The organism is Streptomyces sp. NPDC048389 (genome assembly GCF_040706335.1).
Taxonomy (GTDB): domain Bacteria; phylum Actinomycetota; class Actinomycetes; order Streptomycetales; family Streptomycetaceae; genus Streptomyces.
This window is the reverse complement of the sequence record NZ_JBEZKP010000007.1, coordinates 57,672-113,619: the sequence shown is the minus strand read 5'-3', so window position 1 is coordinate 113,619 and position 55,948 is coordinate 57,672. Positions and strand designations below refer to the sequence as shown.

General features: G+C 71.1%; 54 protein-coding genes (2 of these 54 only partly in view). 18 read left to right on the top strand and 36 right to left on the bottom strand.

The window, feature by feature from the left end; all coding sequences use genetic code 11:
* From AB0903_RS07875 to AB0903_RS07865, 3 genes are all read right to left on the bottom strand, one after another.
* Nucleotides 1-171, bottom strand: the 5' portion of a protein-coding gene (locus tag AB0903_RS07875; protein WP_366700092.1) for a gamma-glutamylcyclotransferase family protein. It extends 312 nt beyond the left edge of the window; only the first 171 of its 483 coding nucleotides appear in the window; its start codon is at nt 169-171; the stop codon falls past the left edge of the window.
* A complete protein-coding gene (cutA, locus tag AB0903_RS07870) occupies nt 168-470 on the bottom strand; it encodes a divalent-cation tolerance protein CutA (protein WP_366700257.1) in 303 nt (100 codons plus the stop codon). The genes AB0903_RS07875 and cutA overlap by 4 nt, the downstream gene beginning before the upstream one ends.
* A gap of 484 nt (nt 471-954) precedes the next feature.
* Nucleotides 955-1,557 (bottom strand): NAD(P)H-dependent oxidoreductase, encoded by a 603-nt coding sequence (locus AB0903_RS07865; protein ID WP_366700090.1) that lies wholly within the window; start codon nt 1,555-1,557, stop codon nt 955-957.
* A 316-nt stretch (nt 1,558-1,873) separates the two neighbouring features.
* Here AB0903_RS07865 and AB0903_RS07860 point away from each other — a divergent pair, with 316 nt between their 5' ends.
* Both AB0903_RS07860 and AB0903_RS07855 read left to right on the top strand, forming a co-directional pair.
* Nucleotides 1,874-2,377, top strand: coding sequence for a hypothetical protein (locus AB0903_RS07860; RefSeq protein WP_366700088.1), 504 nt, complete (start codon nt 1,874-1,876; stop codon nt 2,375-2,377).
* A 232-nt stretch (nt 2,378-2,609) separates the two neighbouring features.
* Complete coding sequence (locus AB0903_RS07855; RefSeq protein WP_366700086.1) at nt 2,610-3,260, top strand: class F sortase; 651 nt, start codon at nt 2,610-2,612, stop codon at nt 3,258-3,260.
* A gap of 90 nt (nt 3,261-3,350) precedes the next feature.
* On the opposite strand, the gene AB0903_RS07850 is transcribed toward AB0903_RS07855, so the two are convergent.
* Nucleotides 3,351-4,139, bottom strand: coding sequence for a TSUP family transporter (locus AB0903_RS07850; RefSeq protein WP_366700084.1), 789 nt, complete (start codon nt 4,137-4,139; stop codon nt 3,351-3,353).
* Nucleotides 4,140-4,608: 469 nt separating this feature from the next.
* On the opposite strand from AB0903_RS07850, the gene AB0903_RS07845 reads away from it, so the two are divergent.
* From AB0903_RS07845 to nirD, 3 genes are read left to right on the top strand one after another with little or no spacing between them, the layout of a single operon-like run.
* Nucleotides 4,609-5,805: an FAD-dependent oxidoreductase gene (locus AB0903_RS07845; protein WP_366700082.1), complete on the top strand. Its 1,197-nt coding sequence runs from the start codon at nt 4,609-4,611 to the stop codon at nt 5,803-5,805.
* The gene (gene nirB / locus AB0903_RS07840; RefSeq protein ID WP_366700080.1) at nt 5,805-8,405 is read left to right on the top strand and encodes a nitrite reductase large subunit NirB; all 2,601 of its coding nucleotides are present in this window, start codon (nt 5,805-5,807) and stop codon (nt 8,403-8,405) included. Before AB0903_RS07845 ends, nirB begins: the two co-directional genes overlap by 1 nt.
* On the top strand, nt 8,402-8,761 hold the full coding sequence (nirD, locus tag AB0903_RS07835) for a nitrite reductase small subunit NirD (RefSeq protein ID WP_366700078.1): 360 nt from the start codon (nt 8,402-8,404) through the stop codon (nt 8,759-8,761). The genes nirB and nirD overlap by 4 nt, the downstream gene beginning before the upstream one ends.
* A 132-nt stretch (nt 8,762-8,893) precedes the next feature.
* Here nirD and AB0903_RS07830 read toward each other — a convergent pair whose 3' ends face one another.
* Entirely contained in the window at nt 8,894-9,319 is a 426-nt protein-coding gene (locus AB0903_RS07830) for a VOC family protein (RefSeq protein ID WP_366700076.1), read from the bottom strand.
* Between the two features lie 240 nt (nt 9,320-9,559).
* On the opposite strand from AB0903_RS07830, the gene AB0903_RS07825 reads away from it, so the two are divergent.
* Nucleotides 9,560-10,720 (top strand): alkaline phosphatase PhoX, encoded by a 1,161-nt coding sequence (locus AB0903_RS07825; RefSeq protein ID WP_366700074.1) that lies wholly within the window; start codon nt 9,560-9,562, stop codon nt 10,718-10,720.
* Here AB0903_RS07825 and AB0903_RS07820 read toward each other — a convergent pair.
* The 6 genes from AB0903_RS07820 to AB0903_RS07795 all read right to left on the bottom strand — a co-directional run bounded on the left by AB0903_RS07820 (nt 10,686) and on the right by AB0903_RS07795 (nt 19,527).
* Nucleotides 10,686-11,711, bottom strand: coding sequence for a winged helix-turn-helix domain-containing protein (locus AB0903_RS07820; protein WP_366700072.1), 1,026 nt, complete (start codon nt 11,709-11,711; stop codon nt 10,686-10,688). The two genes, AB0903_RS07825 and AB0903_RS07820, sit on opposite strands and share 35 nt — an antisense overlap.
* A gap of 691 nt (nt 11,712-12,402) precedes the next feature.
* Complete coding sequence (ppdK, locus tag AB0903_RS07815) at nt 12,403-15,111, bottom strand: pyruvate, phosphate dikinase (RefSeq protein WP_366700070.1); 2,709 nt, start codon at nt 15,109-15,111, stop codon at nt 12,403-12,405.
* Between the two features lie 783 nt (nt 15,112-15,894).
* The gene (gene dusB, locus AB0903_RS07810) at nt 15,895-17,049 is read right to left on the bottom strand and encodes a tRNA dihydrouridine synthase DusB (RefSeq protein WP_366700068.1); all 1,155 of its coding nucleotides are present in this window, start codon (nt 17,047-17,049) and stop codon (nt 15,895-15,897) included.
* Nucleotides 17,050-17,270: 221 nt separating this feature from the next.
* Complete coding sequence (locus AB0903_RS07805) at nt 17,271-17,501, bottom strand: DUF6243 family protein (RefSeq protein ID WP_366700066.1); 231 nt, start codon at nt 17,499-17,501, stop codon at nt 17,271-17,273.
* A gap of 319 nt (nt 17,502-17,820) precedes the next feature.
* Nucleotides 17,821-18,033, bottom strand: coding sequence for a hypothetical protein (locus AB0903_RS07800; protein ID WP_366700064.1), 213 nt, complete (start codon nt 18,031-18,033; stop codon nt 17,821-17,823).
* Nucleotides 18,034-18,144: 111 nt separating this feature from the next.
* On the bottom strand, nt 18,145-19,527 hold the full coding sequence (locus AB0903_RS07795; protein WP_366700062.1) for a glycine--tRNA ligase: 1,383 nt from the start codon (nt 19,525-19,527) through the stop codon (nt 18,145-18,147).
* A gap of 141 nt (nt 19,528-19,668) precedes the next feature.
* On the opposite strand from AB0903_RS07795, the gene AB0903_RS07790 reads away from it, so the two are divergent.
* The 4 genes from AB0903_RS07790 (at nt 19,669) to AB0903_RS07775 (ending at nt 22,968) form a co-directional block, all read left to right on the top strand.
* Complete coding sequence (locus AB0903_RS07790) at nt 19,669-20,730, top strand: metal ABC transporter substrate-binding protein (protein WP_366700060.1); 1,062 nt, start codon at nt 19,669-19,671, stop codon at nt 20,728-20,730.
* Between the two features lie 29 nt (nt 20,731-20,759).
* Entirely contained in the window at nt 20,760-21,524 is a 765-nt protein-coding gene (locus tag AB0903_RS07785; RefSeq protein ID WP_366700058.1) for a metal ABC transporter ATP-binding protein, read from the top strand.
* The gene (locus AB0903_RS07780; protein WP_366700056.1) at nt 21,521-22,438 is read left to right on the top strand and encodes a metal ABC transporter permease; all 918 of its coding nucleotides are present in this window, start codon (nt 21,521-21,523) and stop codon (nt 22,436-22,438) included. The genes AB0903_RS07785 and AB0903_RS07780 overlap by 4 nt, the downstream gene beginning before the upstream one ends.
* Before the next feature lie 98 nt (nt 22,439-22,536).
* Nucleotides 22,537-22,968, top strand: coding sequence for a transcriptional repressor (locus tag AB0903_RS07775; RefSeq protein WP_366700054.1), 432 nt, complete (start codon nt 22,537-22,539; stop codon nt 22,966-22,968).
* Nucleotides 22,969-23,292: 324 nt separating this feature from the next.
* Here AB0903_RS07775 and AB0903_RS07770 read toward each other — a convergent pair whose 3' ends face one another.
* From AB0903_RS07770 to AB0903_RS07755, 4 genes are all read right to left on the bottom strand, one after another.
* The gene (locus AB0903_RS07770) at nt 23,293-24,138 is read right to left on the bottom strand and encodes an isoprenyl transferase (protein WP_366700052.1); all 846 of its coding nucleotides are present in this window, start codon (nt 24,136-24,138) and stop codon (nt 23,293-23,295) included.
* A gap of 38 nt (nt 24,139-24,176) precedes the next feature.
* Nucleotides 24,177-24,923 carry a DNA repair protein RecO gene (gene recO / locus AB0903_RS07765; protein WP_366700050.1) on the bottom strand — a complete coding sequence of 249 codons (747 nt, stop codon included), beginning with the start codon at nt 24,921-24,923 and terminating at the stop codon, nt 24,177-24,179.
* A gap of 45 nt (nt 24,924-24,968) precedes the next feature.
* Nucleotides 24,969-25,238 (bottom strand): DUF1905 domain-containing protein, encoded by a 270-nt coding sequence (locus AB0903_RS07760; protein ID WP_366700255.1) that lies wholly within the window; start codon nt 25,236-25,238, stop codon nt 24,969-24,971.
* A gap of 244 nt (nt 25,239-25,482) precedes the next feature.
* Nucleotides 25,483-25,752: a hypothetical protein gene (locus AB0903_RS07755; protein ID WP_366700048.1), complete on the bottom strand. Its 270-nt coding sequence runs from the start codon at nt 25,750-25,752 to the stop codon at nt 25,483-25,485.
* Between the two features lie 200 nt (nt 25,753-25,952).
* Here AB0903_RS07755 and AB0903_RS07750 point away from each other — a divergent pair, with 200 nt between their 5' ends.
* From AB0903_RS07750 to AB0903_RS07740, 3 genes are read left to right on the top strand one after another with little or no spacing between them, the layout of a single operon-like run.
* Nucleotides 25,953-27,320 (top strand): FAD-dependent oxidoreductase, encoded by a 1,368-nt coding sequence (locus tag AB0903_RS07750; protein WP_366700046.1) that lies wholly within the window; start codon nt 25,953-25,955, stop codon nt 27,318-27,320.
* Between the two features lie 11 nt (nt 27,321-27,331).
* On the top strand, nt 27,332-27,796 hold the full coding sequence (locus AB0903_RS07745) for a hypothetical protein (protein ID WP_366700044.1): 465 nt from the start codon (nt 27,332-27,334) through the stop codon (nt 27,794-27,796).
* Nucleotides 27,793-29,196, top strand: a complete 1,404-nt coding sequence (locus AB0903_RS07740; protein WP_366700042.1) for an FAD-binding oxidoreductase — start codon at nt 27,793-27,795, stop codon at nt 29,194-29,196. Before AB0903_RS07745 ends, AB0903_RS07740 begins: the two co-directional genes overlap by 4 nt.
* Nucleotides 29,197-29,444: 248 nt before the next feature.
* On the opposite strand, the gene AB0903_RS07735 is transcribed toward AB0903_RS07740, so the two are convergent.
* Complete coding sequence (locus tag AB0903_RS07735; RefSeq protein WP_366700253.1) at nt 29,445-30,119, bottom strand: TerB family tellurite resistance protein; 675 nt, start codon at nt 30,117-30,119, stop codon at nt 29,445-29,447.
* 222 nt (nt 30,120-30,341) lie between these two features.
* A complete protein-coding gene (gene leuA / locus AB0903_RS07730; protein WP_366700040.1) occupies nt 30,342-32,114 on the bottom strand; it encodes a 2-isopropylmalate synthase in 1,773 nt (590 codons plus the stop codon).
* A gap of 295 nt (nt 32,115-32,409) precedes the next feature.
* Between leuA and AB0903_RS07725 the strand changes: the two genes are divergently transcribed.
* Both AB0903_RS07725 and AB0903_RS07720 read left to right on the top strand, forming a co-directional pair.
* Nucleotides 32,410-33,465 carry a M4 family metallopeptidase gene (locus tag AB0903_RS07725; protein WP_366700038.1) on the top strand — a complete coding sequence of 352 codons (1,056 nt, stop codon included), beginning with the start codon at nt 32,410-32,412 and terminating at the stop codon, nt 33,463-33,465.
* Between the two features lie 59 nt (nt 33,466-33,524).
* Nucleotides 33,525-33,791 carry a protealysin inhibitor emfourin gene (locus tag AB0903_RS07720; protein WP_366700036.1) on the top strand — a complete coding sequence of 89 codons (267 nt, stop codon included), beginning with the start codon at nt 33,525-33,527 and terminating at the stop codon, nt 33,789-33,791.
* A 203-nt stretch (nt 33,792-33,994) separates the two neighbouring features.
* Here AB0903_RS07720 and era read toward each other — a convergent pair whose 3' ends face one another.
* The 9 genes from era to AB0903_RS07675 form a co-directional block, all read right to left on the bottom strand.
* The gene (gene era / locus AB0903_RS07715) at nt 33,995-34,936 is read right to left on the bottom strand and encodes a GTPase Era (RefSeq protein WP_366700034.1); all 942 of its coding nucleotides are present in this window, start codon (nt 34,934-34,936) and stop codon (nt 33,995-33,997) included.
* A gap of 127 nt (nt 34,937-35,063) precedes the next feature.
* Entirely contained in the window at nt 35,064-35,417 is a 354-nt protein-coding gene (locus AB0903_RS07710; protein WP_366700032.1) for a cytidine deaminase, read from the bottom strand.
* Nucleotides 35,418-35,454: 37 nt separating this feature from the next.
* Nucleotides 35,455-36,195, bottom strand: a complete 741-nt coding sequence (locus AB0903_RS07705; RefSeq protein WP_366700031.1) for a hypothetical protein — start codon at nt 36,193-36,195, stop codon at nt 35,455-35,457.
* A gap of 131 nt (nt 36,196-36,326) precedes the next feature.
* A complete protein-coding gene (locus AB0903_RS07700) occupies nt 36,327-36,683 on the bottom strand; it encodes an MmcQ/YjbR family DNA-binding protein (protein WP_366700029.1) in 357 nt (118 codons plus the stop codon).
* A complete protein-coding gene (locus tag AB0903_RS07695; RefSeq protein ID WP_366700027.1) occupies nt 36,680-37,984 on the bottom strand; it encodes a hemolysin family protein in 1,305 nt (434 codons plus the stop codon). Before AB0903_RS07695 ends, AB0903_RS07700 begins: the two co-directional genes overlap by 4 nt.
* Complete coding sequence (gene ybeY / locus AB0903_RS07690) at nt 37,981-38,478, bottom strand: rRNA maturation RNase YbeY (RefSeq protein ID WP_366700025.1); 498 nt, start codon at nt 38,476-38,478, stop codon at nt 37,981-37,983. The genes AB0903_RS07695 and ybeY overlap by 4 nt, the downstream gene beginning before the upstream one ends.
* 12 nt (nt 38,479-38,490) lie before the next feature.
* Nucleotides 38,491-39,537 (bottom strand): PhoH family protein, encoded by a 1,047-nt coding sequence (locus AB0903_RS07685; RefSeq protein WP_366700023.1) that lies wholly within the window; start codon nt 39,535-39,537, stop codon nt 38,491-38,493.
* A gap of 130 nt (nt 39,538-39,667) precedes the next feature.
* Nucleotides 39,668-40,825, bottom strand: coding sequence for a PfkB family carbohydrate kinase (locus AB0903_RS07680; RefSeq protein WP_366700021.1), 1,158 nt, complete (start codon nt 40,823-40,825; stop codon nt 39,668-39,670).
* 152 nt (nt 40,826-40,977) lie between these two features.
* On the bottom strand, nt 40,978-41,625 hold the full coding sequence (locus tag AB0903_RS07675; protein WP_366700019.1) for a TetR/AcrR family transcriptional regulator: 648 nt from the start codon (nt 41,623-41,625) through the stop codon (nt 40,978-40,980).
* A 183-nt stretch (nt 41,626-41,808) separates the two neighbouring features.
* On the opposite strand from AB0903_RS07675, the gene AB0903_RS07670 reads away from it, so the two are divergent.
* On the top strand, nt 41,809-43,071 hold the full coding sequence (locus AB0903_RS07670; RefSeq protein WP_366700017.1) for a YncE family protein: 1,263 nt from the start codon (nt 41,809-41,811) through the stop codon (nt 43,069-43,071).
* Nucleotides 43,072-43,155: 84 nt separating this feature from the next.
* Here the strand turns inward: AB0903_RS07670 and AB0903_RS07665 are convergent, their stop codons facing one another.
* The 9 genes from AB0903_RS07665 to hrcA all read right to left on the bottom strand — a co-directional run bounded on the left by AB0903_RS07665 (nt 43,156) and on the right by hrcA (nt 54,100).
* Entirely contained in the window at nt 43,156-44,157 is a 1,002-nt protein-coding gene (locus AB0903_RS07665; protein ID WP_366700015.1) for an adenosine deaminase, read from the bottom strand.
* 86 nt (nt 44,158-44,243) lie between these two features.
* The gene (locus AB0903_RS07660; RefSeq protein ID WP_366700013.1) at nt 44,244-45,155 is read right to left on the bottom strand and encodes a ribonuclease Z; all 912 of its coding nucleotides are present in this window, start codon (nt 45,153-45,155) and stop codon (nt 44,244-44,246) included.
* 16 nt (nt 45,156-45,171) lie between these two features.
* A complete protein-coding gene (locus tag AB0903_RS07655; RefSeq protein WP_366700012.1) occupies nt 45,172-45,531 on the bottom strand; it encodes a histidine triad nucleotide-binding protein in 360 nt (119 codons plus the stop codon).
* Between the two features lie 133 nt (nt 45,532-45,664).
* Entirely contained in the window at nt 45,665-48,865 is a 3,201-nt protein-coding gene (locus AB0903_RS07650) for a S41 family peptidase (protein WP_366700010.1), read from the bottom strand.
* 45 nt (nt 48,866-48,910) lie between these two features.
* Nucleotides 48,911-49,450: a hypothetical protein gene (locus tag AB0903_RS07645; RefSeq protein WP_366700008.1), complete on the bottom strand. Its 540-nt coding sequence runs from the start codon at nt 49,448-49,450 to the stop codon at nt 48,911-48,913.
* A gap of 62 nt (nt 49,451-49,512) precedes the next feature.
* The gene (locus AB0903_RS07640; RefSeq protein WP_366700006.1) at nt 49,513-50,256 is read right to left on the bottom strand and encodes a 16S rRNA (uracil(1498)-N(3))-methyltransferase; all 744 of its coding nucleotides are present in this window, start codon (nt 50,254-50,256) and stop codon (nt 49,513-49,515) included.
* Nucleotides 50,256-51,341, bottom strand: coding sequence for a nitronate monooxygenase (locus AB0903_RS07635; protein WP_366700004.1), 1,086 nt, complete (start codon nt 51,339-51,341; stop codon nt 50,256-50,258). The genes AB0903_RS07640 and AB0903_RS07635 overlap by 1 nt, the downstream gene beginning before the upstream one ends.
* 596 nt (nt 51,342-51,937) lie before the next feature.
* Entirely contained in the window at nt 51,938-53,074 is a 1,137-nt protein-coding gene (dnaJ, locus tag AB0903_RS07630; protein WP_366700002.1) for a molecular chaperone DnaJ, read from the bottom strand.
* A complete protein-coding gene (gene hrcA, locus AB0903_RS07625) occupies nt 53,075-54,100 on the bottom strand; it encodes a heat-inducible transcriptional repressor HrcA (RefSeq protein WP_366700000.1) in 1,026 nt (341 codons plus the stop codon).
* A gap of 188 nt (nt 54,101-54,288) precedes the next feature.
* On the opposite strand from hrcA, the gene AB0903_RS07620 reads away from it, so the two are divergent.
* Nucleotides 54,289-55,011, top strand: a complete 723-nt coding sequence (locus tag AB0903_RS07620; protein ID WP_366699998.1) for an MBL fold metallo-hydrolase — start codon at nt 54,289-54,291, stop codon at nt 55,009-55,011.
* Between the two features lie 26 nt (nt 55,012-55,037).
* On the top strand, nt 55,038-55,844 hold the full coding sequence (locus AB0903_RS07615) for a DUF3097 domain-containing protein (RefSeq protein ID WP_366699996.1): 807 nt from the start codon (nt 55,038-55,040) through the stop codon (nt 55,842-55,844).
* On the opposite strand, the gene AB0903_RS07610 is transcribed toward AB0903_RS07615, so the two are convergent.
* A protein-coding gene (locus AB0903_RS07610; RefSeq protein ID WP_366699994.1) for a hypothetical protein crosses the window boundary here: on the bottom strand, nt 55,841-55,948 show its 3' end. The gene runs 123 nt beyond the window's last position; only the last 108 of its 231 coding nucleotides appear in the window; its start codon lies beyond the right edge, outside the window; its stop codon occupies nt 55,841-55,843. The two genes, AB0903_RS07615 and AB0903_RS07610, sit on opposite strands and share 4 nt — an antisense overlap.

Sequence of the window (55,948 nt, the reverse complement as noted above, 5' to 3'; positions counted from 1 at the left end):
GCCCGGGTCGTCGACGGCGTACGGGAAGCCGGGGCCTTCGTAGAGCCGGGCGCTGCAGAGCAGGGCGGGCCGCTCCGTGGTGGTGCGGCCGCGGAGGAACAGGTCGTGGTTGCGCTCCCCGGGGCGCAGGGTGCCGTAGACGAAGAACGGAAGCCGCCGGCGGCTGTTCATCGCGCCACGGTCTCTGCCCGTACCCAGTTCGCGTACGCCGCGTTCCCGCGCACCACGGGCACGGCGATGATCTCCGGTGTCTCGTAGTCGTGGGCGGCGGTGAGATGGGCTTCGAGGGCGTCGTAGCAGGCCGGTGTGGTCTTGAAGAGCACCTGCCACTCCTCCGCGGTCTCGACGGCGTTCTGCCAGTGGTAGACCGACGTCACCGGTGCGGAGATCTGGGCGCAGGCGGCGAGCCGGGCCTCCACGGCGCCCTGCGCGAGTTGCTGTGCCTTCTCGGCGCTGTCGGTCGTGGTCATCACGGCGAGCAGCGGCGGCGCTGCGGGGGTCTCTTCCACGGCACGGGCTCCTTCTCGGTCGTCGGCTCCTCTGCGGGCGCGCACGGCCTCCGGCGCACAGGACGGGCGGGGCCGGAGGCGGCCCACCTGCCACCGTACGCACCGCGGATCACACCTCGGCCGCCGCCACCGTGAACCGGGCCGCGTGGAGGCGGGTGTACGCGGCCGCCTGCGGTCGGCCGTCCGCCGTGAGTGCCCTTGTGAGTGCCCTGCTCGACGAACGGCCCGACCTCCGTCACGAGGACGTCGTAGCCGTCGGGGGATGCGGATGAAGCGGTCGGCGTGGGTGGCCGTCGCAGCGGCGACGACCTGCGGTCAAGGGGGCCGAGGGCTTGAACCGCCCGGGGGCGGGACCGGCGCGATCATCCGCCGGGACGGCAAGCGCGATCACCCGCCGGTCGGGGTCGAGAGGGCGAGGAGCCCTCTCAGCGGCACGGCGGCGGCCTCAGCCTGCGTAGGGGCGGACGGACTTGGCGGACCTGAGCGCCTCGGCCCACCAGGAGAGCTGGTCGAGCATCGTCTTGGCGGCGGCGTCGGGGGCGGCGGGGTCGCGGTGGTTGCCCTCGTCGTCGAAGTGGGCGCCCGCGTTGTGGAAGGACACCGTGTCCCGGACGGTGACGGCGTGCAGCTCGGCGAAGACCTGCCGCAGCTGCTCGACCGCGCGCAGCCCGCCGGAGATCCCGCCGTAGGAGACGAAGCCGACCGGCTTGGCCTGCCATTCATCGTAGTGCCAGTCGATGAGGCTCTTGAGGGTGGCGGGGAACGAGTGGTTGTACTCGGGGGTGACCACGACGAAGGCGTCTGCGCCGGCCAGCTTCGGTGTGACCTTGCCCAGTTCCGTGCGCACCTCGGGAGAGGGATCGTAGGAGAGCGCGGTGGGCAGATCGGCGTCGGCCGGGTCGACGACCTCGACCTGGAAGTCCTCGCGCGCCGCGGCACGGGAGACGAACCAGTCGGCGACGGTGGGCCCGAAGCGGCCTTCACGGTTGCTGCCCATGACGACGGCGAGCTTCAAGGGGGACGTGTGGTCGGGTGTGTTGATGTCCATACGGAGGAGCCTGGTACCTCAAGTTTGGTTGAGGTCAAGCGACGTCCGGGGACCCGCGACGGCGGACCCGGCGGTCGCGCGGTGGGCCCCGGCGCGGCCGACCGCCCAGGCGGATCGTCACCCGTTCGGCACGACGCGCCCGACGTCCGGACCTGACCCGGCATCAGCGGCCTTGACCTGCGGGTATGCGATCCGTCCAGGGCGACACGCCGCTCCGGTCGAGCGAATCTGAGGGGCCATCAGCAGGCGTGCCGGGTGCTCGGCCTCTTACCTCGGAGAAGACGACACACCGCACCGCGCGCTTCCGGAGGACCCCATGCGCACCACCGCCCGCCTGATCACCGGCACCGCGATGGCCCTCGCCACGACAGGGCTCGGCGCCCACGGGGCGTACGCCGGAGACTTCGGAGAGCTGGAGGTGTACCCGTCACCCGCGACCCCCGGCACGGAGGTCACCGTGAACACCACGGCCTGCGGCAAGGACGGCCACGGCGTCGGCGACGCCCGGTCACTCGGCGCCGGCGAGTTCAAGCTGTGGCCCGGCACGCACAAGGAGGTCGTCGTGGGCCGGTTCACGGTCCCCGAGGGCGCCAGGCCGGGAACGTACGGCATCGAGGTGCGCTGCAAGGACGGCAAGAAGGCCACGGGCGACCTCGAGGTGCACCACAAGCAGCCGAGCGGGCACGTCAGAACCGGAGTCGGCGGCAGCGTGGGCCCCGACACCACCCAGATCGCGGCGGGCGCGGCGGTACTGACCGCGGCTGCTGTGGGCGGGACGCTCCTCCTGCGCCGCCGGGCGAGCGGCGCGCAGAGAGGCTGACGGACCGGCATCCCGACCGGTCCCCGTACCGCCGGAGCCCTCGCTCCCGTCCGCCTCGAGCCGACGGGGGCGGGGCGACTTCTCACGCCGGGCGTTCGTCCGCGCCGCCGTCTGCGGACCGCCGGCGCCCCTCTCCCCGCCCCTCTTCCCCGCTTCCTCGTGAACGACGCGACCTTCGACGCGATCGCGGACGCAACCTTCGACGGACCTCGCACGCGACCTTGGAGGACCGATGACCGCCCAGGACACCATCCGGCGCAGGACCAAGGGGTGGGGCCTGGCCGTCGCCGTCTGCGCCGGGCTGTGGCTGGTCCAGAACGGCGCCCGTGACGTCACCCCGCCGGTCCCGTCGGCCGCCCAGGCGTTCGCGGCCGGCCCCGACCGGCACACCGATGCGGCGGCCGATCCGCTGCCGGCCTCCGAACCGGTACGGCTGCGCATCCCCAGGATCGACGTCGACGCCCCCGTCATGGGCCTCGGCCTGGAGGGCAACGGCGGCCTCGAGGTCCCGCCGGCCGCCGACCGCAACCTGGCGGGCTGGTACGAGGACGGCACCACCCCGGGCGCCAAGGGCACCGCGATCGTGGCCGGCCATGTCGACAACGCCCAGGGCCCGTCCGTCTTCTACAGCCTCGGGACTCTGGAGAAGGGCCACCGGATCGAGGTGCTCCGCGCGGACGGCAGGACCGCCGTCTTCACTATCGACGCCATCGAGGTCTACGAGGCCGACGCCTTCCCCGACGAGAAGGTATACGGCACGGGCGACCGGGCCGAGCTGCGGGTGATCACCTGCGGCGGCGGTTTCTCCGAGAAGACCGGATACCAGGGGAACGTCGTGGCGTACGCGCACCTGATCGGCGTGCGGGGCGGCGGTACGACCTGACCGTCGTCATGCCTCACGCCGTCAGTCCTTCCTTACGCCGCCACGCCTCACGCCGTCAGCTTTTGCGCCGTCACCCTGGCCCCGCCGCGTTTACGCCGTCCACTGGTCGAAGCCGAGCTTTGCCACGAGGGAGAAGACGACGACGAGCAGCACGCCGCGGACGAACTCGCTCCCCTTCCGCAGTGCGGTGCGAGCCCCGAGCATCGCGCCGACCAGGTTGAACACGGCCATCAGCGCTGCCAGCTGCCACAGCACCGTGCCCTGGTAGGCGAACATCGCGAGCGCGCCGGCGTTGGTGCACACGTTGACGATCTTTGCGGTGGCGGAGGCGGTCACCAGATCCAGGTGGAGCACCGCGGTGAGCGCCAGCACCAGGAACGTGCCGGTGCCCGGCCCGAACAGCCCGTCGTAGAAGCCGATACCTCCGCCGACGAGCACGATCGCGAGGACGGTACGGGTCCGGGTGACACGGCGCCTGTCGACATCGGCGGCCGTCGTGCCGAACGAAGGACGCAGCATCACGAACGCGGCCACGCCGAGCAGCACGACCATGATCACAGGGCGCAGCAGCTCGCTGCTGATGCCCGCCGCGAAGAAGGCGCCGCCCATCGAGCCGGCGAGCGCGGCGAGTCCGATGCGCACGGCGGTCTTCACCTGCACCGGGGCCTTGCGTACGTAGGTGATCGCGGCGCCCGACGTGCCGACGATGGCGACCGCCTTGTTCGTACCGAGGATGTGGGCGGCCGGGACCTGCGGCAGCCCGAGCAGCAGCGCGGGCAGCAACAGCAGCCCGCCGCCACCGACGACGGCGTCGATCCAGCCGGCCGCGGCGGCGGCGAGACAGAGGAAGAGGAGGGTGGTGAGCGATATGTCGGGCACGGTGGTGACCCTATGGACGGGATACGTGCGCCGTCCATCGATCGAGGAAGTCTTGAGCGTGCTCTGAGGTTGAGGGGGCGGTGCCCGTGAGCGTGCTCTGAGGTTGGGGCGGCGCCGCGACCGCAGCGCGTCCCCCGGAAACCCTGGAATCCCGCCCTTTCCCGCACCGGGGACTCCGCCCCGGATCCGCTTCCGGCGGCGCCGCTCCCGTGCCCTCGCGCATCGCTCGCCGGCGGGGCCGGCCACTCCCGTCGGGGCTTCGCCCCGAACCCCACGCCCCGAACGCCGGCGAGCTGGATGTGCCGGCGGCCCGAGGCCACCGCGCGCAGCGCGGTACCGGGTCCGGGCGGAGCCCGGGTCGGGAGGGGAGGGGGCCTCACAGCGGGGGGCCGGGCCTGCTGAGGGCAAGGTTCCCCGTGGGAAACAGAAGGGGACCTGCCGGGTAACACCGGCGACGCACGCTGCATGCATGACTTCGGAGATCGTGGTGATCGGCGGCGGGACGGCGGGTGTGCGGCTTGCGCGTCAGCTCGGCGCGGGCGCTCGCGTCACGGTCCTCGGCGAGGAGACGCACGCGCCGTACAACCGGGTGCTGCTCGCGGAGGTGCTCGCGGGCCGGTACGGGCCGGAGGTGATCGCGCTGCCGGAGGTCCCGGTGCGGCGGGGGGTGCGGGCGACGTCGGTGGACCGCGACCGGCGGGTCGTGCACTGCGCGGACGGCACGGCCGTCGGCTACGACCGCCTCGTCCTCGCGACCGGCTCCAACCCGGTGCTGCCGCCCCTTCGCGGTATCGGCCCCGGGCTCCCGGACGGCGTCCACCCCTTCCGCACCCTGGACGACTGCGCGGCCCTGTCCGGCGCGGTCCGTCCCGGCACACGGGCGGTGGTGGTCGGCGGCGGGCTGCTGGGTGTGTCGGCGGCCCGGGCCCTGGCGGTCCGCGGCGCGAAGGTGGTGCTGGCCCAGCAGGGCGAGCACCTCATGGAGCGCCAGCTGGACGTGTCCGCTTCGGGGCTGCTCCGGGCCCATCTCGAACTGCTCGGCGTCGAGGTGCACACCGAGTGCCGGGTGCGCGGCCTGCGGACCACGCCCGAGGGGACGGTCGGCGCCGTGGTCCTCGCGGACGGCTTCGCGCTGGACGCGGAGATCGTGGTGCTGGCCTGCGGCGTGCGGCCCCGAGTGGGTCTGGCGGTCGACGCCGGGCTCGAGGTGCGGCGGGGTGTCGTCGTCGACGACGAACTGCGCACCTCCGACCCGCACATCCACGCCATCGGCGACTGCGCGGAGCACGACGGTGTCGTGCAGGGCCTGGCCGGCCCGGCGCTGGAGCAGGCGGACGTCCTCGCGTCCGTACTGAACGGCGAAGGGGCCCGCTACTCCGGCACCCGCGCGCTGACCCGGCTCACCCTGGCCTCCGCGACGAGCCCGCTCGACCTGGCCGCGTTCGGTGACCCGACCCCACGCCCCGGGGACGACGTCGTCCAGCTCGCCGACGCCACCCGGGGCGCGTACCGCAAGGTCGTCGTCCGCGGAGACCGGCTCGTCGGCGGCGTACTGCTCGGGGATCTCGCGTCCGTCGGCGCGCTCGCCCGGGCCTGGGAGGGCGACGAGGCCCTGCCGGACTCCCTCCCCCTGCTCCACCTGCTCACCAATGATGGAGGCGCCTGATGGCTGCGATGTCCCCTTCCGCGACCACTCCCACGATCGTGGTCGTCGGCCACGGAATGGTCGGCCAGCGGTTCCTGGAGGCCCTGGCCGAGCGTGGCGTCACCGAGCGGGCGCGGATCGTCGTGCTGTGCGAGGAGCCCCGCCCCGCCTACGACCGGGTGCGTCTGACCTCGTACTTCTCCGGGAACACGCCCGACGACCTGTCGATGGTCGAGGACGGCTTCATGGAGCGGCACGGCATCGAGCTGCATCTGGACGACCCGGCGGAGCGCGTCGACACCGCCGCGCGCACGGTCACCTCACGCGCCGGGCGGACCCTCTCGTACGACACGCTGGTGCTGGCCACGGGCTCATACCCGTTCGTGCCGCCGGTACCGGGCAAGGACGCGGAGGGCTGTTTCGTCTACCGGACCATCGAGGACCTTCTCAAGATCGAGGAGTACGCGAAGACGGCGCGCGTGGGCGCGGTCGTCGGCGGCGGGCTGCTCGGCCTGGAGGCGGCGGGGGCGCTGAAGGGGCTGGGGCTCGAGACGCACATCGTGGAGTTCGCGCCGCGGCTGATGCCCGTGCAGGTCGACGAGGGCGGCGGCGCGGCACTGCTGCGCACCATCGAGGGCATGGGGCTGACCGTCCACACGGGTGTCGGCACTCAGGAGGTCACCGCCGGCGTCGACGGCGCCGTCAACGGCATGGCGCTGTCGGACGGCTCGGTGCTCGAGGCGGACCTGGTCGTCTTCTCCGCGGGCGTACGGCCCCGGGACCAGCTCGCGCGGGACGCGGGCCTCGCGGTCGGTGAGCGCGGCGGCATCGTCGTGGACGAGCAGTGCCGCACGTCGGACCCCGCTGTCTTCGCGATCGGCGAGTGCGCGCTGGCGTCGGACGGCCGGGTGTACGGGCTGGTGGCGCCCGGTTACGAGATGGCGGAGGCGGCGGCCGCGGCACTGGACGGCCAGGAGCAGACCTTCACCGGCGCGGACACGTCCACCAAGCTGAAGCTGCTGGGTGTGGACGTGGCCTCGTTCGGCGACGCGCACGGCGCTGCCGACGGCTGCCTCGACGTCGTGTACTCCGACTCCCGCGCCGGGGTCTACAAGAAGCTGGTCGTCGGGCCCGGCGGTGAGCTGCTCGGCGGCATCCTCGTCGGTGACGCCGAGTCGTACGGCACCCTGCGGGCCTTCACCGGATCGGTGCCGCCGATGGCGCCGGAGCAGCTGGTGCTGCCGGCCGGCGCCGGTGCGCCGGCCGCACTGGGTCCCGCGGCCCTGCCCGACGAGGCGGTGATCTGCTCCTGCCACAACGTCACCAAGGGCACCATCCGCGGCGCGGTCACCGAGCACTCCTGCACGACGGTGCCCGAAGTCAAGAAGTGCACCAAGGCCGGTACCGGCTGCGGAAGCTGCGTCAAGGTGCTCGGCCAGCTCGTCAACGCCGAACTGGAGGCGTCGGGCGTCGAGGTCGACAAGGGGCTGTGCGGCTGCTTCGGCCAGACCCGCCAGGAGCTGTACGAGATCGTGCGCGCCCTGCGCATCACGTCGTACCGGCAGCTGCTCGACGCACACGGCCGGGAGGCGGCGCGCGGCAAGGACGGCTGCGAGATCTGCAAGCCGACCATCGGCTCCATCATCGCCTCGCTCGCTCCCACGATCGGTGCCCCCGGCTATGTCCTGGAGGGCGAACAGGCCGCCCTCCAGGACACCAACGACCACTTCCTCGCCAACATGCAGAAGAACGGCTCGTACTCGATCGTGCCGCGCATCCCCGGTGGTGAGATCACCCCGGAGAAGCTGATCATCATCGGTGAGGTGGCCCGCGACTTCGGCCTCTACACGAAGATCACCGGCGGTCAGCGGATCGACATGTTCGGCGCCCGCGTCGACCAGCTGCCGCAGATCTGGGCACGCCTGGTGGACGCCGGCTTCGAGTCGGGACACGCGTACGGAAAGGCGCTGCGCACGGTCAAGTCCTGTGTGGGCCAGACGTGGTGCCGCTACGGCGTGCAGGACTCGGTCCGCATGGCGATCGACCTGGAGCTGCGCTACCGGGGCCTGCGCTCGCCGCACAAGCTGAAGTCGGCGGTCTCCGGCTGCCAGCGCGAATGCGCGGAGGCCCAGTCCAAGGACTTCGGCGTGATCGCGACGGCGAACGGCTGGAACCTGTACGTCGGCGGCAACGGCGGCGCGACACCGCGCCACGCGGACCTGCTGGCCCAGGACCTGTCCGACACCGAACTGGTCCGGCTCATCGACCGGTTCCTGATGTTCTACATCCGCACCGCCGACCGGCTGGAGCGGACCTCGACCTGGCTGGAGCGCATCGAGGGCGGGCTCGAGCATGTACGGGACGTGGTCGTGAACGACTCGCTCGGCATCTGCGCGGAGCTGGAGTCGCTGATGGCCGACCATGTGGCCGGATACCGCGACGAGTGGGCCGAGACGCTGAACGACCCCGAGCGGCTGCAGCGTTTCGTGTCCTTCGTCAACGCGCCCGACGTCCCGGACCCGACCGTGAAGTTCGTGCCCGAGCGCGACCAGGTCAAGCCCGATCTGCCGCTGCTGTCCATCCCTTCGTATCACCAGACCCTGGAAGGTGCCGCCCGATGACCGCGACGACCCTCGCCCCCGCCACGACGGACGTCCAGATCCAGCTCAGGTTGGGTGAGGACTGGGCGGCGCTGTGCCCGCTGTCCCGGCTGACGCCGGGACGGGGCGTGGCGGCGCTGCTGCCGGACGGCCGTCAGGCCGCGATCTTCCTCGACCGCGAGGGCCGGCCGTACGCCATCGACAACCGCGACCCGTTCAGCGGCGCGCAGGTGCTGTCGCGCGGCCTGGTCGGCTCGGCGGCCGGCCGGCCGTTCGTCGCCTCGCCGCTCCTGAAGCAGCGTTTCGACCTCGGGACCGGGCGCTGCCTGGACGACGACGCGGTGTCGGTGACGGCGTACGAGGTCCGGCTGTCCTGAGCCGCCGCACCCGCCGGGACAGCTCCGCTCAACCGCCGCACCCGCCGGGAGAGCTCCGCTCACGCGTCGTCTGTCACTGCCCTGACTCTTCACGACGCGTGAGCGGCACCCCGGCCCTCTTCTCCATCGAGGTCATTCGCCGCCCTCGGCCGTCGCACGCTGCATCGCCTCGACGTCCACCCACATGACCTCCCACAGGTGGTTGTCGGGGTCCTGGAAGGAACGGCCGTACATGAACCCGTAGTCCTGCGGGTCGTTGGACGGCGAACCGCCTGCGGCGAGCGCGGCGTCCACCAGCTCGTCGACCTTCTCGCGGCTGTCCGCGCTCAGGGCCAGAATGGCCTCCGTGGTGGTGGCGGCGTCCGCGATGTCCTTCTTGGTGAAGTCCTTGAAACGCGCCTCCGTCAGCAGCATCGCGTAGATGGTGTCGCTGAAGACCAGACAGGCCGCGTTCTCGTCGGTGAACTGCGGATTGAAGGAGTAGCCCAGTTTGGTCCAGAAGGACTTGCTGGTCTCCAGGTCCTTGACGGGCAGGTTGACGAAGATCATCTGAGCCATGGCGGTCTCTCTCCTGTGGGGCGCCGCGGTGTGCACGGCGCCGGTGTGTGCGATGCGTTCACAGGGGCAGACGGGCGGCCCGCGGCGAACTCATCGGTCTCACGGAGAATTCTTCGCTCAACCTCTGACAGTCACCCTCCGTTGAAGTGTGCGCCACTCACCGCTTCTATGGTCCGGGAGCGCGCGACCCCGCGGCACCGACCGGCGCCGCGGGGCGGTCATCCCACCCTGGAGTGACAAGTGGAACGTCGCAGCTTCCTGCGCGGAGCGGTCGTCGGCACCTCGGCCGCCGCCTTCGGCTTCACCCTGTGGCAGGGCGCCGCCTCCGCGGCCCCCGCGCAGCCAGGCTCCGGCCCCTACGGGGCGCTGGGCCCGGCGGACGCGAACGGAATCCAGCTGCCGGCCGGCTTCACCAGCCGGGTGATCGCCCGGTCGGGAAAGAAGGTCGGCTCCACCTCGTACACCTGGCACAAGGCCCCCGACGGGGGCGCCTGCTTCGCGGACGGCAGCGGCTGGATCTACGTCTCCAACTCGGAGATCTCCTCCACCGGCGGCGCGAGCGCCGTGAGGTTCTCCTCGACCGGTGCCATCACGGGCGCCTACCGCATCCTGTCCAACACCAACCGCAACTGCGCGGGCGGCGCCACTCCGTGGAACACCTGGCTCTCCTGCGAGGAGGTCAGCACCGGGTACGTCTACGAGACGGACCCGTGGGGCGTGAACGCCGCCGTACGCCGGTCCGCCATGGGGCGCTTCAACCATGAGGCCGCCGCGGCCGACCCGGTACGCAAGGTGATCTACCTGACCGAGGACGCTTCGGACGGCTGCCTCTACCGCTTCGTCCCCACCACGTGGGGCAATCTGTCCTCCGGCACCCTCCAGGTACTCAAAGCCGGAACGGGCACCTCCGGCTCCTTCACGTGGGCGACCGTGCCGGACCCCGACGGTTCGCCGACCCCCACCCGCGACCAGGTGTCCGGCGCCAAGCTGTTCAACAGCGGCGAGGGCTGCCACTACGCCAACGACACCGTGTGGTTCACGACCAAGGGCGACAACCGCCTCTGGCAGCTGAACCTGCTGAGCGACACGTACGAACTGGCCTACGACGACTCCCTCGTCGTCGGCGGCTCCGCGCCGCTCACCGGTGTGGACAACGTGACCGGTGCCGCCTCCGGCGACCTCTTCGTGGCGGAGGACGGCGGCAACATGGAGATCTGCGTGATCACCCCGGACGACGTCGTGGCGCCGTTCCTGCGCGTCACCGGTCAGTCGTCGTCGGAGATCTGCGGACCCGCCTTCTCCCCCGACGGCAGCCGGCTGTACTTCTCCAGCCAGCGCGGCACCAGCGGCAGTTCGTCGGGCGGCATCACCTACGAAGTGACCGGCCCGTTCCGCGCATAGCGAGCTCGGGCTCCGCGGTGGCGCCGCCGCGCAGCAGGGCGGCGCCCAGCGGGGTGAGGGAGTGCAGCACCGCGTTCCCGTGGCGCAGGGTCACCACCAGGCCCGCCTCACGGAGCACGGCGGCGTGCTGGCTCGCGGAGGCCAGGGACACCCCTGCCCTGCGGGCCAGTTCGCTCGTCGTGCAGCCACCGCGGATGGCCTGGAGCACCGCGGAGCGGGTATGCCCCACCAGGCGGCCCAGGGAGACACCCCCGCCGTCCCCCGCGGAGTGCTCGCCGGCGTGCGAGACCGGGTAGACCAGCACCGGCGGCAGGGACGTGTCGCGGTAGACCACCGGCGTCCCGCGGCAGAAGAACGACGGCTGGAGCAGCAGGCCGCGTCCGTCCAGGCGCAGTTCGCGATCGACGGGATAGTCGGCCTCCAGGACCGGTGCGCGCCAGCGCAGTACCGGCGGCAGCGAGGCGAGCAGTTCCCCGGCGCCCCCGTCGAGCAGCGCCCGGCCGCGCACGACGCGGTCCGCCTCCACCCGGCCCTGGATGTGGGACCAGTACGGCTCGACCGCCGCGCGGTAGTACCCGCGCAGGAGCTCCACGAGCCGGGCCACCGATTCGGACCTGCCCTCGGCGAGGGAGAGCAGCCGGCCGGGCAGTGAGCGCAGGGGCGAGCGATGGGCGGCGGCCAGGGCGACTTCGGCGTGCAGGCGGGACGGGGGCGTCGCCCGCAGCGCCTCGAGGCCCGCTTCGAGGCCCTCCGACGCCTCCGGCGGTGTGAGAAAGTCCGGGAAATATCCGCGCTGGGGCACAAGGGCGGAGAGCAGTCGTGTTTCATCTTTCAACCGCGCTCGCGCTTCGGAGCGCCATTCACCGAAGACGAGTGCGCCTCTTCGGTCGCGCAATCGGTGAAAACTGAGAATGGATTCCCACAACGCGTCCGGCCTGGCCGCCATCCTCACCCGCGCCAGGTCGTCCGCGTTGAAATGAATACGAAGCACCGAACCCCCACTGTTGCACCCACTATCGCCCCCAGCATTGAGTATGCATGCAATCACAGGTTGTTACCACGGTGTTTCAGCCACAGTTGAAACGCCTCGCGGGCTGTGGGGGCGAACCGAAAAGCTGTACGACGTCGGGCATGAAACCTACTTCACCGAAGTGACGCAGCGAGGACCGTGGGGGGCTTTGCGCGTCCGGCGGCGGTGACGAAGGTTGCGGCTCCGTGTCCGGCACGGGAAATGGAGCGCGGTCGGCGGGTGGGGATCCGCAGGCCGCGCTCCTGTCCGTTGCAGGGCGCTCCGAGCGGCAGAAATTCGACCACTGTTAAGAAGCCGGAAGCTCGTTTGATCCGCAATTCAACTGACCCGGGGTTCAACAGGAACCTTTCGAATCCCGCGCCGGCCGGCAGAAGCGGAACAGGCGCACGCGCCACGGCATCAGGCACGGCACGCGCGCCAGGGCATGCGGAAGAGGCGGGCCCGAGGAGGGCATGCGGAAGGGGCAGGCCCGCAGCGGCACGCGGAAGAGGCGGACCCGAGGAGGGCATGCGGAAGGGGCGGGCGCCCCGCACAGGCGCCCGCCCCTTCTCTGGTGAGCCGGAACCGCCACCGGACGGCCGGTGAGGGTCGGGGTACCGGGCTCCGGGTTTTCGTGCCCCGGGCCCGGTGGCGATTCCGGGGTCCGATGGTCCTACCGGGAGTCGCTGCCGGTCGACTGGGCCGCCGCACGGCCCGCCTCGAGCCGCGCCACCGGGATACGGAACGGCGAGCAGGAGACGTAGTCCAGGCCCACCTCGTGGAAGAAGTGCACCGACTCCGGGTCACCGCCATGTTCGCCGCACACGCCGAGCTTGAGGTCGGGCCGGGTCGCCCGGCCGGCCTCCACCGCGCTCCGGACCAGGGAGCCGACGCCGTCCCTGTCGATGGTCTCGAACGGCGAGACCCCGAAGATGCCCTTCTCCAGGTACGCGGTGAAGAAGCTGGCCTCCACGTCGTCGCGGGAGAAGCCCCACACCGTCTGGGTCAGGTCGTTGGTGCCGAAGGAGAAGAACTCGGCGGCCTCGGCGATCTGCCCGGCGGTCAGCGCGGCGCGCGGCAGCTCGATCATCGTGCCCAGCGCCAGCTTCAGATCGATGCCGGTCCGCTGCTGCACCTCCGCGATGACCTGCTCGGCCTCGTCGCGGACGATCTCCAGCTCCTGGACGGTGCCGACCAGCGGGATCATGATCTCGGCCCGCGGGTCACCCTTGGCCTCGACGCGCTGCGCGGCGGCCTCGGCGATCGCCCGTACCTGCATGGTGAACAGGCCGGGGATGACGAGCCCGAGGCGTACGCCGCGCAGGCCCAGCATCGGGTTCTGCTCGTGGAGCCGGTGCACGGCCTGCAGCAGACGCAGGTCGTTCTCGTTGTGGTCCTTGCGGGCCTCGGCGAGGGCGACGCGCACCGAGAGCTCGGTGATGTCCGGCAGGAACTCGTGCAGCGGCGGGTCGAGCAGACGCACCGTCACCGGCAGCCCGTCCATCGCCTCGAACAGCTCGACGAAGTCCTGCTTCTGCTGCGGGAGCAGCGCCTCCAGCGCTTCCTCCCGCTCGTCGTCGGTGTCCGCGAGGATCAGCTTCTCGACCATCTCGCGGCGCTCACCGAGGAACATGTGCTCCGTCCGGCACAGGCCGATGCCCTGGGCGCCGAAGCGGCGGGCACGCAGCGCGTCCTCGGCGTTGTCGGCGTTGGCCCGGACCCGCAGCCGGCGTACCCGGTCCGCGTAGGCCATGACCCGGTGTACTGCCTGGACGAGCTCGTCGGCGTCGTCGGCGCCCGCGTGCATCCGGCCCTCGAAGTACTCGACGACCGGCGACGGCACGACGGGGACCTCACCGAGGTACACCTTGCCGGTGGAGCCGTCGACGGAGACGACGTCGCCCTCCTCGATGACGGTGCCGTTCACCGTCAGCCGGCGGCGCTTGGTGTCGACCTCGAGCTCCTCCGCGCCGCAGACACAGGTCTTGCCCATGCCGCGGGCGACGACTGCGGCGTGCGAGGTCTTGCCACCACGGGAGGTCAGAATGCCCTCGGCGGCGATCATGCCGTCCAGGTCGTCCGGGTTGGTCTCACGGCGGATCAGGATGACCTTCTCGCCGGAGCGCGACCACTTGACCGCGGTGTACGAGTCGAAGACGGCCTTGCCGACGGCCGCGCCCGGTGAGGCGGCGATGCCGCGCCCGAGCAGCTCGGCCTTGGCCTTCTCGTCGAAGCGCGGGAACATCAGCTGCGCGAGCTGGGCGCCGTTGACGCGCTGGAGCGCCTCGGCCTCGTCGATCAGGCCCTGGTCGACGAGCTGGGTGGCGATGCGGAAGGCGGCACCTGCGGTGCGCTTGCCCACGCGGGTCTGCAGCATCCACAGCTGGCCGCGCTCGATGGTGAACTCGATGTCGCAGAGATCCTTGTAGTGGTTCTCCAGCGTCTCCATGATCTGCATCAGCTGGTCGTACGACTTCTTGTCGATGGACTCGAGGTCGGCCAGCGGCACGGTGTTGCGGATACCGGCGACGACGTCCTCACCCTGCGCGTTCTGCAGGTAGTCGCCGTAGACGCCCTGGTGGCCGGAGGCGGGGTCGCGGGTGAAGGCGACACCGGTGCCGGAGTCGGGGCCGAGGTTGCCGAAGACCATGGAGCAGATGTTGACGGCCGTGCCGAGGTCGCCGGGGATGCGCTCCTGACGGCGGTAGAGCTTGGCGCGGTCCGTGTTCCAGGACTCGAAGACCGAGCAGATCGCGAGGTCCATCTGCTCGCGCGGGTCCTGCGGGAAGTCGCGGCCGGCCTCGGACTTGACGATCTTCTTGAACTGCTTGACGAGCTTCTTCAGGTCCGCGGCGTCGAGGTCGGTGTCGACGGTGACCTTCTTGGCGGACTTGGCGTCCTCGAGGGCTTCCTCGAAGAGCTCGCCGTCGACGCCCAGCACGGTCTTGCCGAACATCTGGATGAGGCGGCGGTAGGAGTCCCACGCGAAGCGCTCGTCGCCGGCCTGCTGGGCGAGGCCCGCGACCGAGCTGTCGGAGAGGCCGATGTTGAGGACGGTGTCCATCATGCCGGGCATCGAGAACTTGGCGCCCGAACGTACGGACACCAGCAGCGGGTTGTCGGCCTGGCCGAGCTTCTTGCCCATCGCCGTCTCAAGGGCGTCGAGGTGCGCACTCACCTCGTCGCGCAGGGCAGGGGGCTCGTCGCCGCTCTCGAGGTAGACCTTGCACGCCTCGGTGGTGATCGTGAACCCGGGAGGGACCGGAAGACCGAGGTTGGTCATCTCGGCGAGGTTCGCGCCCTTTCCACCGAGCAGGTCCTTGAGCTCTTTGTTGCCCTCGGTGAAGTCGTAGACGAACTTCTGATCTTTGTTTTCCGACACGGGTCTCGACTCCTCGAGGACTCGGTGGCTGCCCTGACGGCGAGGAACATACCCAGATCGAAGGCGTCTGGGTACGTCCACTTGCGCGTCATGCGGGCTCAACCACCCATGCGCCACCAGATCAAAAGTGACGCGCCGGTCCTGTGCACTGGGAAGCCGAGTTCATCACTTGAAGGCACAAGCACACAGAGTGCTCAATCGCCTCATATTTCGACACGTCCGATAGTCATTGTGTCGATCGATCAAAACAAGGCGGGGTGGCACTCAGTGCCAACCTACGAGAAGTGCAGCCTGTGCGATCTCGCTCATATGAGCCACTGAGACCTCAGGGGTGGCGAGGATCACCTTCCAGATGCCGCTCAGATGTCACCATCCGGACACCTGGTTCATGATTGTGCGTCACCGCCCCAGCACGTTACGCGATGGCGGGTGGAGGTTTGGAGGCCGAATCGACTGCGCGCAGTCCCCTCCGCGTACAAATCCCGCCTCGTCGCGCAGCTTTAGGCGCTCACATGAGCGCGGCCCCAGGACGGGCACCCGATGCCATCCGTCCGAGGCTTCAGACCGGCGTCGCCCACTCGGGGAACGCCGTCTCCCGCACCGCAGCCCTTTGCTCGGGGGCGCGGTTCCTGCGGCCCGCCGCCGGGAGGTCGCCCCCCGGCCGCTGCCGGGATCCCGGTGGCGCGCGGTGGGCGTCCCCCGACACCCGGCGCCGCACGGTCCACACCCGCTGCGCCTGCTCCACCGCTTCCTCGTGCGCGCCGATCCCGGTGAGTCGGAGTCTCAGCCACCCGAGGTGTCGAGTTCGGCGTCGGCGCTGACGCCCGCGCAGTCGTACGGGTCCTTCAGCCAGCCGTCCGGGAGGACCACGCGGTTGTTCCCCGACGTCCGCCCGCGTGGCCCGTCGGCGCCCACGGGCCACGCCTGGTCCAGATCGAGCTCCCGCAGCTGACCGCCCAGTTCGTCCAGCGACGAGGTGACCGCCAGCTTCTTGCGCATCTCCGAGCCGACCGCGAAGCCCTTCAGGTACCAGGCCACGTGCTTGCGGAAGTCGATCACCCCGCGCGACTCGTCGCCGATCCACTCCCCCAGCAGCGTCGCGTGCCGCAGCATCACATCCGCGACCTCGCGCAGCGTCGGCCGCGCGTAGCCCTCCGGGCGCCCCTCGAAGGCCGCCACCAGGTCTCCGAAGAGCCACGGCCGGCCCAGACAGCCGCGCCCCACGACCACACCGTCGCAGCCCGTCTCGCGCATCATCCGCACGGCGTCGTCCGCCGACCAGATGTCGCCGTTGCCCAGCACGGGGATCTCGGGGACGTGCTCCTTGAGACGGGCGATCGCGTCCCAGTCCGCGGTGCCACCGTAGTGCTGGGCCGCCGTGCGCCCGTGCAGGGCGATGGCCGTGACACCCTCCTCGACGGCGATGCGACCCGCGTCGAGGTAGGTGATGTGGTCGTCGTCGATGCCCTTGCGCATCTTCATGGTGACCGGCAGGCCACCGGCGTTCGTCACCGCTTCGCCCAGGATCGCGCGCAGCAGCGGCCGCTTGTACGGGAGCGCCGAGCCCCCGCCCTTGCGAGTCACCTTGGGGACCGGGCAGCCGAAGTTCAGGTCGATGTGGTCGGCCAGGCCCTCGTCCACGATCATGCGCACCGCCTTGCCGACGGTGACCGGGTCCACCCCGTACAGCTGGATCGAGCGCGGCGTCTCGGTCGCGTCGAAGTGGACGAGCTGCATGGTCTTCGCGTTGCGCTCGACCAGCGCCCGCGTGGTGATCATCTCGCTGACGAACAGGCCCTTGCCGCCCGAGAACTCCCTGCACAGGGTGCGGAAGGGCGCGTTGGTGATGCCGGCCATGGGGGCGAGGACCACCGGCGGCTGCACGGCGTGCGGGCCGATCCGGAGTGTGTTCGTGGAGGCGGGGGCGAGCGTGGTCATTCGCCCATTGTCGCGCATCGCCGGGATGACCGGCCCGGACGGGAGGCGGAGACCAGGCGGCCCCGGGTGGGGGCGCGGGCCCGGCGGACGGGCGGGGGCCGTCGGTCGCGCAGACAAGGGCCGTCGGCCGCGCAGCGGGCCCGGCGGACAGGCGCGGGCCGTCTGTCGCACAGCCAGGGGCCAGGACCGCGATGCGGCGGTCCTGGCCCCTGCTGCACGCATCAGCCCTGGCTCTGACTCTCCTGCGGCACCGCCGCGCCCTCGGTCTGCGGCTCGGTGTCCGGCGTGGCCTCCTGGGCGCGCTCACGCATCTTGCGCACCAGCTCCTGCTTCTGGTCGGCCGCCGCCTTGCGGTCGGCGTCGCGGCTGAGGCCGCCCGCCTGCTGTTCGGCGCGGGACAGCTTCTTGCGCTGACCGCCGACACCGAGGAGGTTGTTACGGCTCTTGGCCATGGGGTTCTCCCATCGTGGGTGAGAAGTGACTTCGGGAACGTCTGACGGGGGGCGGGTGACCGCCGCCCTCTCACTCGTGGATCTGGAAGAACGAAGACATGGCCGTGACGGTACCGCTTCTGCGACGCCGCCGGTATTCGCTTTTCCGGCCGCACCCCGGCCGCGGGACCGTGCACGGCCGCCCCGTACCGCCGGCACCCGTCCCTCACGGCCCGCCCCGTACCGCCAGTGCCGGCCCCCTCACAACTTCCCGCGCACCGCCAAGTACCAGCCCTTCACGGCCCACTGCTCACGGCTCCGCAGGACCACGCGGCGGGGCTCACCCTTCCCCGGCCGCCGGGTCCACCGTCGCCTGGTGCGCCTGTACCAGGTGCTCCTCGGCCTTGAGCCAGGGCAGGAACTGCGCGTTCCTGCGCCAGTCGCAGGTGCCGCAACGCAACTGCCGCTGGATCCCCGACTTCTCGACCCGCACGACGTGTTCGCGTCCGTGCTGGTCCCATCTGCGGACCTTGCTGGTCGTCATGGACGGCATCCGTGCCTCCTGTGCCTGGCCTGCCTGTGGGTGCGCGCGGGCCCAGTGTGCACGAAGCCCCCGGTTCCGTTACCCGGAACCGGGGGCTTCGAACGCGTCGGACGCCGGGCGTCAGCAGCCCAGCAGACGGCTGCCCAGGTAGCCCTGGATCTGGTCGAGCGAGACACGCTCCTGCTTCATCGTGTCGCGCTCGCGCACGGTGACCGCGTTGTCGTCGAGGGTGTCGAAGTCGACGGTCACGCAGAACGGGGTGCCGATCTCGTCCTGGCGGCGGTAGCGGCGGCCGATGGCGCCCGCGTCGTCGAACTCGATGTTCCAGTTCTTGCGCAGGTCGGCGGCGAGGCCCTTGGCCTTCGGCGAGAGCTGCGGGTTGCGGCTCAGCGGGAGCACGGCGACCTTGACCGGCGCGAGGCGCGGGTCGAGGCGCATCACGGTGCGCTTCTCCATGACGCCCTTGGCGTTGGGCGCCTCGTCCTCGTTGTACGCGTCGAGCAGGAAGGCGAGCATGGCGCGGCCGACACCGGCCGCCGGCTCGATGACGTACGGCGTCCAGCGCTCGCCGGCCTCCTGGTCGAAGTACGACAGGTCGGTGCCGGACGCCTTGGAGTGCGCGGAGAGGTCGTAGTCGGTGCGGTTGGCGACGCCCTCGAGCTCGCCCCACTCGCTGCCGCCGAACTGGAAGCGGTACTCGATGTCCGCGGTGCGCTTCGAGTAGTGCGAGAGCTTCTCCTGCGGGTGCTCGAACCAGCGCATGTTCTCCTCACGGAGACCCAGGTCGCGGTACCAGTTCCAGCGCTGGTCCATCCAGTACTGCTGCCACTCCTCGTCCTCGCCCGGCTTGACGAAGAACTCCATCTCCATCTGCTCGAACTCGCGGGTGCGGAAGATGAAGTTGCCCGGAGTGATCTCGTTCCGGAAGGACTTGCCCATCTGCGCGATGCCGAACGGCGGCTTCTTGCGCGAGGTCTGCTGCACCTGGCCGAAGTTGGTGAAGATTCCCTGCGCGGTCTCGGGCCGCAGGTAGGCGACGGAGCCGGAGTCCTGGGTCGGGCCGAGGTGCGTCGCGAGCAGGCCGGAGAACTGCTTGGGCTCGGTGAACGTGCCCTTGTTACCGCAGTTGGGGCAGTTCAGGTCGACCAGGCCGTTCTCGGGGAGGCGGCCGTGCTTCTCCTCGTACGCCTCCTCCAGGTGGTCGGCGCGGTAGCGCTTGTGGCAGGAGGTGCACTCGGTCAGCGGGTCGGTGAAGGTCGCGACGTGGCCGGACGCCTCCCAGACCTCGGTGGCCAAAATCACCGACGAGTCGATCCCGACGACGTCCTCGCGCGAGGTGACCATGTAGCGCCACCACTGGCGCTTGATGTTCTCCTTGAGCTCGACACCCAGCGGCCCGTAGTCCCAGGCGGCCCGCTGGCCGCCGTAGATCTCGCTGCAGGGGTAGACAAAGCCACGGCGCTTGCTCAGGTTGACGATCGTATCGATCTTGTCGGCGGCCACGGTGCTCTCTTCATTACGACGACGAACGGAGAATGACTCAGGTTACCGGCGGCGCCACCCCCCGGATCAAATCGGATCGGACGAAGGTGAGGGACGGACGTTTATTGACAATCGTTTCCGTTTTTGTTGAAAATGACTGTCATGAACGTACGACGCCTCATACCCACCGCCGCCACCGCCGCCACCGCCGGAGCAGTCACGCTCGGCCTCCTGGCCGTTTCCGCCTGCTCCACCTCCGACGCCGCGAGCGTCGACGGCGCAGGCGACGGCAAGCTGAAGGTCGCCGCGTCGTTCTACCCCATGCAGTATCTCGCCGAACAGATCGGTGGCGACAACGTCTCCGTCACCACCCTCACCAAGCCGGGCGTCGAGCCGCACGACCTGGAGCTCAAGCCCCGCCAGACCGCAGAGCTGAACGACTCCGGTCTGATCCTCTACCTCAAGGGCGTCCAGCCCGCCGTCGACAAGGCCATCGACCAGGCGAGCGTGAAGTACAAGGTGGACGCCACCACGCTCACGCAGCTGAAGACCTTCGACACCTCCGGCGGCCACGACCACGGTCACGGTCACGAAGAAGCCGGGCACGAGGAGGGCCACGAGGAAGCCGGCCACGGTCACGAGGAAGCCGGGCACGAGGAGGGGCACGAGGAAGCCGGGCACGAGGACCACGAGGCGGCGCCGAACGCCGACCCGCACATCTGGCTCGACCCCGTGAAGTACGCCGAGGTCGCCAAGGGCGTCGGCGCCCAGATGGAGAAGGCCGACCCGGACAACGCAGCGGACTACAAGAAGAACACCGACGCGCTGGTCGCGAAGCTCACCGCCCTCCACACGGACTTCGACAAGGGCCTGAAGAACTCGGCCACGAAGACGTTCATCACCACCCACTCCGCCTTCGGCTACCTCGCCGAGCGCTACGGCCTGAAGCAGGAGGGCATCGCGGGCGTCGACCCCGAGTCCGAGCCCAGCCCGGCGCGGATCAAGGAGCTCCAGACGATCGCGAAGGAGGACAAGGTCACCACCGTCTTCTTCGAGACACTGGCCAGCGACAAGACCGCGAAGACCCTCGCGAAGGACACGGGTCTCAAGACCGACGTCCTCGACCCGCTCGAGGGGATCACGGACAGGTCGAAGGGCGACGACTACGTCGACGTCATGCGCGCCAACCTCGCCGCGCTGCAGAAGGCCCTCGGCGCGAAGTGACGCAGTACCACCACGAGAGGCGGCCCCGCATGAGCACCGAGCCGGTCATATCCGTCCGCGGAGCCCGGGCCACGCTCGGCTCGCGCCCCGTCCTGCGCGGCATCGACCTCACCGTGGACCGCGGTGAGGTCGTCGCCCTGCTCGGCGCCAACGGCTCCGGCAAGTCCACCGCCGTGCGCTCGGTGATCGGCCAGGTGCCGCTCACCGACGGCCGGATCGACCTGTTCGGCACGGAGCTGCGCCGCTTCCGGCAGTGGGCGCGCGTCGGTTACGTGCCGCAGCGCACGACCGCCGCGAGCGGTGTGCCCGCGACCATCCGCGAGGTCGTCGCCTCCGGCAGGCTCTCGCGTGCCCGCTTCGGGCTGCCCTCGCGCGGTGACAGGGCGGCCGTGCGGCACGCGATCGAGCTGGTCGGCCTGGGCGACCGGGCCAGGGACTCCGTGAGCGCCCTGTCCGGCGGCCAGCACCAGCGGGTCCTGATCGCGCGGGCGCTCGCCGCCGAGCCCGAGCTGCTGATCATGGACGAGCCGATGGCCGGGGTCGACCTGACCAGCCAGGAGGTGCTGGCGGAAACGCTGCGCACGCAGGTCGCCGCCGGTACGACGGTGCTGCTGGTGCTGCACGAGCTGGGGCCGCTGGAGCCGCTGATCGACCGCGCCGTCGTCCTGCGCGACGGCTGCGTCGTCCACGACGGGCCGCCCCCAAAGGCCGTGGGCCAGCACGCCCTGCCGGGCCACGACCACGTACATCCGCACGCGGCCGACGAGCCGCTCCGCACGGGACTGCTCACATGATCCTGGAAATGCTCGAATCCGCGTTCATGCAGCGCGCACTGCTCGCGGCGCTGCTGGTCGGCATCACCGCCCCAGCCGTCGGCATCTACCTGGTGCAGCGCCGGCAGGCCCTGATGGGCGACGGAATCGGCCACGTCGCGATGACCGGTGTCGGCCTCGGCTTCCTGCTGTCGACCAACCCCATCTGGATGGCGACGCTGGTCTCGGTCGTCGGCGCCGTGCTGATGGAGCTCATCCGCACCTACGGCCGCACCCGCGGCGACATCGCGCTGGCGATGCTGTTCTACGGCGGCATGGCGGGCGGTGTGCTGCTGATCGAGCTCTCGGACAGCGGGTCCACGGCCAACCTCACCACCTATCTCTTCGGCTCCCTCTCGACGGTCTCCGACCAGGACGTCGTCGCCATCATGCTGCTCGCGGCGTTCGTGGTGGCGGTGTCGCTGGGCCTGCGGCGCCAGCTGTTCGCCGTCAGCCAGGACGAGGAGTTCGCCCGGGTCACCGGCCTGCCGGTGCGGGCGCTGAACCTGCTGGTCGCCGTCACCGCGGCGGTCACGGTCAGCGTCGCCATGCGGGTGGTCGGCCTGCTGCTGGTGAGCGCCCTGATGGTGGTCCCGGTGGCCGCCGCCCAGCAGATCTCGCGCTCGTTCAAGGCGACGTACGCCCTGTCGGTCGCCATCGGAGTGACGGTCGCACTGGCCGGAACCACCACCTCCTACTACCAGGACGTGCCGCCGGGAGCGACGATAGTAATGCTCGCCATCGCCGTTTTCGTCGTGCTGACCGCGCTGGCCACACCGCTGGCACGGCGGCGGGCGAAGGCGATGGAGGCGAGCGGCGTCGGTGACGCGGGTGGGGCGGAGTGCGCCGTCGGCGTTCCGGGTACGCGGCGCCCGGGCGACGACGTCAAGGTCTGAGCCCGGCGGGGGACGCGCCACCCCGTGCCCGGGACGGGTCCGCGCGCGGGCCTGGCACAATAGCCCGACGTATGAGCGGGCCAAGCGAGGAGGCACCTGTGACCACGGCGCCAACCGGCGGGAACACCGCCCCGGTACGAGGCCGGTCGACCCGGCAGCGGGCCGCGGTGGCGGCGGCGCTCGACGAGGTCGACGAGTTCCGCAGCGCGCAGGAACTGCACGACATGCTCAAGCACCGCGGCGACTCGGTGGGCCTGACGACGGTCTACCGCACACTGCAGTCGCTCGCCGACGCGGGCGAGGTCGACGTGCTGCGCACCAGCGAGGGCGAGTCGGTGTACCGGCGCTGCTCGACCGACGACCACCACCACCATCTGGTGTGCCGGATGTGCGGCAAGGCCGTCGAGGTCGAGGGCCCGGCGGTGGAGCGGTGGGCGGAGACGATCGCGGCGCAGCACGGCTACGTGAACGTGGCCCACACGGTCGAGATCTTCGGCACCTGCGCGGAGTGCGCGGCGAAGGCCGGCTGACCTGTACGACGGGCGCTCTCGCACCGAGCGCCGAACGCGGCTGGGGAACGCCCGTGAGTGCGGGCGTTCCCCAGCCGTACTCCCCCACCGGGGCCGCGGCCGGTTCCTCCCTGGACACGAGGGTCTTGCTGCTGCCGTCGGTCAGGGCCACCGCGGCCGGCGGTCCGGCGGCGCTCCACAGCGCAAAGTTCGTCGTCCACTCCCGGGGCGGGGCTCGCCTTCACCTCTCAGGACGAGACAGCGGACCCCGCCTGCGACGTCTCAGCGTGGCAGCGTGGAGAGAACAACCGGTACCGACGGCACACGGCCGGCCGGTAGGACGGCTCAGACGGCCGGTCCTTCGGGACGTCCCCGCATCGCTTCGAGCTCCTCGTTCGGGATCGCGCCGCCGAAGCGGCGGTCGCGCTGCGCGTACTCGAGGCAGGCGCGCCACAGGTCGCGGCGGTCGAAGTCGGGCCACAGCACGTCCTGGAACACCATCTCGGCGTAACTGGACTGCCAGATCAGGTAGTTCGAGATGCGCTGCTCGCCACTGGGCCGCAGGAACAGGTCCACGTCCGGCATGTCCGGGTAGTAGAGGTACTTCTGGAACGTCTTCTCGTTGACCTTCGACGGGTCGAGCCTGCCTGCCGCCACATCGCGTGCGATGGCCTGCGCCGCGTCCGCGACCTCGGCCCGGCCGCCGTAGTTGACGCAGAAGTACAGGGTCATCGCGTCGTTGCCGACGGTCTGCTCCTGCGCGACCTGGAGCTCCTGGACCACCGACTTCCACATCTTCGGCATGCGGCCGACCCAGCGGATCCGGATGCCGAGCTCGTCCATCTCGTCGCGGCGGCGGCGGATGACGTCGCGGTTGAAGTTCATCAGGAAGCGGACCTCGTCGGGCGAGCGCTTCCAGTTCTCGGTGGAGAAGGCGTAGAGGGAGAGGTTCTTGACGCCCATCTCCAGGCAGCCCTTGAGCACGTCCAGCACGACGCCCTCACCGACCTTGTGGCCCTCGGTGCGGGGCAGGCCCCGTTCCTTGGCCCAGCGGCCGTTGCCGTCCATGACGCACGCCACGTGGTTCGGCACCAGCTCGGCCGGGATCCTGGGCGGGCGGGCGCCCGAGGGGTGCGGCTCGGGAACCTTGTACTCGCGGCGGGACCGGCCCAGGATTCCGCGTCGTGCCATGCGGTTCACATCTCCTATTTCGCTGCTTCTCTGCTTCGCTACTTCTCTACGTACCGCAGGGAGCGCAGGCCGCGCTCCAGGTGCCAGTGCAGATAGGCGGACACCAGCCCGCTGCCCTCCCTGACGTGTCGTGCCTCGCACGCGTCCGCAGCCGGCCAGTCGCCGGTCAGCAGCGCGCTGAGCAGCCCGATGGCCTCCGCAGAGGGTACGACGCTGCCGGGCACCCGGCAGTCGCCGCATATGACGCCGCCCGCGGCGACGGAGAAGAACCGGTTGGGCCCGGGCAGCCCGCAGCGGGCGCAGCCGTCGAAGCTGGGGGCGTAGCCGTTGACGGCGAGGGAACGCAGCAGGAACGCGTCGAGCACGAGGTTCGGCGCGTGCTCGCCCCGCGACAGCGTGCGCAGCCCGCCGACGAGCAGCAGATACTGCTGCACGGCCGGCTCGCCCTCGTGGTCGGTGAACCGCTCGGCGGTCTCCAACATGGCCGTGCCCGCCGTGTATCGCGCGTAGTCGGTGACGATGCCGCCGCCGTACGGCGCGATGGTCTCCGACTGGGTGCACAGCGGCAGACCGCGCCCGACCAGCTCGCTGCCCCGCGCGAAGAACTGCACGTCGACGTGGGAGAACGGCTCCAGCCTGGCCCCGAACTTGGACTTGGTCCGCCGTACCCCACGCGCCACGGCCCGTACCCGGCCGTGACCGCGGGTGAGCAGCGTGATGATGCGGTCCGCCTCACCCAGCTTCTGGGTGCGCAGGACGACGCCGTCATCACGGAACAGGCTCATGGCCCCATTCTCCCGTACCGGGGACGGCATCCGGTCCCGGGTACGTCAATGTGCGAGGCGCTCCTCCAGGCGCACGGTCACGGTGTCACCGGCCTCCTTGCCGATGGCCTTGCGGACGTCGGCCTTGACGGGCAGCTTGTGCCTGCCGTCACCGAGGGCCATGAACGAGCTCCGGAACGGATGCCCGTCGATGGTCCCGCGGACCTTCACCAGCCCTCGCGTCCCGAAGTACTCGGCGGCCTCGGGCCAGACCACGTAGGTCCAGCCGCCTTCGGCGGCGCTCTTCTGCAGTGTTGCGCTGAATTCCTTGTCCATGACGGGTGGACCGCCTGCGGGGTCGAAACTCATCGGCTGCTGTCCGTCCACCCCACTTCTCCGGACGGGGTGGAAAGCCTCGGCGGACAGCGCTGTGTCTTTCCGGCGCCCGCTGCTCTGCGGCCTCGCCCATCCGGTCCTGACCGCCTGCGCACCGCCCGGCCCGGGGCGGCCGGGATCTTCCGGCACTCCCCGGCACACGCGGATGCTCCGGGGCAGCACAAGGGCCCCGACGAAACGCTTCTCAGCGCTCGTCGGGGCCCTTGCCGTGGCACCACGTCACGGCCCGTACGGCTCTCGCCCCCAGGGCGAGCAGCTCCTGATGGGCGCGGTACGGGTCAGCCCGAAGGGAGTCTTCCAGAACCTGGTCAGGAACGACCCCTCTGAGCCACCCGACGACGTCGTGGAGCTGCCGGGTAGTCAGGTGGTACACCGCCTTCGAATCGAGGGCGACGTTGAATTCCTTCCCGGCCTCGAACAGGCCCTCGTCCCTGACTTCGCGGACGGCGACCAAGGGTGGGCAGCCCTGCTGGGTCCAGCGCTTGACGGCCGTGATCTGGACGCGGGTGCCCGCGCCCGTCTCCAGCCGGCAGAACTTTGCGTGGGCATAAGCGCGCCTTATGAGGTCATAGGACCAGGCCGAGTACCGACTTAGGTTTGCCTTTGTTTAGGGTTACCGACGAGCCAGTTGTCGCCGCTCGAAGGGAACCTGTCATGCCCCGCCCCTTGCGGGTAGCCATCGTCGGAGCCGGCCCTGCCGGGATCTACGCCGCCGATGCGCTGCTGAAGTCCGAGGTGGCCGCTGCCGACCCCGGCGTGTCCATCGATCTCTTCGAGCGTATGCCCGCGCCCTTCGGCCTGATCCGTTACGGCGTCGCCCCCGACCACCCGCGGATCAAGGGCATCATCACGGCCCTGCACCAGGTGCTCGACAAGCCGCAGCTCCGCCTCTTCGGCAACGTCGACTACGGCAAGGACCTCAGCCTGGACGATCTCCGCACGTTCTACGACGCGGTGGTCTTCTCCACCGGTGCGACCGCCGACCGGGCACTCGACATACCGGGCGTCGAGCTGGACGGCTCGTACGGCGCGGCGGACTTCGTCTCCTGGTACGACGGGCACCCGGACTGGCCCCGCACCTGGTCGCTGGAGGCCGAGAAGGTCGCCGTACTCGGCGTCGGCAACGTCGCGCTCGACGTGGCGCGCATCCTCGCGAAGACGGCGGACGAACTGCTGCCGACCGAGATCCCGCAGAACGTCTACGACGGGCTCAAGGCCAACAAGGCAGTGGAGATCCACGTCTTCGGGCGTCGCGGCCCGGCGCAGGCCAAGTTCAGCCCCATGGAGCTCCGCGAGCTGGACCACTCCCCCAACATCGAGGTCGTCGTCGACCCCGAGGACATCGACTACGACGAGGGATCCATCGAGACCCGCCGGGGCAACAAGCAGGCCGACATGGTCGCGAAGACCCTGGAGAACTGGGCGATCCGGGACGTCGGCGAGCGGCGGCACAAGCTGTTCCTGCACTTCTTCGAGTCACCGACGGAGATCCTCGGCGAGGACGGCAAGGTCGTCGGCCTCCGCACCGAGCGCACCGCACTCGACGGCACGGGCAACGTGAAGGGCACCGGCGAGTTCAAGGACTGGGACGTCCAGTCCGTCTACCGGGCGGTGGGCTACCTCTCCGACGAGCTGCCGAAGCTCCCCTGGGACGTCGCGACGGGTACGGTCCCGGACGAGGGCGGCCGGGTGATCGAGGAGACCGGCGAGCACCTGGACTCGACGTACGTCACGGGCTGGATCCGGCGCGGCCCGGTCGGTCTCATCGGCCACACCAAGGGCGATGCGAACGAGACCGTCGCGAACCTGCTGAACGACTACGTGAACGGCCGTCTCCAGACGCCCGCCTCGCCAGAGCCGGAGGCGGTGGAGTCCTTCCTGGCGGACCGGAACGTCCGCTGGACGACCTGGGAGGGCTGGTACCGGCTGGACGCGGCCGAGAAGGCTCTGGGCGAGCCGCAGGGCCGCGAGCGCGTGAAGATCGTCGAGCGTGAGGACATGCTCAGGGCGAGCGGCGCGTAACCCGCACACACGTGGAAGGGGCCCGGTGGCAACGCCGGGCCGGGGAGATCCAGCGCCGCCGCGGCCGTCTCGACGACGCCGCCGCCTCGTACGCACGCGCCCATGAACTGGGGCTCATGCCACAACCCGGTCTTGCCCTGCTCCGCCTGGCGCAGGGCAAGGCGGACGCCGCCGTGACCGGTTTGCGCCTGGCGTTGGCGTGCCGGGGCGAGACGCCTGCCGACATGCTCGGACGTGCCCGGCTGCTCGCCGCACAGACGGAGGTGGCGCTCGCCGTCGGTGACGTGGACAGCGCCGCCACCGCCGTGAAGGATCTCGAGACGCTCGCCGCCACCGGGCCCCGCCCACCCGCCGCGACCCTGCTGCAAGCCATGGCGGACACGGCGAAGGGCTCACTCGCTCTCGCACAGAGCGGGCCCGACGGCCGCGACGACCTGGGATCGCAACGCCCACCCGAAAGCCGGTGCCCGTCATGACCGCGCTGACCACCCCCTCGACCCCCTCGACCGAACCGGCCGGTCCGGCCCTGGAGCCCCTGTACGCCGCCGTGCGCGGCGACGTCATCGAGCCGGGCGACCCTGCCTACGACCAGGCCCGTCGCGTCTACAACGCCGCCCACGACCGCCACCCGGCCGTCGTCGTGCGGCCCGTCGACGCCTCCGATGTCATCGCGGCCGTGCACTTCGCCCGCGACCACGCCCTGCCGCTCGCCGTCCGCGGCGGCAGCCACACGGTCGCCGGCCACGGCACGTGCGACGGCGGACTGGTCATCGACCTGTCCCGGATGCGCGCCGTCCGCGTCGACCCGGTCACCCGTACCGCACGCGCCGAAGGCGGCTGCACCTGGGGGGACTTCGACCACGCCACGCACGCCTTCGGTCTTGCCACCACCGGCGGGGTCGTCTCCACCACCGGGATCGCCGGACTGACCCTGGGCGGCGGCATGGGACACCTCGCCCGCCGCTACGGCCTGAGCTGCGACAACCTCGTCTCCGCCGATGTCGTCACCGCCGAGGGCACCCTCGTCACGTGCGACACCGCACACCACCCCGACCTGTTCTGGGCGCTGCGCGGGGGAGGCGGCAACTTCGGCGTCGTCACCTCGTTCCAGTACCGGCTGCACCCGATGGACCTCGTCCTCGGCGGCCCCACGTTCTATCCGCTCGACGGCGATGTGGCGCGCCGCTGGCGGGACATGAACGCCGACGCTCCCAAGGAGTTCAACTCGCTCTTCGCCCTGCTTCTCGGGCCACCGGTCCCGTTCCTGCCGGAACGGTGGCACGGCCGCCCGGTGTGCGGTGTGCTCACCTGCTTCACCGGTTCCCCCGAGAAGGACAACGCGATCCGCGGCCGCCTCGCGGAACTCGGTCCGGCCGTCGGCCAGTTCCTCGACCGCATCCCCTACCCGGTGATCAACACCCTGTTCGACGAGGACCTGCCGCCGGGTCTCCACCACTACTGGAAGGGCAACTTCAGCCGCGACCTGAGCGACGGCGCCATCGACGTCCATATGACGTACGGCGAGACGATCCCCTCGATGGAGAGCGACACCGTGATCTTCCCGATCGACGGCGCGTGCCACCGGGTCGGCGCGCAGGACACCGCGTTCGCCTACCGTGACGCCGCGTTCTCCCACGCCTTCGGCGCCAGCTACCCCGATCCTGCCGACACCGAGCACAACGTCGCCTGGACCCGTGCCTACGACAGTGCACTGCGCCCGCACACCGAGGAGGCCGGGTACATCAACTTCATGGACGCCGACGACCAGGACCGGGTGCGCGCCAACTACGGGCAGAACTACGGCCGACTGCGGTCGGTCAAGCGCCGGTACGACCCGGAGAACCTGTTCCGCATCAACCACAACATCGCGCCCTGAGCGAGCCGGCGCCCGCTCGTCCCTCCCCCGGCGTCAGGAGGCGACTCGCCGGCCGCGGAGACCGGCCGGGCCCGGTCGCGGGCGCCCAGCCTGCTCATGCAGACGGCTGATCCGAGCCTCGGCCGCCGGCGGGCCCGGGTCCGGCAGCGCGTGGTCTCCGCGTCATGCAGGCGAGGCGATTCACCGCGTCGTTCCTCCCAGGCGGTCTTCCCCCGGGGAGTACGGACCCGATCAAAGGACCGGTGGAGTCAGAAGGGGGCGCGAGCCGTCTCCATCAGGCGCGCCGTGTCGTTCTCGTCCAGCTGGAGCGCCGCGCCCACGGTGGTGAGGACCTCGCGCTCCGCCTGGGTGTACGGGCCGTCGGCGAGGGCGATCCGCGCGCCCTGGAGCAGGATCGACTCGCGCCCGGCAGGGGCCAGGTGCGGGGCGAGCGGCTCGAGCGCCTCGTGGAGTTCGATGGCGAGCGCCGCGCCGTAGGGTCCGGTATCCGCGACGTACCGGCCGGTGTCGGCGGCGAGTGCCTCGATGAGAGAGGTCAGCTGGTCCTCGGTGCAGTCGTCGAGCCCGGCGGCGCGCACGGTCTGGACCGCGGTCTCACGCACGCTGCGGGAGGAGGTGCCGCCGGAGGCGAGGACGGCGAGGGCGACGGTGTGCACCGCGTCCCTGAGCATCGCGGAGAAGCGGCCGGTGGTGGGGTGATCGAGGGCGTCCGTCCCGAAGTGGCCGTGGCAGGCGGCGCATTCGACGACGGGACCGGCGATGCCGCGTGGCAGCAGGGGCACGCCGAGGACCGCGAAGCGGCGGCGACCGGTGCGGCGGCGGTAGTTGCGGTCGCCTCCGCAGTCGGGGCAGAAGAACTCGCCGTCGCCGACCGTGTTCCAGGACGTACGAATGCCGCATACCTGAAGTTTTCGGACGGACATTCCCCGGGCTGGCAGCACGTCGCACCTCCTCCACGCTGCGGCAGCGCTGCCGCGTTGACGTGATGTTAGCCACATGAACGATGTCGCGTCAGCACCCCGGGGAGGGTGCGAATCGACATGGCTGATTCCGGTCCCCGGCACAACCGCGTGCACAGCACCGCAAAACGCCGGGCCCGCTCACGATCGAGCAGGCCCGGCGTCCGGGACCGGAGTGCGGGTGTATCAGCGGGCCGCGCGGTTGACGGCCGAGACGACCGCCTTCAGGGAGGCGCGCGTGGTGTTGGCGTCGATGCCGATGCCCCACAGCACCTGGCCGTCGATCGCGCACTCGATGTACGAGGCGGCCTGCGCGGACGCACCCTCGCTCATCGTGTGCTCCTGGTAGTCCAGCAGGCGTACGTCGACGCCGACGCCGTTCAGCGCATCGAAGAACGCGGAGATCGGACCGTTCCCCGAGCCGGTCAGCACGGTCTCCACACCGTCGACGACCGCCTCGACGGTCAGCGTGTCGACGCCGTCCGTGTCGGTGGTGGTCTGCCCGGAGCGGATCTGGATGCGGCCCCATCGAGCCGCAGCGTTGTCGGGGTTCGGCAGGTACTCGTCCTGGAAGACGGACCAGATCGCTGCCGGGGTGACCTCGCCGCCCTCGGTGTCGGTCTTGGCCTGGATGATCCTGGAGAACTCGATCTGCATCCGGCGCGGCAGGTCCAGCTTGTGGTCGTTCTTCAGGACGTAGGCGATACCGCCCTTGCCGGACTGCGAGTTGACGCGGATGACGGCCTCGTACGAGCGACCGACGTCCTTCGGGTCGATGGGCAGATACGGCACGGCCCACTCGATGTCGTCCACGCTCTTGCCGGCGGCGGCCGCGTCGGCCTCCATCGCGTCGAAGCCCTTCTTGATGGCGTCCTGGTGGGAGCCGGAGAAGGCGGTGTAGACCAGGTCGCCCGCGTAGGGGTGGCGCGGGTGGACCTCCATCTGGTTGCAGTACTCGCTGGTGCGGCGGATCTCGTCGATCTGCGAGAAGTCGATCTGCGGGTCGACGCCCTGCGAGAAGAGATTCATGCCCAGGGTGACCAGGTCGACGTTGCCGGTGCGCTCGCCCTGTCCGAACAGGCAGCCCTCGATACGGTCGGCACCCGCCATGATCGCCAGCTCGGCGGCGGCGACGGCGGTGCCGCGGTCGTTGTGCGGGTGGACGGACAGGCAGACATGCTCGCGGCGGGTCAGGTTCCGCGACATCCACTCGAAGCGGTCGGCGTGCGTGGAGGGCGTCGAACGCTCCACGGTGGCGGGCAGGTTGAGGATGATCTCGCGGCCCGGACCGGGCTGCCACACGTCGCAGACCGCCTCGCAGACCTCCAGGGCGAAGTCCAGCTCGGTGTCGGTGAAGATCTCGGGGCTGTACTGGTAACCGAAGGCGGTCTCGTCGCCCAGCAGCTTCTCGGCGTACTCCATCACCAGACGCGTGCCGTCGACCGCGATCTGCTTGATGTCGTCCTTCGAACCGCGGAAGACGACACGGCGGAAGGTCGGCGCGGTGGCGTTGTACAGGTGGACCGTGGCGCGCCGGGCACCGACCAGGGACTCGACGGTCCGCTCGATCAGGTCCTCGCGGGCCTGCGTCAGCACCGAGATGGTGACGTCGTCGGGGATCGCGCCCTCTTCGATGATGGAGCGCACGAAGTTGAAGTCGGTCTCACCGGAGGACGGGAAGCCGACCTCGATCTCCTTGTACCCCATGCGGACCAGCAGGTCGAACATCTCACGCTTGCGCGCGGGGCTCATGGGGTCGATCAGCGCCTGGTTGCCGTCCCGCAGGTCGGTGGACAGCCAGCGCGGGGCCTTGGTGATCCGCCGCTCGGGCCAGGTACGGTCCGGGATCTCGACGGCCTCGTAGCGGCCGTACTTGTGGATCGGCATCCCGGACGGCTTCTGCATGTGCGTCGTATTGGTGATCGGGGTGGGGCGGCCGATCCACTGCGACTGGGACATGACGTGGGGCTCCTCTGATCCTGCGGGAAGGGGGGCCGACTGGGTCGAAGCAGCACCAGACTCCGCGGGGAGGGGGTCGGCCTATCGACTACAGGCCCTCGCCGCGGCAGCTAAGGAGAAGCAGCCCGAAACGCATGATGCCAGGAAGACTAGCCGAGCCTCGACGGGAGCGTGGGCCCTGTTTCAGTATGCGGGACGACCGATCAGTAACGGGCAATTGTGCCCTATCACTCCATTTCATTAACCGTTCTCGCTTTTCGTGACACCGCCGTCACCTGCTGCAACATTGCCCCGTATGGACATTCGCGCCTCCGTCTTCTGCGGCATCGTGCCGCCGCACATCCTCGACAAGCTCGCCCGCGCCGCCGACCCGGCCCTCTCCGGCCCCGCCCGGCGCACCCTCCAGGCCGATGCCGCGCACCGCACCGGGCGCCGGCTCACCACCGTCATCGGCGCTGCCGCACGGCCCGTCGCCGCACCGGCCGACGGACCGCGCCGCACCGTGTACGACGCGCGGAACGGCACCGTGCTGCCCGGGTCCCGGGCGCGCGGCGAGGGCGAGGAAGCGGTCAAGGACGCCACCGTCAACCGCGCGTACGCGGGCCTGGGGGCGACGTTCGAACTGCTGGCCGCGTACGGGCGCAGCTCCATCGACGGCGCCGGCCTGCCGCTGGACGCGTCCGTCCACTACGACGAGCAGTACGGGAACGCCTTCTGGAACGGCGAGCAGATGGTGTTCGGCGACGGCGACGGCGAGGTGTTCCTCGACTTCACCGTCGCGGTGGACGTCATCGCCCACGAGCTGGCGCACGGCCTGACCCAGTACACGGCCAATCTGAGCTACTTCGGCCAGCCCGGTGCCCTCAACGAGTCGGTCTCCGACGTGCTCGGCTCGCTGGTCAAGCAGCGGACGCTGGGCCAGAGCGCCGACGAGGCCGACTGGCTGATCGGTGCCGGTCTGCTCACGCCCCGGGTCGACGGGGTCGCGCTGCGCTCGATGAAGGCACCGGGCACCGCGTACGACGACGACGTGCTCGGCAAGGACCCGCAGCCCGCCACCATGGAGGACTACATCCGCACCGGCCGCGACAACGGCGGTGTCCACATCAACTCGGGCATCCCCAACCATGCCTTCTACCTGCTCGCCACCCGGCTCGGCGGGCGCGCCTGGGAGCGGGCCGGGCAGATCTGGTTCGACGTGCTCACCGGCGGCGAACTGCCGGTGGACGCCGACTTCGGCAGCTTCGCCCGTCTGACGGCGGCCGCCGCGAAGGCGCGCTACGGCGACGGGGAGGAGTTGGAGGCCGTGCTCAAGGCGTGGTCGCAGGTCGGTGTGAAAACGGCCGAATGAGTGCCGGGGCAGGGCGGCCCGGCTGTCGCCCGGCCCCGTTCCGTACTAGAACGGGAAGCATGCGTATCCAGGTAAGGCGTACGGGCGGCTTCGCCGGCATCGAGCGCCACGCCGAGGTGGACACCTCGGGGCGGGCCGACGCGGACGAGATGCACGCCCTGGCGGAACAGGCGGTGGCGGAGGGCCGGGACACCCCGCCCATCGGGGTCCCCGACGGATTCAGCTACCAGCTCACGGTCGACGGGCGCACGGTGTACTGCTCCGATCCCCGGCTGACCGAGGCGCAGCGGCAGCTGATCTCGCTCGTGCTCAAGGAAGGGTCCTGAGGTTCTGTACCGGGGAACGGTCCTGAGATCCGGTACCGGGGAACGGTGCTGAGATCCGGCACCCGAGAAGGCCGTGAGGTCCGTGCCCGGGAAGGGTCCTCAACCGGTTGCCGGACAAGGCCCTGAGGTCCGTGCCCGCGAAGGGCCCTGAGGTCGGGGCCCTTCGCGGGCACGGCGCCCGGCCGGGCATGCCCCGGCTCGGCTCAGAAGCCCAGCTTCCGCAGCTGCTTCGGGTCGCGCTGCCAGTCCTTCGCGACCTTCACATGGAGGTCCAGGTAGACCGGCGTGCCCAGCAGCGCCTCGATGTGCTTGCGGGACTTGGTGCCGACTTCCTTCAGGCGCTTGCCCTTCGGGCCGATGATGATGCCCTTCTGGCTGGGGCGCTCGATGTAGACGTTCGCGTGGATGTCCAGCAGCGGGCGGTCCGCGGGGCGGTCCTCGCGCGGCAGCATCTCCTCGACGACCACGGCGATCGAGTGCGGAAGCTCGTCCCGCACGCCCTCCAGCGCGGCCTCGCGGATCAGCTCGGCGACCATCACCTGCTCGGGCTCGTCCGTGAGGTCGCCCTCCGGATAGAGCGGGGGGCTCTCCGGGAGCAGCGGGATCAGCAGGTCGGCGACCAGCTGCACCTGCTTGTCGCCCACGGCGGAGACCGGGACGATCTCGGCCCACTCGGTGCCGAGTTCCTTGCCGAGCGCGTCGATCGCGATGAGCTGCTCGGCGAGCGACTTGGAGTCGACGAGGTCGGTCTTGGTGACGATCGCGACCTTGGGGGTCTTCTTGATGCCGGCGAGCTCCTTGGCGATGAAGCGGTCGCCGGGGCCGAGCTTCTGGTCGGCCGGCAGGCAGAAGCCGATCACGTCGACCTCGGCCCAGGTGGTGCGCACCACGTCGTTCAGCCGTTCGCCGAGCAGGGTGCGCGGCTTGTGCAGCCCCGGGGTGTCGACCAGGATCAGCTGCGCCTCCGGACGGTGCACGATGCCGCGCACCGTGTGCCGGGTGGTCTGCGGCCGGTTCGAGGTGATCGCCACCTTCTGGCCGACCAGAGCGTTCGTGAGGGTGGACTTGCCCGCGTTGGGGCGGCCGACGAAGCAGGCGAAGCCGGCCCGATGAGGGGCCTCGGAAGACTGGGTACGAGCGCTCATGGCGCCCATTGTCCCTGATGTCAGGAGCGCTCGGTCACGCGCGGCCGCCCCGGGCACCCGCGAGGGGCTTCCGGGGCTCCGTCCCACACCTTCCGGCGTCCGTGGGGAACACCGCCCGAGCGCCGTGTCAGCCCGCGCTGACCGCGGCCTTCAACTCCCCGTCGGGGCCCGCGAGCAGCACCGGCGTCCCCGCCCCGCCCAGGTCCCGTACCGCCGCGCGGTCGTCGTCGGAGGTGGCGTCCGCCTCGGAGACGACGGCCGCCGCCTCGAGCGACCGCGCGCCGCTGGCGACCGCCATGGCGACGGCGGTCTGCAGTGCGCTGAGCTTCAGCGAGTCCAGGGCCACGGTGCCTGCGACGTAGGTGCGGCCTGTCTCGTCGCGCACGGCAGCGCCCTCGGGCACGCCGTTGCGGGCCCGGGCGCTGCGCGCCAGCGTGATGATCTTGCGGTCCTCAGGGCCGAGGTCGGAACTCTGCGTCATGCCACGAGCATAGATCGGCCCCGGATCCGCACCGACGTCAGCCCTGGGCGCCCTTGACGAGCTTGTCGCCGATCAGCGTGACGAGGTCGCCGAAGCTCTTCTGGGCCTCGGCGCCGCCGTCGTTCAGGTACGCGACGCGGGTGGCGCCCGTGCCCTGGTGCGCGACGAGCAGGTTGGACTTGACCTCGATACCGGGCGCGAACTCGAAGGCCATCGTGAAGGCGTGGGACGCCTCCGCGGCCTTCGGGGCGTCGATGCGCTCGATCTTGACCGGGACCTTCGTGCCCTCCATGTCGAAGGGGACGGTCGTACAGGTGGCGAGCGCCGTGTCGACCGCCTTGACGTAGTCGGCGGCGCCCGTGCCGGGGAACGTGAAGACCATCTGGCTCAGCTGCGTCTTACCGCCCGCCCCCTTGAAGTCGGCCTCCGCTCCCTGGGTCGCGCCCTTGACCTCTGCGCCCATCAGGTCGGCGAGCGGCTGGCACTCGGCCTTCTCGGACTTGGGGGCCGCGTCCGTGGAAGCCGGCACCTTGTTGACGCTCCACCCGGACGGCAGGTCGCCGAGCTCGAGAGTGGCGGCCTTCATCTGAGCGTCCGTCAGCGCCTCGACGGGCTTGCTCTCCTCGCCGGGCTTCTCGCTCGCCGAGCCCTTGGCGTCGCCGCTCTTCTCGGACGTGCTCGGCTTCTTGTCGTCCTCCGCGCCGCAGGCGGTGCCCGCGAGGCAGAGAGCGGAAGCGGTCAGAACGGCGGCGGCACTGCGGCGTATACGGGTACGCATGGCGTCATCTCCCCATGTGAGAACAGCTCGTGGGGAGCTTCCCCCCTCCCCTGGACGCACAGACAATACACAGAAACGGAAGCCGCCCCACCATTGAATACCGCGCGCACGGGCCGGACCGGGCCTCTGACTCAGCCCCGGTCCAGACGCAGCCGCTCCGCCCGTGGCAGGCCCGCCACCACCAGGTCGTACGAGTCCTCCACCAGTTCCCGGACCATCCGGTCGGGCAACTCGGACACCGACACCGTGTTCCAGTGGCGCTTGTTCATGTGCCAACCGGGAACGATCAGGCCCGGATGGTCCGCGCGCAACCGGACCGCCAGGTCCGGATCGCACTTGAGGTTGGCCGTCAGCGGGGTGGCGTCCAGCGTGCTGAGGGCGAACATCTTGCCGAGAACCTTGAAGACCGAGGTCTCCGGCCCGAAGGGGAACTCCTCCACCGCGGCGTTGAACTCCAGGCAGAACGCCCTCAACTGCTCCGGAGTCACCCCGTCGTCCCTTCCTCCGCCGGCTGCTCCACCGGCTCCGAGAGCACCGTCACGATCTTGTTGCGCCGGCCCGCGGGGGACTCCGCCGTCAGCCGGAGGGCCCGGCCGTCCGGCAGGTCCACGACCGCCTCCGCGCCGGCGATGGGGACTCGGCCGAGCGCCTTGGCCAGCAGGCCGCCGACCGTTTCCACGTCCTCGTCGTCCAGCTCGTCGGCTCCCAGGCCGTACAGCTCGCCGAGGTCGCCGATGTCGAGGCGGGCCGTGACGCGGAAACGGCCGTCGCCCAGCTCCTCGACGGGCGGCAGCTCGCGGTCGTACTCGTCGGTGATCTCGCCGACGATCTCCTCGAGGATGTCCTCGATGGTCACGATGCCCGCCGTGCCGCCGTACTCGTCGATGACGACGGCGACGTGGTTGCGCTTCTGCTGCATCTCGCGCAGCAGATCGCCCGCGTTCTTCGTGTCCGGCACGAAGACCGCCGGCCGCATCGCGGTGGAGACCAGGTCCGCCTCGGCATCACGGTTGACGTGTGTCTTGCGGACCAGGTCCTTGAGGTAGACGACGCCGACGATGTCGTCCTCGTTCTCCCCGGTGACGGGGATACGGGAGAAACCGGAGCGCAGCGCCAACGTCAGCGCCTGGCGGACGGTCTTGTACCGCTCGATGGAGACGAGGTCGGTGCGCGGCACCATCACCTCGCGCACCAACGTGTCGCCGAGTTCGAAGACGGAGTGCACCATGCGGCGCTCCTCGTCCTCGATCAGCGACTCCTGCTCCGCCAGGTCCACCAGCGCCCGCAGCTCGGCCTCGGAGGCGAACGGCCCCTTTCGGAAGCCCTTTCCGGGGGTCAGGGCGTTGCCGATGAGGATCAGCAGCTGCGGGACCGGGCCCATGACGCGGGCCAGCGGCAGCAGCACGTACGCGGAGGCGGTGGCGGTGTTGAGCGGGTGCTGACGGCCGATGGTGCGCGGGGAGACGCCGACGGCGACGTAACTCACCAGCACCATCACGGCGATGGCGACGAGCAGCGCCGACCAGGTCTCCGCGAACGCCTCCAGGCAGACGTAGGTGACGAGCACTCCGGCCGCCATCTCGCACGCCACCCGCACCAGCAGTGCGACGTTGAGGTAGCGGGTCGGATCCGCGGCGATCTGCTCCAGTTTCCGCGCGCCGCGCCGCCCGGACCGTACCGCCTCGGCGGCGCGGAAGCTGGACACGCGGGCGAGGCCGGCCTCGGCGCAGGCGGCCAGCCAGGCGACGACGACCAGCGCGACGGCGCCGGCGACCAGTTGGCCGGTCATGAGACGGTCGGCGCCGGGGAGGGACCGGTGAGACCCTTCTCCGACCGCCAGCCGTCGACGATGGCGGCCTGCAGACCGAACATCTCGGCCTTCTCGTCCGGCTCCTCGTGGTCGTAACCGAGCAGGTGCAGCACTCCGTGGACGGTCAGGAGCTGGAGCTCCTCGTCCATGGAGTGCTGCGTGGGCGCGTCCTCGCCCTGCTTCTCGGCGACCTCGGGGCAGAGCACGATGTCACCGAGGAGGCCCTGCGGTGGCTCCTCTTCGTCCTTGCCCGGCGGACGGAGCTCGTCCATCGGGAAGGACATGACATCGGTCGGTCCCGGCAGGTCCATCCACTGGATGTGCAGCTGCTCCATGGCCTCGGCGTCCACGACGATCACCGAGAGTTCGGAGAGCGGGTGGATACGCATCCGCGCGAGCGCATAGCGGGCGATGTCGAGGATCGCCTGCTCGTCGACCTCGGTTCCGGATTCGTTGTTGACGTCGATCGACATGGTGCGGCTGTTCTACTTCCCGTTGCGGCTGTCGTACTGCTCGTACGCGTCGACGATACGGCCGACCAGCTTGTGCCGTACGACGTCCTGCGAGGTGAGCAGCGAGAAGTGCACGTCGTCGACGCCGTCCAGGATGTCCCGGACCTGGCGCAGACCGCTCTTGGTCCCGCCCGGCAGGTCGACCTGTGTCACGTCACCGGTGATCACGATCTTCGAGTCGAAACCGAGCCGGGTGAGGAACATCTTCATCTGCTCGGGGTTCGTGTTCTGCGCCTCGTCGAGAATGATGAACGCGTCGTTCAAGGTGCGCCCCCTCATGTAGGCCAGGGGCGCGACCTCGATCGTGCCCGCCGCCATCAGGCGGGGGATCGAGTCGGGGTCGAGCATGTCGTGCAGCGCGTCGTACAGCGGCCGCAGATACGGGTCGATCTTCTCGTACAGCGTGCCGGGGAGGAAGCCGAGGCGCTCTCCGGCCTCAACGGCGGGGCGGGTCAGGATGATGCGGTTGACCTGCTTGGACTGCAGTGCCTGCACGGCCTTGGCCATGGCGAGATACGTCTTGCCGGTGCCGGCGGGGCCGATGCCGAAGACGACCGTGTGCTTGTCGATCGCGTCGACGTAACGCTTCTGATTGAGCGTCTTGGGGCGGATGGTGCGGCCGCGGCTGGAGAGGATGTTCTGGGTGAGGACTTCCGACGGGGTCTCGACGGCCTTGCCTCCGGTCTCCTCCTTGAGCATGGCGATCGAGCGTTCCACTGCGTCCTCCGTCATCGGCTGCCCGGTGCGGAGCACGAGCATCATCTCGTCGAACAGGCGCTGGATCAGAGCGACTTCCCGCGCGTCGCCGACCGCGCTGACCTGGTTGCCCCGGACATGGATGTCGGCCGCCGGGAAAGCCTTCTCGATCACGCGCAGCAGGGCGTCACCCGAGCCGAGAACCGTCACCATCGGGTGTTTGGCCGGAACGGTGAAGTGGGCTCGCGCCTGGCCCGGCGCTGGGGGTCCCACCACGCCCTCTGGGCGTAGGGGGCGGGTCTGGTCTGTGGGTGTCTGAGTCATGGGCCGGCACTGTGGCCTGCACATACCTCCCGTTGCAGGGTTCTCGCTGCTCGACAACCTCTGGAACATCCAGGGTACGACGTGCCACTGACAAGGCCGAGGGCTTTTCGCGGAGCGGCCCGCCGCGGCTTCAGGCCGAACGGCCGAAGCCGATCGTCGGGACCGCGCGGCGCAGCGGCCCCGCCCGGGCCGGCGCGGGCAGCAGCCGCTCGAGGAAGCCGTACCGCCGCAGGGCCGGCGGGTCCTGGTCGCGCACGGCCCGGACGGACTGCCACCAGGCCGCGACCTCCGACCAGCCGGGAGCGGACAGCGATCCGCCGAACTCCTGCACCGACAGGGCGGCGGTCAGCCCGGCGAAGGCGAGCCGGTCGGCGAGCGGCCAGCCCGCCAGCGTGCCGGTGACGAACCCCGCCACGAACACGTCCCCCGCGCCCGTCGGGTCCAGCGCCTCGACCTGGATGGCGGGGACCTCGGCGCTCTCCCCGGTGGAGCCGTCCACCGCGTAGGCGCCTTCGGCACCGAGGGTGACGACGGCCAGCGGCACCCGCTCGGTCAGGGCCCGGGCGGCGGCGCGCGGACAGTCGGTGCGGGTGTAGCGCATCGCCTCCGCGGCGTTCGGCAGGAATGCCTCGCAGTGCTCCAGGTCGGCCAGGTCGTCCGGGTCCCAGCGGCCCGATTCGTCCCAGCCGACGTCGGCGAAGACCCGGGTGCCCGTGCGGGCGGCCTGGGCGATCCACTCCGCCCGGGTGCCGGGCGTGAGGGCGGCGACCGCGGCACGGGCGGGCGGCGGGCAGTCGGGGGCCGGCTCCGGCTGCGGGGCCTCGTGACCGTGGGAGACCATGGTGCGCTCACCCTCGTACGCCATGGACACGGTGACCGGGGAGTGCCAGCCGGGGATGGTGCGCGACAGGGACAGGTCGATGCCCTCGCCCTGTTCGAGGGCGTCCCAGCAGTACTCGCCGTAGTGGTCGTCGCCGAAGGCGGCGGCCAGGGACGTGCGCAGCCCGAGACGGGCGAGGGCGGTGGCCATGTTGGCGACGCCGCCGGGGCTTGAGCCCATCCCGCGGGCCCACGACTCGGTGCCGCGGACAGGGGCGGAGTCGAGGCCGGTGAAGATGATGTCGAGGAAGACGCTGCCGGTGAGGTAGACGTCGCAGTCGGGGTCGCCGGGGGCCCGGAGGGCCGCGAGGGGATCGAGGCAGGTGGCCGCGTCCGGGCCGGGGCGCCCGGCCGTGAAGGGGCCGGCGCCGGCCGGCTTCGGCAGTTGCTTTCCGTTGCGAGTGGTCACCGTGGGCACTCCCGTACGTGGTGCGGTTCCAGCCAGTCTGCCCGAAGCCACCGACACCGGACCGGAAGCGGGCTCGGAGCCGGGGAAACCGATCGGCGGGGGCCGCCCCGTCCGGGCGCGGCGGTTCCGTCAGGTCCGGTCGCGGCAGGGCGCTACAGGGGCGCTGGGCGGAGGATGCCGAGCAGCATCCGGACCAGCTCGTCGACGAGTTCGTCCAGGGTGGCGTCCACCCAGCCGACCGTCCAGTCGTGGAGCAGTCCGTTGACGCTGCCGATGAACGCCGCCGCCGCGACCCGGTAGTCGCGCGGCTCGGCCTCTCCGCGCTCCACGGCGCGCGCCGCCTCCGCGCAGATGAATTCCACCCAGCGGGCCCGGCGCGCCAGCCGCTGCCGCTCCATCTGCGGGCTGACGCCGACGATCTCGAGGAACGTGATCCGGATACGCCGGGGATCGCCCGTCACGTTCGCCGCGTACGCACGGAAGACCGCCGCCGCCCGCTCCGCCACCGGTAGCTCCGCGGCCCGGGCGAGGGCGGCGAGCGCCGCCTCCTCCGCCCAGTCGTTGACCTGGAGGTGGAGCGCGGCCAGCACGTCCTCGATGGTGCGGAACTCCTCGTAGAACTGGCGGGTGGAGAGCCCGGCCGCCTCGCTCAGCGCCGCGACGGTCGTCGCGCGGTAGCCGGGCGCGTCACCGAAGAGCCGGAGGCCCGCGTCGAGGAACCGGCGGCGGCGCTCGGCCCGGCGTTCCTCCGCCGATCTGCCTCCGTAACGGCCGGTCGCCGGCCGGACCCTGCCTGTCAAGGGCGTCTCCTTCGCGTTCGCCGACTCATTCTCGTGTCCGGCGCCCCCAAGTCCCGTGTTCGGCGTGTGCGAAGTCTTGTGAAGCCTGCCACCACTCGTTACTTTCCAGTAGCCCAATCTGAACGGTTCCGTTTTCAGACTGCGCCTCGCACCACTGGGGCCGCCTCCGTGGAAGGAACGACGATGTCTCTGTCCAACACCAGGCGGGCCGCCGGTGCGGCCCTCGCCGCCCTGGCCCTGACCGCCACCGCTTCGGTGACGGCGACCGCGGCGGCGCCCACGGGCCCGGCCGCGGACACTCTCCGGGAGGTGATGTTCGTCGGCAACAACTGGGACGGCACCGCCGATGTCATCGAGGCCCGGGGGGACTTCGCGAAGATCGGCCGGATCAACGTCATCCCGGACAAGGACGAGCGGCTGCGGGAGATCTACCTCAACCCGCTGAAGCTGGCCTTCTTCCTCGGCATCCGGCAAGGACCGGGCGAGGGGCACGACCAGTTCGTCGACGACATGTACTCGACCCCCGACGGGTCGGCCATGGTCGTCTCCCGCCCCAGCTTCGCCGACGTGGTCTCGATCGACCTCGCCACCGGGAAGATCAACTGGCGTTTCCCCGTCTCCGGCTTCCGCTCCGACCACATGGCCGTCTCCCCCGACGGCAGGCGCGTCGCCGTCTCCGCCTCCACGTCCAACACCGTGCACGTCCTCGACATCGAGACCGGCGAACAGGCCGGGTCGTTCAGGACCGGCGACAAGCCGCACGAGAACGTCTTCACCGACGGCGGCAGGTACCTGTGGAACATGTCCATCGGTGAGGTCAACACCGCCCTCGACGCGCCCTGGCTCGACTGGACCAAGGGCGACCGCCGCATCACCGTCGTCGACACCCGAACCTATGAGCAGGTGAAGGTCATCGACATGCGCGAACGGCTCGACGCCTTCGGCCGCGAGGACCTCTCCGACTCCGTCCGGCCCGTCGCCTTCACCCCCGACGAGTCCACGCTCTACTTCCAGGTGTCGTTCTTCAACGGCTTCCTCGAGTACGACGTACGGGCCGACAGCGTCACGCGGGTCAAGACGCTGCCGAAGAACCCGGCGACCAGCGGGGACCGCACCACCTGGGTCAACGACTCGCGCCACCACGGCATGTCCATGAGCCCCGCGGGCGACAAGCTCTGCGTCGCCGGAACCATGGACGACTACGCCACCGTCGTCGACCGGGCCACCCTGCGGGAGGGTCCGCTGGTGCCCGCCGCCAAGCCCTACTGGGCCACCGTCAGCGGCGACGGCAAGCACTGCGTCATCTCCGAGAGCGGAGCCGACGCGGTCACCGCGATCGACTTCGCCACCGGCGAGAAGGTCGCCACCGTCGCGGTCGGCGACCACCCCCAGCGGGTGCGCCTCGCGCAGGTGCCCGCCGGCTGGACCGGCCCCGCGGAAGGTTGAGTCGCCGGGGCGGAGCCGGGCGCGCGTCGCGTACGGGCCCGGCCCGCCCACCGGGGCCGGGTCGCGGGGGCCGGCTGCCCGGCCCTAGCCGGCGTGCTCGAACTCGTACGCCGCCACCTCGGCCAGATACCGTGCGCGGCGCTCCTCGTCGTCGTCCAGGAAGGACGCCAGGAACGAGTTGCGGGCCAGCTCCCGCAGCTGCTCGTCGCCCAGGCCCAGCGCCTCGTGCACCGCGTGGAAGGTGTCGCCGACGTAGCCGCCGAAGTACGCCGGGTCGTCGGAGTTGACCGTGCACATCAGCCCGGCGGCCATCATCCGCGCCAGTGGATGGTCCTCCAGCACGTCCACGGCGCGCAGCCGTACGTTCGACAGCGGACACAGTGTCAGCGGGACCCGCTCGCGCGCCAGGCGCGCCACCAGCTCCGGGTCCTCCATGCAGCGCAGCCCGTGGTCGACCCGCTCGACGCCGAGCACGTCCAGGGCCTGAAGGATGTAATCCGGCGGCCCCTCCTCGCCCGCGTGCGCGACCTTGCGCAGACCGAGCGCGGCGGCCGCCTCGTACACCGCGTGGAATTTCGACGGCGGGTTGCCGGTCTCCGCGGAGTCGAGACCGACGCCGGTGATCCGGTGCAGATACGGCTTCGCCGCCTCGAGCGTCGCGAGCGCCGACTCGGCCGGTTCGTCCCTCAGGAAGCACATGATCAGCCGGGTGGAGACGCCGTACCGCTCCTCCGCCCCGTCGAGCGCACGCGCCAGCCCCTCCACGACCGTGCCGATCGCGACGCCGCGCGCGGTGTGCGCCTGCGGGTCGAAGAAGATCTCCGCGTGCCGCACACCCTGTGCGGCGGCACGGCCGAGGTAGGCGTCGGCCAGATCCGCGAAGTCCTGCTCGGTGCGCAGCACCGTCATCAGCCCGTAGTACAGGTCGAGGAAGGACTGCAGATCCTTGAACAGATAGGCGCGGCGCAGCGCTTCGGCGTCCGTGAAGGGCAGCTCCACGCCGTTGCGCCCGGCGAGCGCGAACGCCAACTCGGGTTCCAGGGTGCCTTCGATGTGAAGGTGCAGTTCGGCTTTGGGGAGGGGCATGATCACATTCTAGGCGGCCGGCACTTCGGAACCGTGGAACGCGTTCGGGCCCCGGACCGGGGCGAGGACGGCGCGGGGCGCGCGCCTCAGGCCCGCTTCGGCACGGGGATGCGCCAGAGGTCCCTGGCGACGGTCACCTCACCGTCGAAGCCGGCGGCCGCCCTGGCCTGCCGCTCGAACTCGGCGGCGGCATCCGTGTACCGCTGTGAGAAGTGCGTCAGCACCAGATGGCGGACGCCCGCCTCCTGCGCCACCCTTCCCGCCTGCCCGGCCGTCAGGTGCCCGTGGTCGGCGGCCAGTCGTCCGTCCTCGTCGAGGAACGTCGACTCGATGACGAGCATGTCGCAGCCCTCGGCCAGCGCGTACACGCCGTCGCAGAGCCGGGTGTCCATCACGAAGGCGAACCGCTGCCCGGGGCGGATCTCGCTCACCTCGTCGAGCGTGATCCCGTCCAGCACGCCCGCACGCTGGATCCGGCCCACGTCCGGGCCCTTCAGGCCGTACGCGGCCAGCTTCTCCGGCAGCATCCGGCGGCCGTCCGGCTCGACGAGACGGTAGCCGTACGACTCGACGGGGTGCGACAGCTTGTGCGCGTGCAGGGTGTAGCCGGCCGTGCTCGCGACGACGCCGTCGGTGGAGACCGGAACCTCTTCGAGCTTCACCGTCTCGCGGTACGCCGTGGCGTACCGCAGCCGGTCGAAGAACCGCTGCCCGCTCTTCGGGTAGTGCGCGGACACCGGGTGCGGGACCTGGTCCAGATTGATCCGCTGGATCACCCCGGCGACGCCGAGGGAATGGTCACCGTGGAAGTGGGTGACGCAGATCCGGTTGATGTCGTGCGCCGACACACCGGCACGCAGCATCTGGCGCTGCGTGCCCTCCCCCGGGTCGAAGAGCAGTCCCTCCCCGTCCCAGCGCAGCAGATAGCCGTTGTGGTTGCGATGCCGGGTCGGGACCTGGCTGGCGGTGCCCAGCACCACGAGTTCACGTACGGACAAGGCGCGTTGCTTCCGGCTATCCGGGCGGCCACTCGAGGCCACGGCCTGCGAGCACGTGCGCGTGGGCGTGGAAGACGGTCTGCCCCGCGCCGGAGCCGGTGTTGAAGACGACGCGGTAGCCGCTCCCGGCGGTCTTCTCCTCCACCGCGACCGCACCGGCCTCACGCAGCACGTCGGCGGCGAGTTCGGGGGCGCCGGCGGCGAGGGACGCGGCGTCCGGGTAGTGCGCCTTGGGGATGACCAGGACGTGCGTGGGCGCCTGCGGGTTTATGTCGCGGAAGGCGAGGGTCGTCTCCGTCTCGCGTACGACGGTGGCGGGCACCTCCCTGGCGACGATCTTGCAGAACAGGCAGTCCGCCTGTGGTTCTCCTGCCATTCCCGGTCCTTCCGGCGCGCGCTCCGACGACATCCGCATGGTATCGGGCGGCGCGCCCGTCGCGGCGCGGCCCCCTCGGCGCGCGGCCCGGGCCAAGAGCGTCCGAGCGCTCCGGACCCGGCCGGGCCGGCGGCTACGGCAGTGACGGCGGTTGCTTCGGCGGGGTCTCCTCCAGGGAGGACAGGGCCAGGCGGATCGCCTCGTCCAGCTGGGGGTCGCGCCCGGCAGCCTGGTCCTGAGGGGTCGCGACGACCTCGACGTCCGGGTCGACGCCCCGGTTCTCCACGTCCCAGCCGTAGCCCTCCAGCCAGAAGGCGTACTTGGGCTGGGTGACCAGCGTGCCGTCCACGAGGGAGTAGCGGCTGTCGATGCCGACGACACCGCCCCAGGTGCGTGTGCCGACGACGGGGCCGATACCGAGCGCCTTGATCGCCGCGTTGACGATGTCGCCGTCGGACCCCGAGAACTCGTTGGCGACGGCGACGACCGGGCCGCGCGGCGCGTCCAGCGGATAGCTGGACGGCTGCATGCCCCGCGGCAGGTCCCAGCCGACGATGCGCCGGGCCAGCTTCTCGACGACGAGCTGCGACGTGTGACCGCCGCGGTTCTCCCGCACGTCGACGACCAGGCCGTCCTTCGCCACCTCGACCCGCAGGTCGCGGTGGATCTGAGCCCAGCCGGGCGCCTGCATGTCGGGGACGTGCAGATAGCCGAGGCGGCCGCCGGACTTCTCGTGGACGTAGGCACGCCGGTCTGCGACCCACGCGTGGTAGCGCAGCGGTTCCTCGTCGGCCAAAGGGACGACGACGGCGTGCCGCGGGTCGCCGCCGCCTGCCGGGGAGACGGTCAGCTCGACCGGCTTGCCCGCCGCCCCGACGAGCAGCGGGCCAGGACCCCTGACCGGGTCGACGGGCCGGCCGTCCACGGCGAGCAGTGTGTCACCGGCGCGCAGGGCGACGCCGGGTGCGGCGAGCGGGGAGTGCGCGTGGGGATCGGAGGTCTCCGACGGCAGGATGCGGTCGATGCGCCAGGCGCCCTCGTCCGTACGGGAGATGTCGGCGCCGAGCAGGCCCTGCCGGGTGGACGCGTCGCCGTGGCCGCTGTGCGGCATGACGTAGGCGTGCGAGGTGCCCAGTTCGCCCTGGACCTCCCACAGCAGATCGACGAGGTCGTCGTGGGTCGCGACCCGGTCGAGGACCGGCCGGTAGCGGTCGAGGACGCCGTCCCAGTCGACGCCGCCGAGGTCCGGCCGCCAGAAGTGGTCGCGCATGAGGCGCCCGGTCTCTTCGTACATCTGCCGCCATTCGGCGGCCGGTTCGACGGTGCGGCGCACCCGGGACAGGTCGACGGTGATGCTCGCGGCGCTGTCGTCGCCGTCGTGGGACGCCTCGCGGTCGCCGGGGACGACCTTGAGCTTGCCGCCGCCGGTGTACAGCAGGACCCGCTTCCCGTCGCCGCTGACGCGGAAGTACGAGGCGTCCGAGGAGAGTTCCTCGACGCGCCGCCGCCCGAGGTCGTACCGCTCGAGGGTGGTCCTCGGCTCCGGGTCGTCGGGCGTGGCGCGGGTGGCGCCGAGGACACCGCGCAGCGGGTGGCGCAGCCACAGCAGGCCGTCCTTGGCGGCGCGCAGGGTGGAGTAGCTGGCGGCCTCGACGGGGAACGGCACTATGCGGTCGGCCAGCCCGTCGAGGTCGATGCGGGTGACGGGCTCCGCGCTCTCCTCGGCGTCCTGCGAGCCGTCCTTGTCCGGGTCGAAGGCCCGCCCGTGCCGCTGCGGCCCGAACGGCGAGGGGGTGGTCGCCGCCAGGGTGATCAGGTGCGGCCGGCAGCCGCCGACGAAGGCCAGGTCGAAGACGTGTGCGTCGTAGACCGGGTCGAAGGCACGCTCGGAGAGGAACGCGAGGTGCTTGCCGTCGAGGGTGAACGCCGGCTGGAAATCGGCGAAGCGCAGCGGCGTCGCCTCCGAGACGCTCAGGTCACCCGTGTTGGCGAGTTTGATCTGCCGCAGCGGACTGGGTCCGGGGTGCGACCAGGCGAGCCAGGCCGAGTCGGGCGAGAAGACCAGGCCGTCGGCGTCGCCGTGCTCGCTGCGGTCGACCTCGCGCACCTCTCCTGTCTCGCGCTCGACGAGCAGCACCCGGCCGTCGTGCGAGGCGACGGCGGCGCGGCTGCCGTCGGGGGCCACGGCCAGGTTCAGCACGCGGCCGAGCCGGCCGGCGGCGAGCCTGCGCGGTGTGGTGCCGGCGGCGGTACCGGTGGCGGGCGCGAACTCGAGCGCGTCGTCGCCCTCCGCGTCGGTCACCCAGACGACGTACTGCTCCCCGTCGACGCGGAACGTGCGGGGCATCCTGGCACGCACGCCGGGTTCGTCGGCGAGCGAACGGGCCGGTCCTTCGCGGTGGGTGACCCAGTGGATGCCCCCGCGGATCTCGACGGCGCTGCCGCGGCCGGTGTGATCGGGCGCGGCGCCGCCGAGGTGGTCGCCGGCGTCGATCGGCCGTGGCTGGAGATCGGTGCGCTGTCCGCCGAGCCGGAGGTCCAGCCTCCGCGGCTCGGCGCCGTCCAGGTCGTCGAGGAGCCACAGTTCACCGGCGCTCGCGTAGGCGACCCGGGTCCCGTCGGTCGCGGCGTGGCGGGCGTAGAAGCCCTCGAGACCGGTGTGGCGGCGCAGGTCGGAGCCGTCGGGCAGCGACGAGTACAGGGCGCCGACGCCCTCGTGGTCGCAGAGGAAGGCGACACGGCCGCCGGCCCAGAGCGGGTACTCGATGTTCCCGTCGAGGTCCTCGTGGAGACGTACGAACTCCCCGTCGCCGTCGCGGTCGATCCACAGCCTGCCCGCCGTGCCTCCGCGGTAGCGCTTCCACGCGGCGGCCTCCCGCCCCATGGTGGCCGACAGCAGCAGCGTGTGCGGGCCGTACGCGACACCGCCGACCGGCCCGTACGGCAGGCGCGTCGCGGGACCGCCGTCGAGCGGCACCGCATGCGCCCAGCTGCGGCGAAAGGACGCCTGGCCGTGGCTGGTGAGCGCCAGCACCCGGCCGTCCGGGGTCCAGCCCCGTACGGACGTCCGGTAGCTCCCCCAGTGGGTGAGCCGCTCCGACGGACCGCCGTCGACAGGGGCGACATGCACCTCCGGCAGACCGTCGCGGTACGAGGACCAGGCGATGCGGGTGCCGTCGGGCGAGATCCTGGGATGGTTCACGGGCATGTTGTCGGCGCTCACGCGCCACGCCCGGCCGCCGTCGAGCGGCGCGACCCAGACGTCGTCCTCGGCGGTGAAGGCGATCAGGTCACCGTGCAGATGCGGATACCGGAGGTAGGCAGGGTGCGTCACACCGTCACCCTAGGCAGGTCGAGGCCCCGGGGTGAGGGTTTTGGATCACTTGGCCGGAACCACGGTCACCGTTTCCGTCACGGTTTCCGTCACGGTGACGGTGACCGCGGGCCGTGGCACCCCGGGAGCGGTGGGGGTACCGCTCGGCGCGGGTGTGCTGCTCGGCGCGGTGGTGCAGTCGCCGAGCATCGTCGCCCGGAACACGATCTTCTTCTCGACCTTGGCGGTCAGATCACCGTGGACGCACTTCCCCGCCCGCTCCTCCGTCACCGTCCCGTTGACGGTGACGGCCTGACCGGAACGGGTCTCTCCCTGACAGTCCACGGTGGCCCGGGACGGCGCGGACGGCGGCGCCGAGCCACTGGCCGGCGTCGCGGCGCCCTCGGCACGGGCGGTGCAGCTGAGCCATGCGACGTCGAACGTCAGGCGCTCAAGGGTGCTGGTCGCGGTCCGGTCCGTGGTGACGGCCACGGCGGCGGAGTTCAGTCCGCCGGCGGTCGGTTCGCAGGCGGCCAGGACGCCGACTGCCGCTGCTGCGGCGGCGGTTGCGGCGAGGACGCGCGGCGCTCTTGTCCGGGCGGGCATGAGGCCAGAGTGCCATCGGGCGCCCGCACGGAAAAGAGTGGTTGTGGCCAGTTGCGGCCCGGTCAGGACCAGCGGCCCGTACGCCCCAGCAGAAGGGCCGTCGCCGCCGTACCGGCGGTGGAGGTGCGCAGAACGCTGCGGCCCAGCCGGTACGGCTTCGCACCGGCCTGCGCGAACGCGGCCAGCTCCTCCGGGGACACGCCGCCCTCCGGGCCGACCACCAGCACGATCGAGCCCGTCGCGGGAAGGTCCGCCGTCGCCAGCGGCTCCGCGCCCTCCTCGTGGAGTACCGCCGCGAAGTCCGCCGCCGCCAGAAGCGCCGCCACCTGCTTGGTGGTTGCGCTCTCCGCGACCTCGGGGAAGCGCAGCCGGCGTGACTGCTTGCCGGCCTCACGGGCCGTCGCCCGCCACTTGGCCAGCGACTTGGCCCCGCGTTCGCCCCTCCACTGGGTGATGCAGCGCGCCGCGGCCCACGGCACGACGGCGTCCACGCCGGTCTCCGTCATGGTCTCCACGGCCAGTTCACCGCGGTCGCCCTTCGGGAGGGCCTGCACAACGGTGATACGTGGCACCGGCTCGGGCTCCTCGGGGCACTCGCGCACGTCGACGACCAGGCGGTCCTTGCCCTCGGTGGAGGCGACCGAGCCCGAAGCGCCGCGGCCGCGGCCGTCCGTGAGGACGATCTCCTCACCGCACTGGAGCCTGCGCACGGAGACCGCGTGCCGCCCCTCGGGCCCGTCGAGGGTGACGGACGCGCCCGGCGCGACCCCTTCGAGCGACTCGACGAGAAAGACGGGAGCGGTCATCACACACCACCGCCGTGCGCGAACGCGGCCCGTGCCGTGTCGGTCTCCGCGGCGAGCACCCCGACGAGCTGGGCGGCGGGCATCTCGCGCGCCAGCCGGTGGCCCTGGCCCGCCCACAACGCCATGCCCTGCGCGTCGCCCGCCTTCGCCGCGGCCTTGCGCAGTCCGCTCGTCAGGTGGTGCACGTCGGGATAGGCGGCCGGCGCGTACGGCCCGTGCTCCCGCATGAACCGGTTGACCAGGCCGCGCGCGGGCCGCCCGGAGAACGCGCGGGTCAGCTCGGTGCGGACGAACAACGGGTTGGTCGTCGCCTGCTTGTGCAGCGGGTGCGCACCCGACTCCGGGCACACCAGAAACGCCGTGCCGAGCTGCGCGGCGCTCGCGCCCGCCGCGAGGACGGCGGCGATCTGGCTGCCGCGCATCAGGCCGCCGGTGGCGACGACGGGCAACTCCACGCTCTCCCTCACCAGTTGGAGAAGCGTCAGCAGTCCGTAGCCGCAGCCGTCGGTCGCGGGATCGTCGCGGTGCGTGCCCTGATGGCCGCCCGCCTCGACACCCTGCACGCACACGGCGTCGGCACCGCACCACTGGGCCGTCTGCGCCTCCTCGGGCGTGGTGACGGTCACGATCGTGTACGTGCCCGCCTTGGTGAAGGACTCCAGCACAGGACGGGTGGGACAGCCGAAGGTGAACGAGACCACCGGAACCGGGTCGTCGAGCAGTATCGCGAGCTTCGCCTCGTAGCCGTCGTCCCGCACGCGGTCCGAATCCGGGTCGCGGTCGCCGAGAGGCGTCTCGTACCAGGCGGCCTCACCGGCCAGCTGGTGCCGGTACACATCCACGGCGGCGGGGTCGGCGGTGCCGGGCTGCGGCATGAACAGGTTGACACCGAAGGGGCGGGCCGTGAGCGCGCGGACCTGCTGGACCTCCTGATACATCCCGTCGGCCGTCTTGTACCCGGCGGCGAGGAAACCCAGCCCGCCGGTCTCGGACACGGCCGCCGCGAGTTGCGGACAGGAGGCGCCGCCGGCCATGGGGGCCTGCACGATCGGATGACGGCAGAGATCGGTCAGCGCGGAGGACATGCAGGCATCGTGCCACGTCCCTGCGGGGCGGGCCGAATCCCCCGTTCCGCTCCCACGACGGCCCGCCCTGCGCGCTCCTTTTCCCCCAGCCCGCCCCTCCCCGGGGCCCCGCCCCGGACTCCGCGCCTCGACGCCGACGAGTTTGGGACCCGCCGACTCCCGCCGGACCCCGCGCCCCAGACGCCGCCCGGGCTGGACCGGCAGTCCCGTCGGCCCCGCCCCGAGCCCGGCGTCTCGACGCCAACCAGGCTGGACCAACAATCCCGTCAGGCCCCGCCCCGGACCCCGCGCCTCGACGCCGGCGGGGCTGATGTCCGCAGCGGAATTCAGCGCGGTTGGGGGCGCCTCCCAACGGCCGCCGGGGCGAGAGGGCCTGAAGTTACCGCGCGAAGCGCGGTAGGGGCGTGGGCGAAGCCGGCACCCCCCGCCCAGCGGGGACGGAGGCCAGGGCGAAGCCACGGGAGCCCCGCGCGGGGCGCGGTCAACAGGGACCGGCGGAGACCCGCGCCGCGACGGGAGGACGCACCGGGTCCGGGCGGAGCACGGTTTCGGGCGGGGAGGGGAAAGGCCCCCCTCACCGGCGCCACACCCCCGGGCTAACGCCCGTTGAACGCGTCCTTCAGGCGGGAGAAGAGCCCCTGCTGCCCCGGCTGGAACTGCCCCGTGGGCCGCTCCTCACCCCGCAGCTTCGCCAGATCCCTCAGCAGCCGCTCCTGCTCCACGTCCAGCTTCGACGGTGTCGTCACCTCGACGTGGACGATCAGGTCGCCGCGCCCGCCTCCCCGCAGATGGGTGATGCCGCGTCCGTGCAGCGGGATCGACTGGCCGGACTGGGTACCGGGGCGGATGTCGACCTCCTCCATGCCGTCGAGCGTCTCGAGCGGGCACTTCGTGCCCAGCGCCGCCGCCGTCATGGGGATCGTCACCGTGCAGTGCAGGTCGTCGCCGCGCCGCTGGAAGACCGAGTGGGCGACCTCGTGGATCTCGACGTACAGGTCACCGGCGGGGCCGCCGCCCGGGCCGACCTCGCCCTCGCCCGCGAGCTGGATCCGGGTGCCGTTGTCGACACCGGCGGGGATCTTCACGGTCAGGGTGCGCCGCGAGCGCACCCGCCCGTCGCCGGCGCACTCGTGGCACGGCGTCGGGACGACCGTGCCGAAGCCCTGGCACTGCGGGCAGGGCCGCGAGGTCATGACCTGGCCCAGGAAGGACCGCGTCACCTGCGAGACCTCACCGCGGCCGCGGCACATGTCACAGGTCTGCGCCGAGGTGCCGGGCGCCGCGCCCTCGCCCGAGCAGGTCGTGCAGACGACGGCCGTGTCGACCTGGATGTCCTTCGTGGTGCCGAAGGCCGCTTCGCTGAGTTCGATCTCGAGGCGGATCATCGCGTCCTGGCCGCGGCGCGTGCGCGAGCGCGGCCCGCGCTGCGACGCCGTACCGAAGAACGCGTCCATGATGTCCGAGAAGTTGCCGAAGCCGCCCGCGCCGAAACCTCCGGCGCCGCCGCCCCCGGCCTGCGAGAGCGGGTCTCCGCCGAGGTCGTAGACCTGCTTCTTCTGCGGGTCCGAGAGCACCTCGTACGCGGCGTTGATCTCCTTGAAGCGCTCCTGCGTCTTCGGATCCGGATTCACGTCCGGGTGGAGTTCGCGCGCGAGGCGGCGAAATGCCTTCTTGATCTCGTCCTGCGATGCGTCGCGGCGCACGCCGAGTACGGCGTAGTAGTCCGTGGCCACTTACGACTCCGCCAGGATCTGTCCGACGTAACGTGCCACTGCGCGTACCGCTCCCATCGTTCCGGGGTAGTCCATGCGGGTCGGTCCGACCACGCCGAGTTTGGCGACTGCCTCGTCGCCCGAACCGTAGCCGACGGAGACCACGGACGTGGAGTTGAGTCCTTCGTGGGCGTTCTCGTGACCGATTCGTACGGTCATGCCCATGCCGCCGGACTCGTTCGCCTCCCCGAGCAGCTTGAGCAGCACCACATGCTCCTCGAGCGCCTCCAGCACCGGCCGGATGGTCAGGGGGAAGTCGTGCCCGAAGCGGGTCAGATTGGCGGTGCCGCCGATCACGAGCCGCTCCTCGGTCTCCTCGACCAGGGTCTCGAGCAGGGTGGACAGCACCGCGGCGACGGTACCGCGGTCCTCGTGCTCGAAGGATTCGGGAAGGTCCTGCACCAGCTGCGGCACATCCGCGAAGCGGCGTCCCACGACCCGGCTGTTGAGCCGGGCCCGCAGGTCCGCGAGCGAGGTGTCGCCGAACGGCGCGGGGCAGTCGATCATGCGCTGCTCCACCCGGCCGGTGTCCGTGATCAGCACGAGCATCAGGCGGGCGGGCGCAAGGGAGAGGAGTTCCACATGCCGGACCGTGGACCGGGTCAGCGAGGGATACTGGACGACGGCGACCTGCCGGGTCAGCTGCGCCAGCAGCCGCACCGTGCGTCCCACGACGTCGTCGAGGTCGACCGCCCCGTCCAGGAAGTTCTGGATGGCGCGGCGCTCGGGGGACGACAGCGGCTTGACGCCCGCCAGCCGGTCGACGAACAGCCGGTACCCCTTGTCCGTGGGGATCCGTCCGGCGCTGGTGTGCGGCTGGGCGATGAAGCCCTCTTCCTCCAGCACGGCCATGTCGTTGCGGACGGTGGCCGGGGAGACGCCGAGCTTGTGCCGCTCGGTGAGGGCCTTCGAGCCGACCGGCTCCTCGGTACCGACGTAGTCCTGGACGATGGCGCGCAGCACCTCGAGCCTGCGTTCGCTGAGCATTCGCGCACCTCCAGCTGTGGTTCCTCGGTGTGTGGTCTGGCACTCTGTGTGTCCGAGTGCCAGCTTTCCCGGCCAGTGTACGGCTGTCGGGTACACGGGTAGCAAGGGTGGCAGACCATGCGGTCGGACATCCTGCCGGGCACGGCCCGCACAGGCGGGTGCGGATGCGATACGGATAGCGTCGCCGTATGGACGTCAGTTGGGAAGACTTCGGCTGGGAACGGCTTGCCCTCGGCGTCGGCCGGCGCCGCCTGCCGGGCTGGGACGCGACCGTCGGCCTGGTGGTCGGCGCGGAAGCCGCGCTGCTGTACGACACGGGCTCGACGCTCCGCGAGGGCGCGCAGGTGCGGGCCCAGGTGCAGGCCCTGCTGGGCGGCCGCAGAGTGACGCACATCGCATTGAGCCATCCCCACTTCGACCATGTGCTGGGCACGTCCGCCTTCGCGGGCGCGGAGGTGTACGGGGCGGTGGGCCTGGACACGCTGCTGCACCGGGAACGGGACGCGATCCGGGCCGACGCGGTTCGGCACGGGGTCGCGCCCGACGAGGCGGCCGAGGCGGCGGACCTGCTGGTCGCGCCGCACCACCCGGTGTGCGGTGAGTGGACGCTCGAGCTCGGCGGCCGCCAGGTGCTGCTGGCCAATGTGGGACCGGGGCACTCGGGGCACGACCTGGCGCTGCTGGTGCCGGGTGAGCCGGAGGTGGTGTTCTGCGGCGACCTGGTGGAGGAGTCCGGCGAGCCGCAGGCGGGGCCGGACGCCATCACCTCCCGCTGGCCCGCCGCGCTGGACCGGCTGCTGGATCTCGGCGGCGAGGACGCGCTGTACGTCCCGGGGCACGGAGCCGCCGTGGACGCGGCGTTCGTGCGGGCGCAGCGGAACGAACTGGCGGCGCGTTTCGGTGTGATGTAGCGGCGGGCGGCCGTATCGTCGTGCGAATGCGCAGCTACAGCCCTGATCTCACGCCGCCGTGGAAGCGGTCGAAACCCGTCCCCGAGGTGCCGGCGGAGCCGGATCTGGTGGTCGAGGAGGTGTCGACCGGCTTCTGCGGCGCGGTGATCCGCTGCGAGGCCGGGACGGTGACCCTGGAGGACCGGTTCGGCAAGCTCCGGGTCTTCCCGCTCGAACCGCGCGGCTTCCTTTTGGAGGGCCGGCCCGTCACCCTCGTCCGCCCTGCCCCGGCGGCCACGTCCCGCCCCTCCCGTACGGCGTCCGGCTCCCTCGCCGTGCCCGGCGCACGGGCGAGGGTCGCTCGCGCCGGGCGCATCTACGTGGAGGGCCGGCACGACGCGGAGCTGGTGGAGCGGGTGTGGGGCGACGACCTGCGCATCGAGGGCGTGGTGGTCGAGTACCTGGAGGGCGTCGACGACCTGCCGTCGATCGTCGCGGACTTCTCGCCAGGCCCCGACGCCCGCCTCGGTGTCCTGGTGGACCACCTGGTCGAGGGCTCGAAGGAGTCGCGGATCGCGGCGTCGGTGACCGATCCGCACGTGTTGGTGGTGGGCCACCCGTACATCGACGTGTGGGAGGCGGTGAAGCCGTCGTCCGTCGGTATTCCGGCGTGGCCGGAGGTCCCGCGGGGCCAGGACTGGAAGACGGGCGTGTGCCGGGCGCTCGGCTGGCCGGACAACACGGGCGCGGCCTGGCAGCACATCCTGTCCAGGGTGACGAGCTACAAGGATCTGGAGCCGTCGCTGCTGGGGCGGGTGGAGGAACTGATCGATTTCGTGACGGTGTCCGACTAGCGGGGAGAGTCCGGCAACGTCCGGAACCGGGATGTGTCCAGCGTGATGTCGAGCGCCTCGACGGGAAGGGGATCACCGAACTTGGCGGTCCGCTCCACCTGGTA

Excerpts from the sequence above, each read along its gene's own strand:
- cutA (WP_366700257.1), bottom strand. The coding sequence starts at position 470 with ATGACCACGACCGACAGCGCCGAGAAGGCACAGCAACTCGCGCAGGGC.
- AB0903_RS07865 (WP_366700090.1), bottom strand. The coding sequence starts at position 1,557 with ATGGACATCAACACACCCGACCACACGTCCCCCTTGAAGCTCGCCGTC.
- AB0903_RS07860 (WP_366700088.1), top strand. The coding sequence starts at position 1,874 with ATGCGCACCACCGCCCGCCTGATCACCGGCACCGCGATGGCCCTCGCC.
- AB0903_RS07855 (WP_366700086.1), top strand. The coding sequence starts at position 2,610 with ATGACCGCCCAGGACACCATCCGGCGCAGGACCAAGGGGTGGGGCCTG.
- AB0903_RS07845 (WP_366700082.1), top strand. The coding sequence starts at position 4,609 with ATGACTTCGGAGATCGTGGTGATCGGCGGCGGGACGGCGGGTGTGCGG.
- nirB (WP_366700080.1), top strand. The coding sequence starts at position 5,805 with ATGGCTGCGATGTCCCCTTCCGCGACCACTCCCACGATCGTGGTCGTC.
- nirD (WP_366700078.1), top strand. The coding sequence starts at position 8,402 with ATGACCGCGACGACCCTCGCCCCCGCCACGACGGACGTCCAGATCCAG.
- AB0903_RS07830 (WP_366700076.1), bottom strand. The coding sequence starts at position 9,319 with ATGGCTCAGATGATCTTCGTCAACCTGCCCGTCAAGGACCTGGAGACC.
- dusB (WP_366700068.1), bottom strand. The coding sequence starts at position 17,049 with ATGACCACGCTCGCCCCCGCCTCCACGAACACACTCCGGATCGGCCCG.
- AB0903_RS07805 (WP_366700066.1), bottom strand. The coding sequence starts at position 17,501 with ATGGCCAAGAGCCGTAACAACCTCCTCGGTGTCGGCGGTCAGCGCAAG.
- AB0903_RS07800 (WP_366700064.1), bottom strand. The coding sequence starts at position 18,033 with ATGCCGTCCATGACGACCAGCAAGGTCCGCAGATGGGACCAGCACGGA.
- AB0903_RS07790 (WP_366700060.1), top strand. The coding sequence starts at position 19,669 with ATGAACGTACGACGCCTCATACCCACCGCCGCCACCGCCGCCACCGCC.
- AB0903_RS07785 (WP_366700058.1), top strand. The coding sequence starts at position 20,760 with ATGAGCACCGAGCCGGTCATATCCGTCCGCGGAGCCCGGGCCACGCTC.
- AB0903_RS07780 (WP_366700056.1), top strand. The coding sequence starts at position 21,521 with ATGATCCTGGAAATGCTCGAATCCGCGTTCATGCAGCGCGCACTGCTC.
- AB0903_RS07770 (WP_366700052.1), bottom strand. The coding sequence starts at position 24,138 with ATGGCACGACGCGGAATCCTGGGCCGGTCCCGCCGCGAGTACAAGGTT.
- recO (WP_366700050.1), bottom strand. The coding sequence starts at position 24,923 with ATGAGCCTGTTCCGTGATGACGGCGTCGTCCTGCGCACCCAGAAGCTG.
- AB0903_RS07760 (WP_366700255.1), bottom strand. The coding sequence starts at position 25,238 with ATGGACAAGGAATTCAGCGCAACACTGCAGAAGAGCGCCGCCGAAGGC.
- AB0903_RS07750 (WP_366700046.1), top strand. The coding sequence starts at position 25,953 with ATGCCCCGCCCCTTGCGGGTAGCCATCGTCGGAGCCGGCCCTGCCGGG.
- AB0903_RS07740 (WP_366700042.1), top strand. The coding sequence starts at position 27,793 with ATGACCGCGCTGACCACCCCCTCGACCCCCTCGACCGAACCGGCCGGT.
- AB0903_RS07735 (WP_366700253.1), bottom strand. The coding sequence starts at position 30,119 with ATGTCCGTCCGAAAACTTCAGGTATGCGGCATTCGTACGTCCTGGAAC.
- leuA (WP_366700040.1), bottom strand. The coding sequence starts at position 32,114 with ATGTCCCAGTCGCAGTGGATCGGCCGCCCCACCCCGATCACCAATACG.
- AB0903_RS07725 (WP_366700038.1), top strand. The coding sequence starts at position 32,410 with ATGGACATTCGCGCCTCCGTCTTCTGCGGCATCGTGCCGCCGCACATC.
- AB0903_RS07720 (WP_366700036.1), top strand. The coding sequence starts at position 33,525 with ATGCGTATCCAGGTAAGGCGTACGGGCGGCTTCGCCGGCATCGAGCGC.
- era (WP_366700034.1), bottom strand. The coding sequence starts at position 34,936 with ATGAGCGCTCGTACCCAGTCTTCCGAGGCCCCTCATCGGGCCGGCTTC.
- AB0903_RS07710 (WP_366700032.1), bottom strand. The coding sequence starts at position 35,417 with ATGACGCAGAGTTCCGACCTCGGCCCTGAGGACCGCAAGATCATCACG.
- AB0903_RS07705 (WP_366700031.1), bottom strand. The coding sequence starts at position 36,195 with ATGCGTACCCGTATACGCCGCAGTGCCGCCGCCGTTCTGACCGCTTCC.
- AB0903_RS07695 (WP_366700027.1), bottom strand. The coding sequence starts at position 37,984 with ATGACCGGCCAACTGGTCGCCGGCGCCGTCGCGCTGGTCGTCGTCGCC.
- ybeY (WP_366700025.1), bottom strand. The coding sequence starts at position 38,478 with ATGTCGATCGACGTCAACAACGAATCCGGAACCGAGGTCGACGAGCAG.
- AB0903_RS07685 (WP_366700023.1), bottom strand. The coding sequence starts at position 39,537 with ATGACTCAGACACCCACAGACCAGACCCGCCCCCTACGCCCAGAGGGC.
- AB0903_RS07670 (WP_366700017.1), top strand. The coding sequence starts at position 41,809 with ATGTCTCTGTCCAACACCAGGCGGGCCGCCGGTGCGGCCCTCGCCGCC.
- AB0903_RS07665 (WP_366700015.1), bottom strand. The coding sequence starts at position 44,157 with ATGCCCCTCCCCAAAGCCGAACTGCACCTTCACATCGAAGGCACCCTG.
- AB0903_RS07655 (WP_366700012.1), bottom strand. The coding sequence starts at position 45,531 with ATGGCAGGAGAACCACAGGCGGACTGCCTGTTCTGCAAGATCGTCGCC.
- AB0903_RS07645 (WP_366700008.1), bottom strand. The coding sequence starts at position 49,450 with ATGCCCGCCCGGACAAGAGCGCCGCGCGTCCTCGCCGCAACCGCCGCC.
- AB0903_RS07640 (WP_366700006.1), bottom strand. The coding sequence starts at position 50,256 with ATGACCGCTCCCGTCTTTCTCGTCGAGTCGCTCGAAGGGGTCGCGCCG.
- AB0903_RS07635 (WP_366700004.1), bottom strand. The coding sequence starts at position 51,341 with ATGTCCTCCGCGCTGACCGATCTCTGCCGTCATCCGATCGTGCAGGCC.
- hrcA (WP_366700000.1), bottom strand. The coding sequence starts at position 54,100 with ATGCTCAGCGAACGCAGGCTCGAGGTGCTGCGCGCCATCGTCCAGGAC.
- AB0903_RS07620 (WP_366699998.1), top strand. The coding sequence starts at position 54,289 with ATGGACGTCAGTTGGGAAGACTTCGGCTGGGAACGGCTTGCCCTCGGC.
- AB0903_RS07615 (WP_366699996.1), top strand. The coding sequence starts at position 55,038 with ATGCGCAGCTACAGCCCTGATCTCACGCCGCCGTGGAAGCGGTCGAAA.